Origin of the sequence: Neolewinella agarilytica, from assembly GCF_900110645.1 — a bacterium.
GTDB classification, from domain to species: Bacteria; Bacteroidota; Bacteroidia; order Chitinophagales; family Saprospiraceae; genus Neolewinella; species Neolewinella agarilytica.
The window spans coordinates 1-56,087 of sequence record NZ_FOFB01000034.1; the positions used below are offsets into that span (position 1 = coordinate 1).

The following is a 56,087-nucleotide window of genomic DNA, read 5'->3' on the forward strand; positions in this document are numbered from 1 at the left end:
GCAACGGTGGCCGAAAGTACGGGATCATCCTAGTCTCGTTGTAAATCTAAAAATAAGTCGGCAGATGCTTGCTTGTTATCAGTATAACTTCGCTGCTCATGGTAGGCGGCACCCGGATCCCGACGAAAGCATTACGTTTCAATACGGGCAGGTAGTTGCCGAGGGCGCCAAAGAAAATACCCATCAGGATGGATAGCCCGCCCAGACCATTGTAACTCCCGGCTTCCGCACCATAGATAATGTAGCAGATCATCAGGGAGCTGAACGCAAGGGTGATGAAGCCGATGCTGGCCGACTTTGGGGAAGCCGTGCCTTCAGCTATTTTTTTAGTGATGGCGGCATTAACGAGCATTACCAGTGGAATCAGGATGGTGGGCACCAGCCAGAGGATGTATTTCGGGCCCCAGCCGTCGGGCTGACCGCGCCAGTCGAAGTGAATCGGAATTTGCTCCGGCAAATCACCATAGATCGAGGCGAGGTAAATGAAGGGGAGAAACACGAAAATCAGGGAAAGGATAAGCCGATTACTTTTCATGGTCCGGAGAATTTAGGTCGATGACCCACCGCAGCAGATCTTCCACGACGGTGGTGTTGAGGTGATGGCGAAGGAATTGTCCTTCGCGTACGACGGTGATCAGGTCGGCCCGTTTCAGCAAATCCAGGTGGTGGGAAATACTCGGTTTGGAGATGTCAAACTCGTCGGCAATCTCACCGGCAGTAAGCGAGCCATCCCGCAGTAGCTGCAGGATTTTACGGCGAGTGGGATCGCGGAGGGCTTTGAAGATTTCGTCCATTTGCATATTTAGACAAATGTCTAAATGATTTTGTTTAGATGGAGCATTACTTTTTTGGACAGAACGCTCGGAGCGGGAGGTTTACCGAACGTGAAAGCTGTAGTAATTTTTCCCTTCAGAATAGACTGCTCCTGTAAGCGGATTTTTTCCAAAGAGTGACATTTCCAACACTTGTTTACCTCGACGAGTAGGCTTAAAAGAATAGGCTTCTCTCCAGCCTCGCTCCAAACGTAGTGTATCACTATTTATGACGATAAACATCTCTTCAGGATTTAGCGAATGGTCCAGCTTTCCGATGCTTATGGTTGTCGTTATTTCCTCTCCCAGCTTTGGGTCAGAGAAGCCATCCTGTATTACCGGAAAAAAGGATGGAGGGGGGAAACAGATCAGCATTTTACCACCAGCTATACTAGATATATTCTCTACTAACTGAGTCAATGTGGTCAAATACTTGAGCGTTAGCAAGTCTCGCCTGATAGTAAAGTCCGATGCTGAAAGACCTTCTGTCATTGGCCATGCATCTCCTCCCCAAAAATTATCCTGATAGTACTTCAGTTTGAACTTCAATTCATTTTCAGAGAGATCCATCTGCTCACCAAATTCGGCCATAAAAACAGTTGTTCGTTCTTCCAATACATCAAGGTGAGAAGTATATAACTCCTCTAGTTCTTGTATGCTGTATGGGGCATCTTCAATATCGGCTGAAGCAAACTCCAGATATTCCTTAAACAGTTGTCTCCTTTCATAAAAGAACGGAATCATAGGTTTGAAGCGATCTTTTTCGTCCTCTGACAAAGTTTCCTCAACCTCTTGGATCAATTTATCTAACTGTTGTTGCTGGTGTTCGATTAAATTATGGTGAGCACGCTCAACAAAAGCCGCTTTTTCTATTTGCCCCTTGCTTAGGAAACGGTACTACAAATAGAGTAACCCACTGATGAGGAGGAGGATGGAGCAGGTTAGGCTGACGGCAAAATTTCGGGTCATGGTTGATAGAGTTGGGAAGAAGCCGGGGAGATTAGGATTAATATGATTTGGGTAGGATTTTCAGGATTCTCTGGTTTTGTACCGCCTGCTTTTGTTGGCGAAACAAACAAGGACACTTCAATCAACTCTGTAAGTGTATTTACCTTCCTGGGAAATCGTGTACCCCGTCAGTGGGTTAGTGATTAAACTAGAATATGAAATTGTATTTACCCCGCGATGCCCGGCCGTAAACTTGTAATCTACTTTACCATCATCTTTAACTTGTAGCGTATCAGAACCAACTATGATCTTTGAGTATTCTGGTAGCAGGCAAGTAGAATAGCCACCAATAAACAAATTAGCATTGACGGTCTCTCCCGGACGAGGATTTTCCATATCTGTAATCATTACCGGAAAATATCCGATACAGGACCCGGTAGATTTCCCCCCAGCCATTGAGGTTATATCAAAAATCATAGTCTCAGTGATAGATAAATAGGCAAGTACTAATATATCCCGCCGCTGAAAATGGTTTCCAGATAGAAGGTCTTGCATAACCGGAGCCATGCCTTCTTTCATAATGGATCCTATAAATTTTTTCTTCGCTTCTACTTCCTCTTTATTCAAGTTAAAACTTTCTCCGTAGTCATTCAGTAAGTCGAAATAGGCTCGTTGCAATGAGGCCAACTCTAAACTTAAATCATTCGCCAACTTTCTCAGCAGATGGCTCTGCTCCCTTTCGGGAAGCGGACTCCCCCAACGGTCTAAACCCATTGCTTGGTAACTCTTGACAACACCTCTGTACCCTTCGCTTGCCGAAACGATGACCGGTATCATTGGCTGATACCTTGCTTTTGATGGATCCTCTAGTTTGTCTTCAACATCCCCTATAATTTGGTATATCCGCTCCTCCCCCAACTCAATTGCCTCCCAAACCGTCTCCCGCTCAAACTCATAAGCCTCCGCCAGCGCCTCCTCCACCAAATAAAAATGCAGCCAAACCAAACTACCGAAAATAGCAATGGCAAATACAATCAGGGCGTAGGCGTAGGAGCGTTTCATGGGCAGCGGGTTTGGAGATATTAACCCATTGGCTGCCACGATATTGAGCCAAAGGAAAAATTAACGTCTTAACCAAACCAGCGGAGGTGGGGGAAGGAGGTAAACAGGCTTGCTTAGGCCCGCTCCAAGCGTCCGGGTTACCCCCATACTATCATTCCAGCATTCCCTCTATTCACTAACGCAGCACCCGTGTATCATAAGTACCAATCCCCTGCTCCTTCAACCAGGCCTGCTGTGCCTTGAGGCGGCGCAGGAAATCTTCGTAGTTACGTTTGGGCTGCGGCGTCCAGGCGAGTTCTGCTAACGCGAGGAGGCGGGGGAAGGTGAGGTAATCGATGTCTTCGATGGAGCGGATGGTCTCGCCCCAGAGCGGCGCTTCGATGCCGAGGATGTCGGCGTCGGTGATACCGTCGACCATCGAGGCGGGGTCCCAGAGGTAGGCGGAGTCTACCTCGATGTAAGCCGCCCAGTGGAGGCCGAGGCGGCTCGTACTGTCGTATTGCATATCGAGGTAAGTCCGGGTGGCGGGGCTGAAGAGCACTTTGTTGCCCGTCTTCTGGGCGATCTGAGCGTATTCGCTATGGTTCCAGAGCTGGGTGAGGGTGCCTTCGGCGAGGCCGGCGGTGGCGACTTCATCCCAGCCCATCGGTTTTTTACCATGGGAAATGATGATCTCCTGGGCACGCTGAACGAACTTGACGTAGTCGTCGTGCGGGGTAGCGTCGCTCTCGTCGCCGCCGAGGTGGAAGTAAGGGCCGGGGGTGATGGCGGCGATTTCCCCGACGACCGCGTCGACAAATTCGTAGGTGATTTCCTTGTTCGCATCCAGGGTGCTGAAGCCGACCCGCGTACCGGTGTAGGGGTCCCGGGCCTTGCCGTCGAGATTGAGTTCGGCGTAGGCATTGAGGGCAGCATTGGTATGACCGGGCATATCGATTTCCGGCACAATCGTCATGTTACGGCTGGCGGCGTAGGCGACGATGTCTTTGTATTGCTCCTGGGTAAAGTAGCCGCCGGGGGTACCGTCAACTTCAAAGCGGCCGCCGATTTCGGCCAGACCGGGCCAGGATTTGATCTCGATGCGCCAACCCTGATCGTCGCTCAGATGCAGGTGCAAATGGTTGATCTTGTAGGGCGCCAGGCGGTCGATGACGGCCTTAACGGTATCGACGCCGAAGAAGGTCCTGGCTACGTCCAGCATATAGCCGCGGTAGGCATAGCGGGGCGTATCAGTGATGGTGCCGGCGGGCAGGAAGTGCCCGCGTTCCGTGTTGGGGCTGAAGGCGATGACTTGCTCCAGGGTGGTAGCGCCGTTGAAGATGCCGGCGGCGTCTTTGGCAGAAATTTCGATGCCCTCCGCCGTGATTTGCAGGAGGTAAGCGCCGTCAGACAGGGTCAGGCTTTCATCAACGGAGGTCTTGAGTGGCAGCGCGGGCACCCCCTTGCTCTTCAGGTAATCCACGGCACCTGCGTCTGCGCCGGATTGGTCGTATTCTCCTGCCGGATCGATGTATAGGTAACCCTCCGTGGCTGACATTTCCACGGGCAGCGGCACCAGTGGCAGATCGTTGAGTGGCGCCATGGCGGGTGGCGGTGGCGGGGCATCGGAGCCACAGGCAAACAGGAAAATGGCGAGAGCAAAAATGGTCAGATAGCGCATGATCGGGGGTTGTGTGGGGGAAAGATAGGGAATTGGGGGCGACGGAGCGCGGGTGCGGGGGAGGCTCGACCAGAGCAATGGTTCCGGGCGTGATTTTTCCCGTGCCGGAAAAAAATCGAAGATCGAAAATGGAACATCTCCGGTAAATTTCCGATACGGGAAAAATCCACCCCGTATCTTCCCCCCCATGTTTCGTTTCCTTTTCCTCCTCCTGCTTTGCATCAGTGTCGTTCGCTGCGAGCAAGCCCCCGAAACCGCTACGGTGCTAACGGCCGCCTTCCCGGTCGAAGTTCCTCCTCCCCCGCCTCCCCCACCGCCGGTTTACGACTATGATACTACGCAGTGGGCGGAAATGATCCGACTCGACTCCAGCATCCGGCTCGACCTGCGGTACGCCACCGACAATAACTTCATGAAGCAGGTCATCTACGACTGCGGCCGTTGTTTTTACCGCCCGCAGGTAGCCCGGGCATTGCTAAAAGTACACCAGGGCCTGAAGGCGCAAAACCTGGGCCTGAAGATGTACGATTGCTACCGGCCGGGGCCTTACCAACAGCGCTTGTGGGACGTGTTGCCCGACGCCCGTTACGTCGCCAACCCCAGAAAAGGCAGCCTGCACAGCCGGGGTGCAGCGGCGGACCTGACCATCGTTCACCTCGACACCGGCGAAGAACTGGACATGGGGACGACCTACGACTTCTTCGGCGAAGAAGCCTATACCACCACGACCAATCTTCCGCAGGAAGTGCTCGACAACCGGGCCCTCTTTCAGGCGGCCATGCGCGCGCAAGGGTTTCTGACCATCCGGACAGAATGGTGGCACTTCAACTTCAGCGGTCCAAGGTTACCGCTCAGCGATTGGGTGTGGGAATGTGACGAATAAGGAGCCACAGCCGCCTGGCAAGCTGAAACAGCAGGGATGTATGCCCCGTTGCACACCTAAATCCTGCCTGGCAGCGTTACCTTTACTACCGTACTATTAAGACTACCCTACTATCATACTCTATTCTTCAAGCCCCTACAAATGCTGTTACGCAAACTATCTCTCCTTCTCGTCCTGCTCTGCGGCACGGTAGCCCTTAATGCCTCCACCATCCTCATTCCGATGGATGATAAGCAAACGGACCATCTCAAGGCCTACGGCATCGCCTACTGGGTGCTCGATAACCAGATCGATGCCTGGTGGCTGCTCAACTACCGCGGAGGCAGCTTTGCCTTTACCCACAGCCGCGCCTTTGAGCGCGAGTGTCTGACGCGGGGCGTCAAGTACGAGGTCATCCCTGACGCGAAGTTCAACGCCATCCTGGAAGACATCAGCAACCCCGAAAAAAACATGGACGCCATGCGCCTGGAGAAGGCGCCGAAAGTGGCGGTCTACACCCCCGAATTTAACTTTCGGGAGGGCACTAAAGTCCAGCCCTGGGACGATGCCGTAACCCTGGTGCTCACCTACGCCGAAATCCCCTACGAAACCGTCTATGACGATGAGGTGCTGGGCGACAAGCTCGCCGAATACGACTGGCTTCACCTGCACCACGAAGACTTTACCGGGCAGTTTGGTCGCTTCTACCGCAGCTTCCACACGGCCCCCTGGTACCGCCGGCAGGTCGCCTATCAGGAAGAGATTGCTGAAAGAAATGGTTATGAAAAGGTGAGTCAGCTGAAGCTCGACGTTGTCAAGAAAGTCCGCGAATTCGTCGGCGGTGGTGGCTTCATGTTTGCCATGTGTTCGGCTACGGACAGCTATGACATTGCCCTGGCCGCCGATGGAGTCGACATCTGTGCGCAATACTACGACGGTGACCCCATCGATCCACAGGCACAGAGTAAGCTGGATTTCTCCAAGACCTTCGCCTTCGAGAACTTCAAGCTCCAGCGCAAACCGCTGGAATACGAGTTCAGCAGCATCGACCACAACCCACGCCGGGTTTCTCAGAAGCAGGATTACTTTACCCTCTTCGACTTCAGCGCCAAGTGGGATCCCGTGCCCACGATGCTGACCCAAAACCATACCCGGACGGTTAAAGGCTTCATGGGCCAAACGACGGCTTTCCGCAAGGAGCATATCAAATCAAGTGTCCTCATCCTCGGTGAGAACAAGCCGGCGCAGGAAGCCCGTTACATCCACGGCAACTACGGCGAAGGCTTTTTCTCCTTCTACGCCGGCCATGACCCTGCCGACTACCGCCACCTCGTCAATGACCCCGAAACGGACCTGAGCCTGCACCCCATGAGCCCCGGTTACCGGCTGATTCTGAATAACATTTTGTTCCCGGCGGCGAAGAAGAAAAAACGGAAGACGTAGGGAGTTAAGGAGTCAGATAGTCAAGGAGTCAAACAGTCAGACAGTAGCTACCGCAAAGGGGAGTTCGCTTCGCTCATGGGGGAAGGTCGCTCTTTGACTACTTGACTCCCCGACTGCTTGACTATCTGACTACTTGACTATCTGACTCTTTTCCTAAATTTGCCTCCATGGAAACAGAACAGATCAACTCCTATTTAGACACGGCCGGCAACATGATAATCGAATACGCCCCAAAGGTATTGGCGGCTATTGTCATTCTGTTGATTGGAATTCGAATTATCAACAAGGTCGTCAGCATGGCGATAAAGTCAATGTCGGCTAAGGGAATTGGTGGTGACCTGGCCCCTTTCCTTGGCTCGATCGTGGGTATTGGGTTGAAAATACTACTGGTCTTTACCGTGGCGGGAATACTGGGTATCGACGTAGCCGCATTTGTTGGCATTCTGGCAGCAGCCAGTTTCGCGGTGGGGATGGCCCTGCAGGGTAGTCTGGCCAACTTTGCGGCGGGCATACTGATTATAATTTTCCGCCCCTACAAGGTGGGCGATTGGATTCAGGTACCGGGCGAGTTCTTCGGGCAGGTGGAAGAAATTCAGATCTTCAACACCATCATGGTTACACCGGGGCATAAGACACTGATCGTACCGAATGGAGAAGTAATTAATGGCGTAGTGACTAACTACAGCGTAAAGGGACACATCCGCCTGGAGTTATCATTCCTGATGGCCTATGAAGAGAGTTTCCCGAAGTTGAAGGGGATTATTTCCGACGCACTTCAAGGGCTGGAATACATCCTTGACGAGCCAAAACCACAGATTGGCATCGAGTCTTATGACACCCACAACATCATCGTAGCCGTCCGCCCATACGTTGCCCCTGACAACTACTGGGAAGCCACCTTTGAAGTAAATGAACGAATCAAAAATGCGCTTTCCGCCAACGGCATCAGAATGGCCTACAGCGAAGGTGTAGAACTGGGGTCAATCGGGGAATAAACAGGTTGAGACTGACACAATACGGCATAAACATGAGTCATCCTTAATTTTTGGATGAGATGACCATAGTGCCTGGCAAAGAACAAGATTTTAGCGATCAGCGGGCAGCATTCAGGCAAAACGGCTCTGAATGCTGTCCGCTGATCGCTTTTATACCGACCGAACTGAGTACAGGGTAGAAAACATAGAGAATGTTGCCCAAACTCCGGGAGGGCTCCTGTTTTATGCCTTACAAAGCAGGCCCTTTAGCCTTCATTGCACCTGCGGTAAGCGCCCTATGTTCTGCCGCCACTCTTACCGCAGAAAGTACACTTCCCGGTTTCCCCAGGCTTAGCTTTCACCTCTTTACCGCCCAGAACACCACCGATATTGGCGATAGTGTTCTTCATGCGAACGAGCTTATCCCCCACACTCATTTTCAGGCCACAGCGAGGGCAGCTATCGGGCCAGAAGTAATCTTTCAGCGGGTATATCATAGATCAGAAGTTGAAGTTCAGCCCTGACCGGAACTGGAAGGGGCTGTCACCAATGCGGTCCGCAGCCGTAAGCCGGAAGAGGATGAGAATTTCGAAGCCCGCCTGGCCCGGGCCTCCGCCCTGGCTGATACCACCGCCGAGGAAAGGTACGGCACGGGTTGCCCGAATGGCATCATCACCGTTAAAGCCTTCCACTTCGTTGAGCAGGCTGTACTCACCATGAGCAAAAAACTGGCCGAACACTTTAGCACGCGCAAAAGCACCAGCTGACCAGGTAACAAAGCTGGCTTTAAAATCTCCGCCCGTACGGGTCTGCCGGTAGGAGTTGTAAGCAAAACTTCCTCTGGGGCCAACACTCAGCACCTGGTTAATCTTGTAGCCAACGATGGGCGAAAGGCCAATCTGAAAAAAGCTCTCAAAGTTATTAGAGTTAAAGCCCAGCTGTGCGCCAGTACCCCACCAGATTTGACTCCCCAGCCTGCCATCATCGAAGTTGGCGGGGCTTTTGTCACTATAGTAGTCCAGATCCTCTTCGGCTTCTCTCTCCGTCGTTTGAGCGAAGGTGACAACAGAACAGGTAAAAAGTAAGAGTAATGCGAAAACGAATTTCTTCAACATGGAAAAGCAGTTTAATGACAAATATAACGGCCCAATCATTTACGGGGTTGTCCGCCTTAAGGATTTGCTAACGTTGCAGCGTCGGCAAGATTGCTTAACTTGACCTCATGACCGACCGACAAAAGACCGGGCAGCTTGGTGAAGCCATCGCTAAAGCCCACCTGCTGGCGCTGGGGCTGGAAGTGGTAGCCGAAGGCTATCGTTATAAAAGAGTGGAACTGGACCTGATCGCCCGTCGGGAAGACGGCTGCCTGCTCTTCGTAGAAGTCAAAACACGACGCGGACTGGCCTGGGGCCATCCCTCCGGAGCGGTCTCCGCCACGAAGGAACGAAACATCGCAAAGGCGGCTTCGGCTTACATGCGGGAAGTAAATCACGACTGGGAAGTTCGCTTTGACATCATCGCCATCCTCCTCCACAAGGATGGCAGCCATACGTTGGAACACATTGAGGACGCCTTTTTTCCGGGTTTGTTTTGAACAAGGTAATTGGGGCGCTACACGCAGGTGCAGGGTGAGGTTAAACAGCCCTGATACTTTCTTCCTAAAGGTGAATTATCTGGCCGTCTACGTAGCTGCCATGGTAATCCAGGAGGGACGTCTTTCGTAGCGATGCCCGACTGAAGAGCTAACGGTTCGTAAGGTGCCCATCGCGAAAAATGTGGTAAACATTCTCATTGCTTCGTCAACTCAGTCCACCATCGTATCGCGAAAAACCCAAAGCGCCCCGTACCTTGCACCCAAGTTAAAAACCTCCCGCTCTCCGTGGCCCAAACGCCTCTTCACGACGATCTCCTCAGCACCCTCACCCTCGGCACCGCCCGTAAAGAGGCCGGGCAGATCATCACGAACTGGCTGGCCGAGCGCGACGCAACGGACCCGATGGCGGATGACAGCGAGCAACTGCTGGCGGCCTGGGCCCTCCTGGAGCGAACAAAGCGGTTACAGCCCTCCGCTAACCAGGTACGCGAAGCCATGCCCCTTGCTCCGGAGGAAACCCTACCCTACGCCAGCGGCCGGCTGGCTCGTGGGCTACAACTTATTCTGAAGGGGACTTACCCCGGCGTGTTGCCCGAAGCCCTGGACCTACTGAACGAGCGCCAGCAGCTCGTCCCGCCTTACCTGCTACCGGACATTCTCGACCGGGCAACGGCGCTACGGGACAGTGCTCCCGAGTTGTCTGACCGGCTCCTCCTCGCCGGCGGCCAGCGCGCCGGCTGGCTGGCTGCCCTGAATCCCGAATGGGCCATCATTCACCCTGATTACGACTTCGCCACTGCCTTTCAGCGAGACGTGACCCCCGGCAAACGGCTACCGCTACTCCGCCGCTGGCGGCGGCGGAATCCCAAAGCCGCCCGCGAAGCATTGGCGGCGGTCTGGGACAAACAATCTCCCAAAAATCAGGAGAGCCTCCTTTCCGCGCTGGAGATTGGACTCTCCGCTGAAGATATCCCCTGGCTGCGTGCCGGCCTGGCCCCAAAACGAAAGGGGGTTCGCCGGCAGCTGCTGCGGCTGCTCTTACTGGCCGGTGAAGAGCGGGCAGCAGACGACCTGCTGGCGCTGGCCGCCAGCGCCCTGACCGACGAGGGGAAACTCCCCACTGTTCATCCTACCGCCGAAGGCAAAGAGGCCATCGTCTCCTACGGCGGTCTGCGTAAAAACGAAAGCCTGTCCGAGTTCCTTCTGTCTCAGCTGTCGCCAACGGCTATCCCCGACCTCCTCGGGCTGCCGGCTGCGGAATACTGGCCATCCCTGCCGAAGGCCCAATTAAAAGCCGCGGCTACGGCTATCCTTGCTTACGCAGATACTGACATTTGCGCCGACTTCGTCCGCTTCGCCCTCATCGCTAACCCGGCACAACTTCCGATGGAGGAGATCGCCAGGATTACCGCCGCCCTGCCCCAGCCGGCCTTCGAGGCCGTATTCCACGAAGTACTTGAGCGAGAAAAAAAGGTCTTCCATTATGGCGGCGTCGCCCGGGTACTGGCGCTAAGCCGGACGGAGCCATGGTCCGCCCGCATCAGCAAAGCCTTCGTGCTTCAGCTCGTTGCTACCCTTCGCGACATCCGGGATCTGCCCTACGGCCTGCAGCGTGACCTGCAGTCGCACTGGAAACTCAGCATTCCGTTGCTGAACGCGAGTATCTTTCAGTGGTCGCGGACGCACTTGCACGCCATGACGGAACGGTCAGATGTATTTGGTAAACTGGCAACGGAGATGTTGCAAATCCTGAGCTTTCGGACGGGCATAAGAAAAATTTAATTCCCGACACCTACCTGCGCAGCTACCTGTCCCGGAAGGACATCTGTCGTAGGGATGGCTGACTAAAGGGCCAACGGCCCGTGAGGAGCCCACCGCGCATTTCGCGATGGACTTCCCCTCAGGGCTAATGCATACTCGAAGCCGGACCCTCACCGCGAAGCAGCCCCGAAGGGAAAGGAACATTTTATCCTTCGCTCCGCTACGAAAAATGCACACTTCGAGGTCCTAAATTGGCAGTCTAGGACCTCGAAGTGTGCTCAGCCATGGAGCCGGAGGCGAAATTGCTGAGTTCCTTTGAGCGTCCGGTGAGTATGCGTTAGCCCTGGAACTTCCCCTTGACTTATTAATAATTCCCCTCATCGGTTTCGCCAACTCGGTCAACCATCGCTACTGAAAAACGTCCTTCCAGGGCTGGCAGGTCTAATAAATCTATTAATTCGTACCAACAATTAAACCATTGCCCCCCGTCGACATCAATATTGCAGTATACTATTCTAAATGCCCCGACACACACACCTGCTTCTACTCCTTTGTTTGCTCGCCTTAAGTCCACTGGCCGGGCAATTACCCCCCGTCTGTCCACCCGAAACGGTGCCGGAGATGACGCCTTTCTGCGCCGAAGCCTGCATCATTTGCGACATCGATGGCTTCACCGGCCGGAACGGGCGAGATGAGAGCTATGAGTTACCAGCCACCTTCTGCACGCAGCAGGCCCACAACGGGAAGTGGATCGGCTTCGTGGCGGGGAGTGTAGACTTATCCATTCGGCTCACAGTTTCCAATTGCGAACAGGGAGACGGACTCGAGATTGCCATTTACGAAGGTATCGACTGCCAGAACTATCGTCTCATCAGCGAATGCTTCGGCTCGCGGGATGCCGCGCAGCCCAACTCGTCCAGAACCTTCAGCAATACCGAACCACTGACTATTGGCCAGTACTACTACCTGGTGATGGACGGCGCCAGGAGCGACGTTTGCGACTGGCGCTTTGACGTCATTAGTGGCTCCACGGAACTGGCACCGCTCGACCAAACCGGCGCGATCGAGGGGCCGCTTACGGTCTGCCCGGAGGTAAGGACGGAATTTTCCACCCCCAGGCTCAACGGCGCAACGGAATACACCTGGACGGTCGATGACGAGCAGGTAGGCCGGGACACGACGCTTTCCTATGCCTTCAACGAAGTGGGCGATTTTGAGCTCTGTGTCCGGGCGGTCAATGCCTGTGACGCCGCTTCCCAGACTTGTACGATGGTTACGGTACGTACTATTCCGGCACAGCGGATCGATACGGTATTCTGTGCCAACGACACCATCTTTTTCGCAGATACTACCCTGACGACAACGGGGGAATTTGACTTTTCTTTTGTCACCGCCAGCGGCTGTGACAGTATGGTTACGCTCAACACTACCGCCGTACCTGCCCAGTCTCAGGAAATAGATGCCTTCGTTTGTTCAGATGATTCTCTTTCGGTCAATGGCATCGTTTACACCCAAACGGGCACCTACACCCAGGAACTAACCAATCAGTTTGGTTGCGACAGTACACTCACGCTCAGCCTGCTGTTTATCGAGTGTGACATCCAGGCGGTGGGGCGCGAACGCGGGGTGCAATGTAAGGGGGAAAGCAGTGGGGGCTACAGCTTTGCAGTTGAGGTAGGAACGCCTCCCTTTAGTTACGGCGTCATGCGCCTCGGCGAAAATGCCTTCTCCTCCGGTACAAATGTCGGGATCCATGAAGAGGTCGATGTCTCCGGGCTTTCCGTAGGACAGTATCAACTAAGTATTGCGGATAACTTCGGCAACACGCGCCTGCTTTCCTTCCTCATCACGGAACCCGAGGAGGCCCTGAGTCTTAGCGCCGTGCGGAGCGACTATGCTGGCAACAACCTCAGCTGTCCGGGAGCGGATGATGGCACCATCACCCTACAGCCCGCCGGCGGCACCCCACCTTACTCGGCCCGTTGGGCCGATGGCACAATGGCCCTCAGCCGGGCCAACCTCTCCGCCGGCAGCTACCCGGTAACGGTATCGGACGCCAACGGTTGTAGTACGCCGGGCACTTTCACGCTGACGGCGCCCGACAGTCTCCGGGCGACCTTTCAGGGAATCAATCCCGACTGCTCCGGATCGAACTCCGGGGCCATTACCGTCCTCGACCCCAGTGGTGGCGGTGGCGGATATACCCTCTTCGATGCAGCCGGTAATGCGGCTGATAGCAGTCTGACCTTTACGGGCTTGTCCGCCGGTACTTATTCGCTCGCGCTGGTGGATGCCAACGGATGTGTACTGAACGGTACCGTCGTCCTCACCGAACTCCTCATCCCCACCCTCTTTCTCCCGGAGCAACTGCAAACCCAACTCGGGGAGACTTTCTCTTACAACGTCCAGGCCCTGGACGCAGAAACGATCAATTTCACCATCCCCTCCACTTTTAGCGTGGAGGACAGTACCCGCAGCGAGCTTCGCCTGCTGGCCCTCAACGAGGGCCAGCTATTCGCCACCGCCACTTCGTCCGATGGCTGCACGGTAATGGATTCTACCCGGGTCATCGTCCTTAAAGACCGCCCTGTTTATGCCCCGACGGCCTTCAGCCCGAACGGAGACGGTGTCAACGATCGCTTCCGCCTCGAGTCTGGCCCGGCCGTAGAGGTCGTAGAATTTCTCCGCGTCTATGATCGATGGGGTGGCCTCCGTTATTCGGGAGACAACCGACCCGGCTGGGACGGAGAGCTTGCTGCCGCAGGTATTTATGTATGGGTTGCAGAGGTACTCTTCGTGGATGGCGAGCGTCGGCAGCTGCGGGGAGACGTTATGTTGGTAAGGTAGCCCTGGCCATTGCCCGGAGATTATGATACGGACGTTTGACTTTATCCCCACCAGAAAACGGGCCGCAGGCCCGGGTAAGGAAAAACATTGCACCTGCGGCCGCGCCACCAACCAAGCCTTCCGAAAACCACCTTGCCCCCGAAGACAGAAACCCGTAACTTTGCGCCCCGAAAATCAGTCTACGCATGTCTCCGCGCAAACTCCGCAATCAACTAAGTCCTGAAGCATTACGGGCCCGCCTCGAAGCTGAGACGGACCCACGCATCACCTTTTCTTTCTACCGCTATGCGCACATTGAAGATCCGGAACTCTTCCGTAATGAGTGCTACCTGCGCTGGACAGAACTTAGTGTGTTCGGCCGGGTGTACATTGCCAAAGAGGGGATCAACGGGCAGGTTTCTGTGCCTGCGCCTAACTTTGAGGCCTTCCGGGATGCGCTCTACAGCGTTGATTTTATGGATGGGATGCGTCTTAACATCGCCATCGAGTCGGAGGCGGAATCCTTCCTGAAATTGAAGATCAAGGTCCGCGATAAGATCGTCGCCGACGGCCTCAACGATGAGACCTTCGACGTGACAAAGCGCGGTCGCCACCTCAATGCTAAAGAGGTTAATGAACTACTCGAAGACGACGATACCATTGTCGTTGACATGCGCAACCATTACGAGAGCGAAGTGGGCTACTTCGAGGGCGCGATCCGGCCGGAGATCGATAATTTCCGGGACCTGCTCCCCGCTGTGGAGGAGATGCTGGCCGATAAGAAGGATGCCAATATCGTGATGTACTGCACTGGTGGTATCCGCTGCGAGAAAGCCAGTGCTTATTACCTGCACCGGGGATTCCCTAACGTGATGATGGTGGACGGTGGCATCATTGACTACGCCCGCCAGTGCCAGGCACTGGGCATCGAGTCGAAGTACCTCGGTAAAAATTTCGTTTTTGATGAACGACTGGGGGAACGGATTACGGAGCATGTAGTAGCGCATTGCCATCAGTGTGGTAAGCCTTCCGACCGGCAACTGGACTGTGCAAACGAAGCCTGCCATATCCTCTTTGTGCAGTGCGAAGCCTGCGCGGAGGCATTTAATGATTGTTGCTCTACGCAGTGTAAGGAATTTATTGAACTACCAGAGGAGGAACAGCGGAAGCTGAAAATCACGACGCAGTTTAACGGACAGCGGTTTGGGAAGGCGCTGCGGGCCTCTTTGGTGAGGGAAGGGACGGCTCGGCTGGAGTAAAGGTCGCTGCGCGACTGGGTTTCACGCAGAAGGACGCAGAGGAAGAGGTCGCTGCGCGACGAAGACAAGTTCGGGGGCTGAGCAACATTAACCACGGAGGGACGCAGAGGGAATCACAGAGGGACGCCGAGGGGCTGCTGCGTAGCTGAGTTCTTACCACAGATTACACGGATTCGCACAGATAAAAGCACAGATTTTTTTACCGCTGCCCATCCGGCACCTCGTACCCGGTACTACGCACCCATTCACAACCATTCTCCCCTTCCACCGTTAGGCCGGTAAAGAAAATTTACTATGGCAAACTATCTTATTGTGGGCGGCAGCTCGGGCATTGGCCGGGCACTTGTTGATCAGTTACTGGAAGCGGGGCATTCGGTTTCCGTGTGGGCACGGGAGCAGCGTGACTTACCGGCCTCTGTTTCCTTTACCGCTTATGACGTTACCGGTGAAAGCGACCCGCCTAAAGATAGTATTACCGACGAGCTGGACGGGCTGGTGTACTGCCCGGGCAGTATCAATCTGAAGTCTTTTCGTAGCCTGAAAGCGTCTGCCTTCCGGGAATCTTTTGAGTTGAACGTGGTAGGTGCCGTTCGTTGCCTGCAGGCCGTGGAGCGACCGTTGAAGAAATCTCCTTTGGGGGCAGTTGTTTTCTTTTCCACCGTTGCGGTGCAGCGGGGCATGCCGTTTCACGCCAGCGTAGCGGCGTCTAAGGGAGCTCTCGAAGGCCTGACGCGGAGCCTGGCGGCGGAGTATGCACCGAACATCCGGGTCAACGCCATTGCTCCGTCCCTGACGGATACTCCGCTGGCGGAAAAACTGTTAGCAACGGAAGACAAGCGACAAGCCAGTGCTGACCGTCACCCCTTGAAACGGGTAGCGGACGCCTCGGAAATTGCCGCTATGGCAGCCTTTTTGCTGAGCGAACGGGCAGCCTTTATGACCGGACAGATTGTTGGTATGGATGGGGGGCTGGGAGCACTTTAAGTAAGAAAAAACCCCTCTCCCGAAACGCGGAAGAGAGGCCATCCCAAAAACCGATTTAAGATCTTTCTCCGATGAAAATGCCCGTAAGGACCTGAGCAAAGGAGTACCGTATCCTCAAAGAGGACTGGTTAAGAATTCGTTGGTTTTGTAGATAGCATTGCCCCTTGTAGAGGAGGGCGGGATAACTCAAAGTCTTGATCCGCAGTACAACTATATGCTGCTACTGCTCTTCAAAGGTAAGTAAACGACTTAATTCGTGCAACCCGGGCAGGAGAGTTCTCCTAAAAGGCCATATTCACCCGGTGAGAATTCCTGCTGAACCCAAGGGCAAAACCTTCAACGGCCAGTATTTCGGGTGTAATTCCCGAATACTGGCCGTCGAAGATAGCTGGCAAAAAAGCGTCGTGCCAGCCTTAGCGATAGAAGGCTTATCTCAACTTCTCTTCCTGCACCTTACGCTTACGGGAATCGAGGATGCTACCACGCCCGATGGCGTAGCCAACGGTTAGCTCGTGGCTACCGTTGTTGTACTGCTGAAAATCACCAAACCCGAGGTCAAAAGAATAGTAAAGCTGGAAGCCATTGATCTCTGTTCCCAGGAGAAGGCCGATGGCTTTCAGGTTGCGGTAGCTGAGGCCGGCGATAAATTGATCATCCAGAAAACCTGCCTGCAGGTTGAAATCAAAAATGAAGGGGTGGCCGTCTTCCTGTATGTTCCGCATCATGATGCTGGGGGTAAGATTAACATCCAGGTCTTCTATCCGGAAATGTTGGCCCAACAGGAAGGTGAAGTTGAAGTTATCGCTCGTTGTTTGCCCGGAGATATTATCAAGACGATTACTCACCAGGTTATTGATGGTCAGGCCACCAAATACGCGATCAAGATAGGTACCGTAGATTCCGATACCGGCATCGAACTGATTCCGGCCGTCGAGGTAAGCCATAATTTCCTGGTCACCGGGTTCGTATTGCGGATTGTTGATGACGTCGGCATCAAGCGAAAGCCGTTGTACAAGCGTATAAAAGCCAAAGGAAGCCTGGAAAGGCTGCTCGCCCTTAACTTCTTTCCCAAGACCGAAGCGGAAGGCCACGTCGAGCTTTCCCTTCAGGCGATTACGCTGGGCTGCACTTTCGGAAAAGACGGAGGCGCCGATGCCAAAGCTTTCGCCAATGGGTCCGTTTACCCGAATGACGCCCGTTTTCGGAGAGTCTTCAAAGCCGGACCATTGGGCGCGGGTGTTTAACTGAATGATGTATTCATCCGCGAATCCGGCTGCTGCCGGATTGATGATAATCGGGCTCTGGATGTAGTGGTTGAAGATAGCTTCATCCTGAGCATTCAGGACCGACGCCATGGCTACCAGGAGCAAAACGAGGGTGGGTAGCATTTTTTTCATAATAAGCGTTGCTTAGTCGTTTTTGGGAAAAAGATAGCCGTGGCGGGTAGCTATTGTAGCGGTATCCGCCACGGCTGGTATCAAAATCAATCGGTAGTCTAGTCACGAATAATCGTAAAGGAGCCACGCTGCTGCATACGCTCCCCAAGTGGGTTGGAGAAATTGAAGACATAGTAGTAAGGGCCTTCGGGTAGTACCGTTCCGTTGTTAGTCAGACCTTCAAAACAATTGGTTCCGGTCTCATCGGCGCTACAGTTGTAATCATTTACTTCGAAGACCAACTGGCCCCAGCGGTTATAAATTTCGAGGTTATTATCAGCGGCATCAGCGTCTTCAGAACAGAAGATTACGAGCGTTTCGTTGAGTCCGTCACCGTTAGGCGTCAGGACTTCGCGAGTGCTGAGACAGGGGAAGCGACGATCCCGAACGGTAGCGACCATACGGACGGTCTGACAACCGTTGTCATCGGTTACTTCAATCTCATAGTCACCGGGGCAGAGGCCTTCGGCGAATGGGTCATTGCCCTGGTTCGGGAGTTGTGGCCAGTTGAAGCGGTAGTTTCCGCTGCCGCCGAGCGGCAGAATGCGGACACTGCCATTACATCCGTCTGAAGCATCCGTTGCTTCAAAAGTAACCGCCAGGTCTTCAGGGGCACTGACGTTGAAACTTTCAACTAATACACATTGGTTAGCATCCGTAACGGTTACGGAATACGCTCCTTCACTCAGAGACTGAATGGATGCCCCGCTACCGTTGTTAGACCAGCTGTAGCTGTAGGGGGTGATACCACCGTCAACGTCAATAGCAATCAAGCCATCGTTTCCGCTACCACAACTTACGTTTGTAACGGTTGGTGTAATACTCAAAGCCGGAGGAGCTGTTACTTCAATAGCACCAACAATTTCACAGCCTCCGTCATCCATTACGGTTAGGGTATAAACACCAGCAGCTGCATTTTCCAGTACACTATCGATACCGACAATCTGTTCACCAATCATGTACTGGTAGGTAAATTGCCCCTGGCCACTAATGGTGGTAACAATACGGCCGTCCGTTGCGTCAGGGCAGCTAACTCCAAAGCCACTGTAGTTGGATACTACCGACGCATTGACCGTGAAGCCTGCGGAAATACCGACAGTGTAGTTTCTTACTAACATAGCACCGGTAGCGTCCGAAACGGTCAGCGTGTAATCGCCGGGGCCAACACCCATTAGGTCTTCAGTAGCTGCCAGGCTTTCTGCTTCGCCGGTTCTCGTCCAGTTATAGACATAAGGCTCAACGCCACCCGAGATGGTTACTTCTATCTGCCCTTCAGTGCCGTCCTGACAAGCGACATCATCGATATTATCAAGTGTCTCTTCAATCCGGGCAACCGTAAAGGTCTCTGTGGTAAACGTACATCCGTTCTGGTCAGTCACTGTGGCAGTGTAGTCTCCTGCACAAAGCTGACTGATAGTCGCTCCGGTTTCTTCATTACTCCAGCTCACCATATAAGGAGCCGTTCCTCCCGCAATGTTTAAACTGATCATTCCGGAACAATCGGTGTCTTCTGTATCTGATGTAAGGGTAGCAGGAGCGGCGATTGCATCAGGTGCTCCTACCGTAAGTTCAACATCGATTGCTCCTCCCTGTGCATCCGTTACGAATACCTGGTAAGTACCCGGAGCAGCAGGAACTTCAATGTCGTTTTCATTGAAGGTCATTACAGTTCCTGTTGGCTCCACCCGTACGCTGAAGGGAGCAGCGCCATTATTAATTACTAATCGAATTACACCGTCCGTCCCATCCGAACAGCTAGATGGCTGTGTAGAAGTAGAGACAAAACTAATGGCGGCAGCGCCAACAGTGTAGCACTCCTCGGTTGTACACCCACTATCGTCCGTAACGGTAACACAGTATTCACCGGAAGCCAGGTTGCTCCGGTTCTGACTTGTTGGTCCATCCGCCCAGGCAAAGCTATAGGGTGGGTTCCCGCCGCTTGGGGTAATAGTAATAGCACCGTTATCGCCATCCGTTGCCGGAGTAACGGTACCCGGAGCCACAATCTGAGTTGGTGCTTCTACGGTAATGGTAGACGAAATTTCTTCCGTCCCGCTGGTAATCATAACGGTATAATCACCTGGTGCCAGGTCATCGACATCCTGCAGATTGGAGAAGGTATTACCTTCGAAAGTCCACAAGTAATTATAGCTACCGTTTCCTCCAACCACCGTAAGGTCGATGGAGCCATTGTCTTCACCGAAACAGCCTGAGTCAACTACAATGCCACTTCCTGCCGCAAGGCTGAGGGCCTGTTGAACAGCGAAACACTGGGTCTTTTCACAGCCATTATTATCGGCAACCGTCAGGCAGTAAGTGCCAGGAATAACAACATCATCAATGTCTTCTACGGAAGCCGTATATCCTTCGGGCCCGGTCCAGGCATAAGCAAACGGCATCCGGCCTCCCTGAACTACGACGTTAACGCCACCAGGATCCTCCGTAATACTAATGGGCGTACCACCGATAAGAACCTCAGCGGGTTCTCCGACCATAATATTCATTTCTTCCCGGACACAGTTGTTTGCATCCGTAACGGTTACGGAATAGGTTCCGCCATCTAATCCTGTTTGGGTGAGAATATTATCAGGCAGGTTCCCTTCCCAGTCAATGGTGTACCCTGGTGTACCACCAATGGTAGCAATCGTAATCCGTCCGTCAGACTCTCCATTACAACTAACACCGTCAACATCCGTAACCGTCAGAGAGAAGGGATCGGGAGCAGTCAACATATAGGAGCCCGTCGTGGACTGCCCGGTAGTAGGGTTAGTGATGGTTACACTATAAGTTCCTGCACCAAGTCCGGTCGCATTGGCCGAAGTGGAAACGTTAGGAGACCAGGTATAGGTCAGGTTACCTCCTCCAGACACCGTCAGGTTGATGGAGCCGTCGCTTAGTTCTGAACAGGAAGGACTGCTCACCGCAGAGTTTTGAATAGCAGGAGCGGGAGAACCATTTACCTGGCCGTTGATCAACTCCGCATTAACGATGCTGTTAACATCTTCAAATTCAATAGCCGTCGGCGAATCCCCGAAGCTTACGATACCAAGGTCTGTTCTCAACACTCGAAAACAGAGAGAGTATAGTTTACTTCCGTCAGCGATGGAGTTCCCCTGGGCCTGAGCATCAGCCCAGACGATACGCAGCACACCCGGCAGACTGTTATTTACGGATAAAGCACCGCGGAAGGCAAAGTCATCATCGGTACCGACATATTCGAGAATAAGCGGATCGTAGTTAACTGTATACTGGAAAGCAATCAGGTCGACTGCCTCGAAGCCGATAACCGACAAGCAAACAGTTTCTCCGGCACCTGCCTGAGCAGAACCGATCTGGAAGGTCAGTCCGTCTACCGAAGGTGCATTAGGGTTAATGCTTCCACCAGAGGGAACAATGCCTACATTTTGCCCATTACCGTTCCTTGCCTGGATGAGTACAGGGCTATTCGCAAAGTTCAGGTTAGTAGCAATCAGGCGATCTACCGTGAAACACAAACTCAACAGCGTACTGCCGTTGGAAAGTGTTTGGCCTGTACTACTGGCAGCATCCCAATCGAAGGTGATCGTTCCGGGAACGGGGTTACTAACGTTAGCTGTCGTAACACTTCCCAGGCCAAAGTTATTTGCTCCGTTGAAAGTGACGATAGACTCATCATAGTTAACGGAGAAGCTAAGCTCGGTAAGAGACGTAAAGTCGGTAACGAGGAGGTCAATACAGACTTCTTCGCCTACGCTTCCGGCTCCGTTCGTCAGGTCCATTACCAGATTATTGGGGGTACCACCACCGCCACAACTTCCCGTACCACCGTTAATTGTTCCGGGAACAACATCGATTGGGCTAATGGGCTGATTATTTGAATCCGTGGCCCGGATTCGGAACTGAGGCAAATCAACAATCTCAATGGGCGTTTCACAGACTTCCAATACGGTAAAGCAAGCCGTAAGAATGCTCTGACCGTCATCTACCGAGTTAGAGCCTACATTAGGGTCAAACCAGATTACCCGGACAACACCAGGTTCTGGGTTAGCCACTTGTAGCCCCTGAAGTTCTCCCGTTCCTACTGCATTGTTGAACTGCAGGCGGGTGGCATCATAGGTCACGGCAAACTGAAGGCCGGCCAGTCCCTGAAGCTTGAAAACGGGGAAGTCAATACAGACCTCTTCACCCATGGCGGCGCTCCCGTCACCGGCCACGATGGTAAAGTTATCAAACTCGATTACGCCGCCGGAGTTAACCGTTCCACTGGAAGAGGACACCGTCAGGTTGGTCCCCATGTTATTAGTAGCGGTTGCGTTTGTAACACTTACTGTTGTTTCGTCTCCGGTTAATACCGTCCAACAGACGGTAAACAGGGTTGAATTGCTGGCCAGCGTTCTTGGCGTAGCAGAAGAGTAGTTCACGCCAATCTGACCATTCGCGGTCGTATTGAAGTTCCCCGCACCAAAACCAGGCAGTGCCGGATTAGCCGTTACGGAAGACAGCTGCAATACCGCCGGATCGAAGTTCAGGGTCATCGCCAGATCGGTGATGTTCGTAAAGTCAGCAACCGTAACGTTCACACAGACCTGCTGGCCAATCTGAGCCGTTCCATCGCCTACGTTTACGCCAAGAGGATTCGTGGGACAGGCTGCACAGTCAGGGCCTCCACAGTCGACACCCGTTTCGTTACCGTTCATAATACCATCAGAACAGGTCGGCATCACCACACAGGGCGTACAATCGGGGCCGCCACAATCGACGCCCATTTCGTTACCGTTCTGGATACCATCAGAACAGGTCGGCATCGTTGTTGTACAACCATTGACGGAGCCATCGCTGGCAACGGGGCTGGGCAGTTGTCCGCTCGTGCTGTTTACCTGGATATTATTTAGGTCCAGCGCAGTCGTTCCTGCTATGTTGTTGGTGAAGCAGACCGTACCGATCACGTCACCGTTATCAAAACTTACGCCCGTCTGGCTTCCCTGGAAATACAGGAGGCGTAACTCGCCGGCGTTTGGCATATTAGCCTGAATGGGGTCCCCGAGCGCGGGATCGAAAGTAATACTGGAGAAGGTGAGCGCACCGGAGGAGAAATTAATCCGTGCGTTAAAAGCTGTAACGTTGGTGAAGTTGCCAACCGTAATGTCTACACAGGCCGTAGCGCCACTGGCGATATCACAGGCATCACCGAGGCACATGCTCACGGCACTGGTACCCATACCACAGTTCGTGTCGGGTCCGCCGGTATTTCCACAAGGTGCACAGTCGGGTCCGCCACAATCGACGCCCGTTTCGTTGCCGTTCATGATGCCGTCCGTACAGGTCGGTGTTCCCGGGCAGTTGGAGTTGGCAGCACCGGCGGAGCCGGTGACGGTGAGGGTTTGCCCTATTTCATTGAAGGCCCGTAGCCTGCTGCCGGGATCAACAAAGGTGATCGGGGTTGCAGTGGTATTATTCGCCGTGAAACAAAGTTCAAAAGCGGGGTTGTCAGCCGGGAAGCTTACTCCTTCCCCAGTAACATCATTCCATACTACTCGGATTTCACCCGGGACGGTCATCCCCGGATCAGGAATACCGTCTTCCAGTTCGGAAGCACGAATGATTCGGCTGTACGTTAAGTTTGTCGTGTTGTACCCGAGTACCATCTGAAAGCCGCCCAGGGAGTTGAAGTTTCCGACGAAGACGGGGATACAAACCTCTGCACCTGCGTCCGCGCATTCACTGCCTACGCAAATTTGCACATCCGTCGTTCCTTCACCACAAGTGGTTACACAGGGCGCACAGCTTCCGCCGCAGTCCACACCGGTTTCATCACCGTTCATGATGCCATCATTACAAGTTGGCATGGCCGTACAGGGGGCACAATCAGGGCCGCCACAATCGACGCCGGTTTCATTACCGTTTTGTACGCCGTCGGTACAGGTAGGCATGGTGCTGTTACAGCTGCTGTCATTAATCGTTCCACCGTTACCTACGGGGTTATTGACCGGGCCACTTAGCGAGTTTACCTGCAAATTATTAAAGCTAAGGTTAGTGCTGTTTGCAGTCTGGTTGGTAAAGCATAGCGTACCAAGGATGGTGCCATTGCCTACCGACACTCCGTTCTGAGAACCCTGGAAGTAGAGTAAACGAATGGTCGAAGCATTAATAATGTTTACCTGGATATCATCCACCAAAGGTGGCGCCGTAGTGACGCTTTGGTAGAAAAGGTGGCCGGCTTCAAAGTTGATGTCCGTAGAAAAGGCCGTAACCCCCGTGAAGTTCCCTCCCGTAATATCAATACAGACCTGCCCGTTTTGAGGGATAGAACAAGCATCCCCCAGACATAGTGTCAAGTCAGAAGTACCGTTTCCACAATCGGTATTGGGGCCACCACTACTGCCACAGGGCGCACAGCTTCCGCCACAGTCTACCCCGGTTTCATCACCGTTCTGGATGCCATCATTACAAGTTGGCATAGTCGTACAGGGGGTACAGCTACCGCCACAATCGACCCCGGTTTCATCACCGTTCTGGATTCCATCCGTACAGGTAGGTGTAGTGCCTCCCGGACAATCGCCGGCATTCACGCTACCATCATTTACAATGGGGTTAGCGACCTGACCGGCCGTGGAGGATACCCGAAGTTGTTCTCCCTGGATGGTGGTTGAAGCCGTTGTTTCGTTAGTAAAACAAATCGTGGCCAGCGTCTCGTTATCGTCCAGACTTACGCCCGTCTGAGAACCCTGAAAGTAAACCAGTCGTACTTCACCATCGCTGAATTCATTTGCCTGCAGTGGATCTCCAAGATCTGAATTGAAGGTAAAGCTTTCAAAATCCAGGTTCGCACCGGGATAGAGCAGGTTCACCTGCATGGCCGTTACGTTCGTAAAGTTGGTAACCGTCAACTCAACACAAGCCTGTGCCCCAACGGCAATGTCACAAATACTTTCAATACAAAGATTGAAGGAAGCGGACCCTTCGCCACATTCCATATCGGTCGTACAAGGTGCACAGCTACCACCACAGTCTACTCCTGTTTCGTTACCGTTTTGAATCCCATCGTTACAGGTAGGGCAGGCCGGACAGTCCGGGCCACCACAATCGACACCTGTTTCATTTCCGTTCTGAATGCCGTCAGAGCAAGTCGGAGGGCAGGCGGCACAGTCCGGCCCGCCGCAATCGACACCCGTTTCGTTACCGTTTTGCACTCCATCGCTACAAGTTGAGCATGCCGCACAGTCCGGGCCGCCACAATCGACTCCCGTTTCGTTACCGTTCTGAATGCCATCATTACAAGTAGGCATTGATGTCATTCCTGAGTTGATCGTACCATTGGTAATGGTTACATTCTCAATGATCTGATTCTGATCATTTGTAAACTCTGTAGGAATCGGCGTATCCGTAATCTGAACCTGGGTTTCCGTTGCGGCCAGCACGTTAAAACAGACAGTAGCCATCGTAAAGGGGCCGGCATCCGTAAATCCTGTAGTACTAAACAGGTTCCAGGAAGTACGGATCGTACCTGGGTTACTGGCCCGATGAACCAATGACATATTCGTTCCGCCAATATTACCGCTGGCAGACACATATTCCAGAATAGCAGGATCGTAACTGATGCTGAATTGAAGTCCGGAAATAGCCGTGAAATTGGCCCCGATAATGTCAACGCAAACTTCACTCCCAACGGGTCCGTCAGCATCGGTGATGGTTACGGACAGGGGTTGAGCACTCAGGCCTACGGTCAGGCAGAGCAAAAGCCCGCTGAAGAGCAGTTGGTAAAAATTTTTCATCTAAATTTCAGTTGTTGGGATTAAATCGGATGTCCTTAAAAAAATGCTGGAGAGACGCTTATCTGCCGTTCCGTCGCACAATCACCTTACGGTGGAGCTGCTCCCGGTCGGTCGTTATTCTCACAATGTAGGTGCCATCAGCACCAAAATCAGTGGCATTGAGTTCAAACGTGTTCGCACCAGGCCGCAAAGTATAAGGCTGTTGCCGTAGCCTTCTGCCTTCGATGGTCAATAATTCCAGCGTTGCATTCCCGCCGTAATTGAGTTGAAGCCTTAGTTGACTGAGGTCATGGACGGGGTTAGGCGCAACGGTGAAACGTGGGTCCTCTGCGAAGACAGAAACACTGGAGGGGCCTTCAATGGTGACTGTACCGGGCTTTAGCTCGGGTTCCAGGCGATTATTGTCGCTATCGTTTGCACTTGTTTTGAAAGGTATGCTGTCAAAGACAACGGCTGTCTCCAGACCTACACTCATTTTAGGCTGAAAGCGCAGACTGAAAAGAATCGTACTGTCCGGCAAATCAAAACCCATCAGGCTACCGTCCACTTCGAGGTAGCCAATCCGACCAGTATCCAGCTTAGTTTGGTTGAAGTTCTCCTCCAGAGAACCGTCCATCGCAACATTGGCGACCCCAAGAAAGTCAAGGGCTTCAATGTCCCATGACAAGGAAAGCTGCACGCCGACAACACTTTCAATATCAATTCCCCGCACGTTCACCAACACCTCTGACTCTGTGTCAGTAGTGGCATCTTCTACAAAGAAGCTGGTCGTTTGAGCAGAAAGAGGGAAGGCACTAACCAGCAGCAGCGAGGCCGCGGTAACGCGCCAGAAAAAATTGGGTATGTTCATCGATTCGGGATTATAATATATTGGTGGCCGGGGCCGCCTCTCTAAGACAACGCTAAGGTAACTAATTTAGGCCAGCTGTTGGCAGCAAATTGGCAGGTCATTTTTTAGCGGGTAATTTAGGCGCCGGTGCGCAGGTGCAAGGGAAGGTTAAAAAGCATTGATGAAACGGGGAATACAGATGTTTAACGGCCCCGACAGAAAGATTCCGTCGGGGCCGTTACAAAGAGATATTTGTTGCTTCTGCTACTAGCGAACCAGTAATTTGCGCGAAGCTTTGAAGTCTCCTGACGTCAGAGTATACAGGTACATCCCGGCTGAACGGAACTGCTCCCGGTTAAGAATCAACTGATTAGCTCCGCCAACGGCATCAATTTTTTGCTCCAGAACTATGCGGCCCGTAATGTCACGAACCGTGATGCTGGCAGCTGCCGCTTCGGGCAGCTCAAACTGAATGGTCGTTGCCGAAACCAGTGGATTAGGCGAAGCGCCACTCAGGTGAGGCTCCGAAACCTGCCCCACCGCAGAAGGCAGGAACGAAATGTTCAACAGATTAGCCCGACCGTTGTTAGCGTAGGCTTCGCTGAAGACCAGATCATCACTGATACGCAGTACCTCACTCAGGCTCGTGTTCTCTGAGGCGGTAACTTCCAGAGTTAGCAGGTCAGATACCTCCGTCAGCTCGCTGCCGGCATGGTAGCTAAAGGCTAACCAGCCACGGCCCAGCAGCCCCGCATTCAGATTAGCCGCCGTAAGCGCACCACCATCAAGCAGGGTTACGTCTACGGATTCATCAAAGTGGAAAGTACCCTGCCAACCAGCTAAACCGGCCACATCACCAGCTTTGATCCTTACAACCTGGCTTTCACCAGCGATGAGCTGAACGTCCTCCGTGAGGAAGTTAACGGCTTCGCTTCTGGGGCGGCCGGACTGACCAAAGTTGTCCGTACCGTTGCCACTTACGTCACCCACCATAATACCAATAAAGTCAGCATCGAAAACATTTCCATCCAGGTTGTTTTCATTGACTACTTCAGGGAAACTGGTTGCCCAGGGATTGTCAACAACCGGGAAGATGAACTTGGCATCAATAAAGCGGTAGGCAGTGTTATTGCGGTAGCTATCGTCTAATCCAAGAATCAGTCGGCGAATCGCGATGATGTCCTGAACCGAAATCTCCTCATCCGCGTTAGCATCCGCCGCCAAACGGCGGTAAGCAGAAGGAATAGGCTGAAGCCCCAAAATGTGACGGGTAATCAACACCAGATCAAAGGTAGAGACCCCCTGGCTGTGGTTGATGTAGACGTCCAGATCGGCATCGATGGTATAATCCTCGCCTGCACGCAGATTTTCAAAAAGGAATTCTCCGTTGTCATCAGACAGTGTCCCTTGCTCAAGATCAATTCCGGAGAGCTGCATAGAGACACCGCCAATAGCGTTTCCACTCTCTGAAATCACCGTGCCGGCAATATTACCTAAGCGGCTCTGATCACAGGCATTATCCGTGCGCTGTACCAGCGTGAACACAGAACAGTAGTCACCACGACCGGCGGGGTCAAAGGCGTAGACACGAACCGGAACGGTCTCGTCACTATCACAGTTAAGGATGATACCATCCCGACCGGGGACGGGATTGAAGCCAGGCAGCGTAGCTTCCAGCTCCGTGTAGATAGAGTAAGTTACTTCACCAGAACAGTCTTCCACGTCGCTGGCGATGAAGTCAGTGGCCCACATCGCAGCGGTACCACCACCCTCGCCGTCAGGCATCAGGGTAACCGTAAGCTGACCGATACAAATTGGTGTTGGGGCTAATGCGTCCGTTACGCAGAATTCGATGATCTCATTGTCAACATTACCACATCCGTCTGTACCCTGTACGCGGACTGCATGGGCACCAACGGGAACGTTGGCAAGGCTTATGGTATAATTGCCTTCGGCATCAGAGGTAATTTCACTGTCCAGTAACAGACGTGTGCGGTTAAACCCATCCGCTACGCGGTAGTCAACATCCAGCTCGACACGAACGCCTAATTGGTCTTGAGCAGTACAGGCATCCGTGAGTTCGAAAACCAGGCTTACATTACCCGTACAGTTAACGCCCTGAGCGGGGAAACAATCTACGGGGTTGTTCTCGGTGATCTGAGGAGCAATTTCATCGTGGATCTTAATGAACTGCTGGTAGAGGAAAGCTCCACGGCTGTTATCCGTTCCGTAAGCCTCGTTATCCTCATTATCAGCGCCGTTGTTATCATCCGTACCATCGGTATCATCTCCGTCATCTACTGGCCAAACGAAACCACCATTGTTGCGGATCGCATCTCCGTCAAGGACGGCAGAGTCATCCGTACGGTCACCGGGCACATTAGGGATTACGTGCAGGTAAGTCCGTTCCCGGAAGTTGTTATCACCGTCAAAATCCCGTGGGATCAGGTAAGGCTCGCCCAGCGTATTGTACTCACACCAGTTGATCAGGCTGTGGTTAATCCGAAGTTTGTAACACTCGTCAGCATCACTCTGGAAAGTGTCGATGGTGATTTCGCGGGTAATCAGGTCACATCCTGTTTCAACGATGATTACATCATCAATGCTAGGCGTCTGCATACAGAACGCTTCGGCGTCAGCGGGGAAGCTGATAGTATAATCGTGTACACCCTCAACATTGATTCGTTGGCGGCAGGGGTTAACGTTCGTGAATCCTTCACCATCCGTAGCGGTGAACGTACGGGTGAAAGAACCAACGCCACAGTTATTTACACTTCCAACGATGCTTTGAGAAACAACCACGTTACAATTGTCCGTTCCGGTAGCTTCACCGAAGGCAGCATTCAGTTCATCATCACTCGCTTCCTGGATAGTAGCTGGCAAACCAACGGCCTCGTACTCGATGCAGGTAAGTTCCATCGGGCCCGGAGGCGTACAGGTAGGAGCAGCCTTGTCTTCGACCAGCACCGAAAGCCAGCAGTAGTTTTCGTTACCCAGCTCGTCCGTTACCCGAAGGCCAACAAGCACGCTACCCAGATCTTCACAGGTGAGGGAAATTGATGAACCATAAGAAAAACCGGCAAGAAGGGAGTAGGAACCATCAGCATTCTGGCGAACCCGAGCGATGGCAAGACTTACGTTACCGCAATCGTCATAGCTTCCGGCATCCAGCATTTCGGGCGTAAGGATAGCCAGTCCCGTGCTGGCGCTCTGGCCAGGCAGCTGTCCGGAAGTGATACTCACATTGAGGCCATCTTCACACACTGCAACGGGAGCAGTGCCATCCTTTACCAGAATGTCAACATCCGTAAAGTCAGTATTTCCGCACTCATCGTTATAAGTGTAACGTATTACGTGGTTACCCACCGGAATGACGGAGGTTATTTCCGCATTGTTATCGTTTAGATCGACCGTGAAAGTGCCGATAGGTGCAGAAGTATTCCCGTTAGGGAAGACATCCGCCCGTAACTCCAGGTCGTTGCTGCAAGCATCCGTCAGACCGATAGAAGCCATGTCAAGGCGGATGTAAGCACCACACTGGTTACCTGCATTCGTCAAAAACTCCAGAGGGCCATCATCGGCCACGCCGTCAAAGTCCAGGTCCTGAACCGGAGCGGTAAAGACAGGTGCCGTAAAGTCACCAATCTTCACAATCTGCGTGAGCGTTCTTACGTCTGTTGGCACACACCAGTCAATGACGGTGTAGGTACGGATCACTTTATAAGCCAGGTCACAGGTTACAATCGGGGGGGAATCCTCAAAGGTGATACCAATGTTACAGAAGCCACCATTTTCACCCAACGTCAGTGGAATAGTAGAGCCATTCGGCCCATCGAAGAAGGGAAGGTCCTGAGGGCGGGGATCCGGCAGATCGCCGAAAGCCAAACCCATATCTTCCAACTCATCACATTCTATGGTGATTACTTCAGGAATGTTCGTAACATCCAGATCATCAAGGCCGGGACGAGTGAAAGTGATCGTGTAACTCGCCACGGCAGGGTCGTTAGCTTCTCCGGAAACCGAATTACAGCTACCGTCTCTCACCGTGAAGGTTCTGGTGAGCTCCACGTCGTTACACTGTGGGTTAACGGCATCGCGGGTGATGATATCATTGACACAGATTTCTACCTCCTCGGAGCAATTGTCCGTAGCCACGGGCAAGCCACCACCGGCCATCAGGCGCTGGCGCAGCTGGGGGTCCAGGGTACCGGCGACCACCTGACCGGTAAAGGTGTTAACCCGGTAGCAACGGGCAACAGTGTTAGGCAGGAGGCCCAGGTCAATCCCTTCAATTTGATTACAGTATAAAGGGCCGGCCGGCTCTTCGGGGATCGCCGTAAATTCCGGGGAGGTTTTGTCCTCCGCATTAACGATACCCCAGCCTACGGTGAAGCCCGGTACGTCATCTGCCGTAATCCGGAAGGTATAGGTTCCACAACGGTCAATGATGGCACCGTTCTCGGGGTTTCCGTCTTCCACCAATATGGAGAAAGCATCAAAGGGGATGACAACGCCATCTCCGTCAGCATCAAAATCTCCCGTCAGGACTTCCTGGGGGATCAGCAGTGCTTCACAATTATCATTTAGGGTAACGTTTATCTCTCCGATAACCGCCAGGCGAACCAGGGTATCAGTTTGCGCTGACAGCGCACCCGCCATAAAGACGATAGAGACAAACGCTAAGTAGCGTAAGGCTAATTTCATAAGATCACGATTCTTGAGATTACAAAAAAACTAAAACCATTGCCCGTTTTTCTCAAAGCGGTGGGATGCTGATAAAGGCATTCCACAAATTCAATTTAGTCGGTTTTTGCCCGGGCAATATCCAAACAAAGGTAGGAAATGAGATGCTAACCTCCCAAAATTTAACGCTTCGCCTAGGTTTCTGCTTTCGCAGCAGCGATCAGGCTGCGAAAGACGGGCACAATTTCGCGCTCAATCCAGGGGTTCTTACGGAGAAAAATCCCGTTTCTGGGGCTGGGGTGCGGAAGCACAAAGTACTCCGGCAGATAGTCTTCAAAAGAACGGACCGTTTCGGTTAATGTCTTCTTTTTAGCCTTCCCCAGGTAGTGATGCTGTGCCCAGGCTCCGATCAGAATTTTCATACGGAGATCAGGCATCATAGCCAATAATGGTGCTTGCCAGCGAGGGGCACATTCCGGGCGGGGAGGCAGGTCTCCTCCTTTTCCTTTCCCCGGGTAGCAGAAGCCCATTGGCAAAATAGCAAAGGTGGAAGCATCATAAAACTCTTCGTCGCTCACCCCCATCCAAACTCTCAATCTACGGCCGCTGGGGTCGTCCCACGGGATGCCTGACTCATGCGCTAGCCGACCGGGAGCCTGACTGATGATGGCAATTTTCGCTTTGGGGTGGACGCTGAATATCGGTTTGGGACCAAGCGGTAAAGCCTCTCCGCAAACGGTACAGCCCTTGACCTCCCGCAGGAGAGGATCATCCAGAAACGGAGAAAACGGAGGGGGAAAATCTGGCATTCAGGAAGAGTAGGTTACCGCAATGAAGGGGCGAAGCCTGGCTTTACACCGCTTTTCCAACGTCCTTTGCACCCCGTAAGGAACAGGATCTTGGACCTGCGTCAGCGCCCTCCTTTTTGTAGCTCAACAGGCAAGATAAAAAGGAGGACGACCACGCCATTAGAATATTAGTGTTTCACAAAGCGGAGAACGTCCGTTCCGTCCTTGTTTTCCACCCGCAGGAGGTAAAGACCCGGCCGGAGATCATCCATGCGCACAGAAGCCATGTTCAGGCTCAGGTCGCGGAGGTTCCGCCCGTCGGATGTCATAAGACTCACCCGCTGAACGTTGTCCAGGCTACCGCGGAAACGAAGCTCCCCGCTGGTTGGGTTAGGGTAAATATCAAGTCCTGTTGCCAGGAAGTTAGCCGCCACCGGACCATAAATGGTTGCCGTACCGTCAATATCAAGCTGGCGGAGTCGGTACAGGTTAGTACCATTTAGCGGGCTGTCATCCACAAACTGGTAGCTATTACTAACGGACGCTCCTGCTTCAATTGTTCCCAGCCATTCCCAGGCAGCACCATCAGCACTCCGTTCTAGTTCAAAACGGTCATTGTCCAGTTCGTGAATACTGGACCAGTTGACGACAACCGATTTCTCCTCCGTCTCCGCAGTGAAAGAAATCAACTCAAGGGGAAGCGCTACGGTTTCGTCCTCATTGTCAAAACACGGTGAAGACAGGACAGAACCATCACCAATAGTTCCATGCAGTTGGAAGGTTCCCGCCGGGTCACGATCCGGCACCCGGGCCTGTGATTCTCCGGAGACTACCTGAGCCCCCGTATAGGTGTACTGAGCGATAACCTGCCCGGCGGGGTTTCTGAAAATCAGATCGTCTCCGGAATCGTTTAGCCCAACGCCATTGACGATCTCCACCGGGCAAGCGCTTGTGGGCGGTGTCCCGGACCCAAGGAAAAGAACAACCCCCTGGGTTGGTAGCAGGGTAATTGCCGGCAGATCCTTGGCGTTACCCGTTCTGTCCTCAAAAGTGTAGCCCGTCAGGTCGAGGGGGTCCGTAGCGATACTGACCACTTCCACAAATTCAGCAGCAGAGGGAGAGGCCAGAAACTCATTAATCAGCAGAACGCCTTCGGCGCACTGATCAGCGGAAGGTTCGAGCGGAACGGTAAGCATACAATCCCCTCCGTTAATCATCAGCGTGTAAGTCATACCTTCCGTCAGGCCACTGACGGTGATTTCACCGTCTTGTATGCTCGCCGGGTCATCCCCGCCAACGGTACCGGCAGAAGCCGTTACGACTGCCCCTAATTCTGCTCCGGAATAGGGGATCACGGCCGTTACCATATCCGCTCCTGCCGTTAGGGCAGCACAGTTATAGGCAATGCTAGCCGGGTTGATGTTTATGCCACAGACCGGCGTACAGCTCCCATTGGTGCCGGTAGCCAGCAGCCGTACGTTGTCAATACCGAAAGACTGTGGGCCGTTAAGGACGACGTAAATATCCAGTCTGGCAGTATTGGCCGTTCCGGGGATATTCACACTCTGCGTCACCCATCCGGCGGAGGTACCATCTTCTACTTCAACGTCGCCTTGAGACAGCCCGTCTAGATAAAGAGTATATCCCAGCACATCCGTCTGGTTAAAACCATCCGTATTGTAATCGAATGAGAAGCTTGCACTGGTCAGATTGCAGATTACGCCAGCATCGAAAGACAGGATACTCTTTTCTCCGGAACTTAAACCACTGGTTGGGTTTATTAAATCCGTCCCTCCCCAGAAAGAACTACCGTCGGAGGCCGTCATGATGTTACCAATACTCATCGTAACATTCCAGAAATCATCCTGCCCGCTTACCGGGCCGTAAGCTGCCGGACTGGGAGAGAAGGCAAAATCATCCGTTGCAGCTCCTTCAAAGCTTTGGAGCATTTGAGTTGTCTGGGCGCTGACGCAGGTGCAAAGGAGGAAGAACAGGAATGTAAGGGCGCCGGAGGCAGAGTAGAGTTTATTCATCTGTTAGCTGACTTGTGTTGGTAAGAGGGAGTTATTCAAAGCAAAGAGGATACAAAGCACAACTTTTCTCAAATTCTCTTTGGGGAAAGCAAGCCATACATCCTTACAAAGTTAATCGCCACAATGTAAAGCAAAGTTTACCTTTTCTACTGGCAATCAAGGGGATAGTGGAAATTATCGATTCGTGCAACGAAAGAGACTATTGATAACCTTTTTAAGGCATCGAATTATTCCACCCCCCGGACCGATACAGCTCGTCGGAAACCTTTATCTTCGCCCTCCGATATGATTTTTCAGATTCGCGACAACGAACGCAAAATTTTTGAGCTCATTAGTAGAGCGGCCTCTGAATTGGGCTACCCCACCTACGTGGTAGGCGGATACGTGCGTGATCGCCTCCTGGCCCGGCCCAGTAAAGATCTGGATATCGTCTGTGTAGGCAACGGTATTGAGTTGGCGAAAAGGGTAGGTAACAGCCTCCATCCCCGTAGCCGCGTGACCGTCTACAAACGGTTCGGGACCGCAGCGCTCAAACATCGTGACCTGGAGATCGAATTTGTCGGAGCCAGAAAAGAGAGCTACCGCTCAGATAGCCGCAAGCCAACCGTAGAGTCTGGCTCGCTCAGCGATGATCAAAACCGGAGAGACTTCACCATCAACGCCCTGGCCATCAGCCTGAACGAGCATGACTACGGCAATATCGTTGACCCTTTTAATGGCCTGGAAGATCTCGAAGCCAAAAAAATTATCACTCCGCTTGACCCCGGTAAGACCTTCAGTGACGACCCCCTTCGCATGATGCGGGGAATCCGCTTTGCCTGTCAACTTGGCTTCACCATTGACCCCAGCACGTTAAAGGGCATAAAGGACAATCGGGATCGCATCAAAATCATCAGCTGGGAACGGATTGCTACGGAGCTCCACAAGATCATGCTTTCCCCTAAGCCGAGCGTTGGTCTTCGGCTGCTTAATGACACCGGACTACTGGAATACGTACTGCCCGAACTCGCCGCGCTACGCGGCGTGGAAAGCCGAAACGGGCGCAAGCACAAAGACAACTTCTTTCACACCATTAAGGTCGTTGACAATCTCTCGGAGCGCAGCAGCGATCTCTGGCTGCGCTGGGCAGCGCTGCTGCACGATATTGGCAAAGCCCGCACGAAACGCTGGGAATCCACCGCTGGCTGGACCTTCCATGCCCATGACGCCGTAGGCGCAAATATGGTACCCCGTATTTTCCGCCGGCTTCGCCTGCCAAATGACAAGTTAAAGTACGTGCAAAAGCTGGTGGCTTTGCACCAACGGCCTATTTCGCTTACGCAGGAAGAGATCAGCGACTCTGCCGTCCGCCGTATTCTCTACGAAGCCGGCGAAGACATCGATGATCTGATGACCCTCTGCGAAAGTGACATCACCAGCAAAAACCCCCAGAAAGTAAAACGCTATCTGGAAAACTACGAGTTTTTACGGGCCAGGATGGCAGCCATTGAAGAAAGCGATCACCTGCGCAACTGGCAACCCCCGATTAGCGGAGAATTGATCATGGAGACCTTTGGCATCAAACCCAGCCGGCAGGTCGGCATCATCAAAGACGCTGTTCGGGAAGCGATTCTGGACGGAGACATCCCCAACGACCTCGAAGCCGCCAGGGGGAAAATGCTGGAAGTAGCCGCAGAGCTCTCTCTATTCCCCGTTTAGCCGGAAAACGAGCAAAAACTACCGGTCTTAACTAATTTTAACACACTTACCCCCATCCACCCCATTGGCATGGGGTGCCCTCCCCCCTCCCCCGCTGCTACCTTTGTAACATCGGAAGGAATGGTGCAACATTCTTTCCCTGGTTTTTCCAAAAAACGTGTTCAATTATTTTAGGCGGTAGATTGTTGGTTTTCTCCCGTCATCTGAAAGGTTTTTGTTTTGGCGCATAGCGCCCTAGATTCCAGTTATTACCAGGTAGTTTGAAAGCTACAATATAAGGTCCTCGACGGTGCAACGTCTGAGGATCTTTTTTTTGCCCAATGAGCAGCGATCCTTCAGACAGAAGCCTCAACCACCTCTCCTTCCACCAGCACAAAGACCTGATCCCCCAGGCGGGCTTTCACTTCCGCACAACCCGTGAATTCTCCGAATGCAGGCAGAATGCCCCCTTTCTCCCCAAAAAAGAAGGCCGGCAGCCGCAGGCTGTTTCCCGTCGCATCCAGCAAGCGGACGCAGGGGTGAATATGACCATATATATTGTAAGTTCCAGTGGGGCGCTCCTGATCCGATAGCGGATGGTGGCTAAGTGACAAATTGCCAATAGTGAGAATTTCCGGCTGCCGGATCATTCTGGCTTCCTGATAAGCTGCTGCGGGTAAAATATCGTGGTTGCCCGGAATAAGTTCGAAACTCACCTCAGCGTGTTCATGGGTAAAAGCGCAGAACAAGGGCCAAACCTGATTATAGTCGCTATGAAAAAGATCTCCCAAAAAGAGAACACGCGCGGGCTTAAACAATTTAATTAAGGAGAGAAGCCTGCTAAAATTGGCGCCTGAAACGGCGCTCGGCACGGCAATGCCAGCCCGTCGAAAGTGGGCCCCTTTACCTAAATGAAGGTCTGACAACAGCAGCGCCTTTTCAGCTGGCCAATAAGCCGCCTTCTCCGGATGCAGAATCAATTGATTACCCTTGATGTTTGTGCTGACCATACTTAGAGACCGAAAATCCCAAAGGTAAACGTCATTATGAACATGAACAGGAAGCGGGTGGATGAGACTTCTCTCCATTCACCTCATAAACTGGGTTGTATCTTCTCCAATGGCACCATTCTATTTGGAAGCCTTTCGTAATAAAGCAATTTTACCGTCGTTCATTACTTAAATTTAGTGCATGATTAAGTTTCTTTTTTCCCTTTTCCTTCTCTCCTCCACGCTCTCAACTGCTCAACAGGCAACGATGGTCTATGACCTCTCCTCTCCCGATCTATTAGGAGAGATGCCCAAGGAATTAGCCGAAATTTCAGGACTTTCCCTGGCTGGCCAAAAGGTAAATGAGCTGCTTGCTATTCAGGATGAATCAGGAAAAGTTTTCCGTCTCAGCGCGCGAACAGGAAAAATGATCTCTTCTATCACCTTCTGGAAAGATGGTGATTACGAAGGCGTTGAAGCAGTCGGTGATGACATTTGGGTGCTGAAAAGTACCGGAACGCTTTATCAGGTTATGAATATAGGCCTGCCCAGTCAGCAGGTAGAAAAATACAATACGGCATTAACCGGAGACAATGACGTAGAAGGACTTACCTATGATCCTACTCAAAACCGGCTGCTGCTCGCTTGTAAGAAGGATGCCTCCAACGATGGTAACAGCAAGAACGGACGCTACATTTTCTCCTTTGACCTGGCTACCAAAACTTTAGCAGAGAAGCCGGTCTACGCCATTGAACGGGAGGCCGTACAAAATTACCTGCTATCCTGCGAGAAATCCACCTCTCATAAAAAGCTCTGTGATTTCTTCCTGGCCCGTGACGAATTCGATCTGGCCCCTTCCGCCATTGCCATTCACCCGATAACCGGACAGCTTTATATCACTTCCTCAGTGGGTAAAGTACTAATGGTGCTCAATACCAACGGAACGATAGACGGCTTGTACAAACTGGAAAAGGATTTCTTCCCCCAGCCCGAAGGACTGGCCTTTGACCCCGATGGCACCTTATACATTAGTACGGAAGCCAAAAAGAAAGCCCCTGCGCGGATATACCGCCTGGCATATCGGTCAAAGTAAAGCAGCCTCATTCCGACTTTACTCTCCTGGCGACTTGGGCGGCAGTGTATCCTCCACCTCAGGCTTGGGAAAAACCTCTTGTTTGATTTTCACTTTCTACTGAAAGTTCTCGTCCAGCCCCTTACCTTTACCCAAACCCCAATATCCCCATGGGTCGCAAACTGGATGAGATAAAGCGCCCGATCGCTACTGAACTTAACGCTTTTGAAAAGCGGTTTAGGGAAACCATGCGTTCTCCGGTAGCTCTGATGGACCGGATCACCTACTACATCGTCCGGCGAAAGGGGAAGCAGATGCGACCGATGTTTGTTTTCCTGTCCGCCAAAGCTTGCGGAGAAATCAATGACAACAGCTACGTTGCCGCCTCCCTCATTGAAATCCTTCACACCGCCAGTCTGGTACACGACGACGTCGTCGATGAATCTTATGAGCGTAGAGGCTTTTTTTCTATCAATGCTCTTTGGAAGAATAAGATTGCCGTCTTAGTAGGTGATTATTTTCTTTCGAAAGGCCTCCTGGTTGCCCTGAAACATAAGCAATACCGCATTCTGGAAATCACCTCTACTGCCGTGCAGGCCCTGGCCGAAGGGGAATTACTACAGATTGAAAAAGCGAGACGCCTGGACATCGACGAAGCTATCTACTTTGAAGTCATTCGTCAGAAAACGGCCAGCTTAATTGCTGCTTCTACCGAAGCAGGCGCAGCCTCCACAACAACCAATGAAGCTACCCTCCAGCTGATGCATAAGTTTGGCGAAAAGATCGGTATCGCCTTCCAGATCCGGGATGACCTCTTTGATTTTGGGACGGATGACGTTGGTAAACCGAGAGGCATTGACATCAAGGAGAAGAAAATGACTCTGCCATTGATTCATGCGCTGAATCAGGCTGATCCTTCTGATCGTCGCCGAATTATCCGGCTGATCAAAAAGTACAGTGACAAGCCGGAAAAAGTCGCGGAGGTTATCCGCTTTGTTCACGAAAGTGAAGGACTTGCCTACGCTGAAAAAGCAATGTACCGCTACCGGGACGAAGCCTTTGAACTCTTGCACCAATTACCCGAGAGCCCCGCACGGCTAGCCCTGGAAGAACTGGTCAACTATGTGGTGGAGCGAAAGTATTAGTTCATTGGCATTTTAGTTCGTTGATTCGTTGGTATTTTGTGCTCCCGCTATTGCAAGGATTGGAGCCAAAGGTTCTTCTCATTTGCTCTCTTAATTTGCGGCAGATCAAAAGACTAACAGCCCAAAAGACTAACTATGCGCTACCCCATCGGCCCTTTTTCTCTCCCAAATCACGAAACAGCCGCTGCCAACCGGCTGGATTACGTTAAATCCATCGGCGGATTACCCGAAGAATTTGCCGCCGCCGCTAAGGAGCTCAAAGAACGCGGACTATTGGATGAAAGCTACCGGGAAGACGGCTGGACGGCCCGGCAGGTTATCCATCATGTGGCGGACAGCCACACCAATGCCTACGTGCGCCATAAGCGTACGCTGACGGAAGATCACCCCACCATTACGCCCTACGATGAAACACGCTGGGCCGAATTGCCTGACGTTACGGCTGTGCCGGTTGAAGTTAGCCTTGACATTTTGCGAGGCCTCCACCTTCGTTGGGCCACGATGCTGGCCACCTGCTCGGATAAGCAATGGGAGCGTACCGCCTTTCACGCAGGCTCTGGCTGGACTTACCGTCTGGACACCCTGGCGGCACACTATAGCTGGCATGGGCAACATCACTTAGGCCATTTAAAAGTTATCTTGTCCAGATAATGACTATTCCAGGCGACAAAAACAGTTTTATAAGCACGTAATAGATCCTATACCCTGACGGCCAGCCTACTTTTAAGTCAAACTACTCTTCTCTTGAAAAATTTATACTTTCTCTTTGTCTCCTTTTTCCTGCTGTTTTCTGATGTCTCAGGCCAACAAGTCCTCAACATGAGCCTGCTGGGAACCTGGGATGACCCGGGCCTGATCAGCGCTGGCAACCGGCGCTACAGCGACGTCTGGGGCTACGCGGCCAACGGGCGGGAATACGCCTTACTGGGCTCCAGAGAGTTTGTCATTATCCTCGACGTAACCGACCCGGCTAACATCACGGAAATAGCCCGGCTCAACTCAATTGCCAATTCCGCCACTACCTGGCGGGACATTAAGGTCTACGGAGACCACGCCTACTTTATGGTAGACAACAACTCAATGATGGAGGGGCTTCAGGTCATAGATCTGAGCGATCTGCCCAACTCCGCCAGCATCGTCTATCAAAGTGCAGATGACTTCCGCACTTGTCACAACCTCATCGTGGACACGACTTCCAACCCCGTTCGTCTGTATGCTTTCGGCACCAACTCCGGCGCACAACGTGACGGCTACATGGTTTTTAGCCTGGCCAACCCTGCCATTCCAAGCCTGATGGCTTCCGTCAATCTCAGAGATGGGAATTTTACCGGGGGGTACATCCATGATGGTTATGCCATTAATGACACACTTTATGCCAATAGTGAAGGCCGGGGAATGTTCGTATACGATGTATCTGACGCGGCAGCTCCCATTGAACTGGGGGTCTTATCTAACTACGTCAATATCGGGTACAACCATAGCAACTGGCGAACGGCAGATGGTAAGCACGTCATCATGTGCGACGAATCAAATAACCGCCCCGTAAGAATCGTCGATGTGGAAAACCCCGCGGACATGTCTATAGTCAGCACCTTCCAGTCGCAACTCCGCCTCCCCGACATTTCGACTCACCTGGCCCACAATCCTTACGTATTAGGTGACAGCCTGGTGGTAATGAGTTACTATGACGATGGCGTGCAGGTATGGGACATTAAAGACCGCACCAACCCTCAACGTCTCGCTTACTATGATACAACGCCAGGTACTAATAACCCTTCAGAAGGGGTCTGGGGAGCTTACCCTTACCTCCCTTCCGGGAATATTCTGGCCAGTGACATGAGGAACGGGCTTTTCGTGGTCAAAGTCGACAATTTTGCCGCCCTCCCGGTTTCTTACAGCAGCTGGGACGCCATCCCGAATGGCAAAGATGCCCTCCTGAACTGGAGTACGGCCAGCGAATCCGATAACGCCGGGTGGGAAGTGGAGCACGCTACGGTAGCGGGGCAATTCACTTCCGTAAGCTTTGTAGCCGCCAACACTGGCGGCACCTATACCTTCACTCACGATGCGCCGGGCAGTGGTACGCACTATTACCGTCTGCGGCAGCGGGATTTTGACGGAACAGAGCAGCTCTCTGACGTCAAAACGGTAGTCTTTAACGAAGCAAATACGACTCTACGGGCCTACCCTAACCCGGTTGCCGAAGGAGCGGTTGTGTCTCTAGCGGGCATTGCCACGGATGAAAGCTGGACACTGTATGACCTTCAGGGTCGTCAGGTTACGAATGGCCGGGGACAACAGCTCCACAAGGCCCTTCCCGCAGGTGTGTACCTCCTGAAAACAGCAGATCAGGTCATTAAACTGGTAGTAGAATAGGCGGCGCGGGACCGCAGGTGCAAGAGGGAGGTAAATGAGCATTGATTCTTGACCTAACAGGAAACGTGTAGCCTAATCACTTTCCACAGGCTTACAATTCATCCGATATAGGGTGAAATAGTATTGATAGTATGATTGCAGGCGGCCATATGATGTGCGGCAGCTACTATCATACTATCACTACTACCCAACTGTCATTTACTACTCCTTCTCCGTTAAGTACTTCCAATACCGCTTTGGCACGTGCTGCAGGTGTAGTTTCATATTCCGGCGCTCGGGGATGTCAACGGCCTTGAAGTAGAGTTTCCACAAATCCTGATAATCCGTCTCCGCCTGGGTCAACAGCTCTTCGGAAAGATGGCGCAGCTTGCCGTCATTTGTGTCCGTCAGGGTAATAAAGTCTGCCTTTTTCACCGTCGGGTCCCAGTGCAGACCGAAATGCCGCTTTGTGTCATAAATGAGCCAATGCATAGCCGGGTAGCGAGCCGAAAAATGTGGTCCCAACAGCGGCAAACAATTGAAGTCGGGGTTAACCAAAGAGACAAACATCCCGTCCGGTGTTTCCTGAAAGCGAACGAAGGCATGCATCCGGTGTACCTCTCGTCCCATTTGCTGGTCCAGGCGCTGGAGGCGGCGGACTTTCTCGTCAGAAGCATCCTCACGGACATCCTTATCGCTCTCCATCTGACGCCGTACGAAGTGGTAAATAAGCCGCTCCGTTCCTGATTGTTCCGTGAGAAAGGCACGACGTAGCCATCTGACAACTCCTTTCCCGCTGCGGGCCCGCAGCCCTTTCATTACTCTTTGGGCATGTTCCTCATTAGTCTCTACGTGAAGGGCATCCGCGAACAGTTGCTGCTGATAAACGTCTTCTGCAACGATGTCCTCTACCTCCGCTTTGAGGCGGTAGGCTTCGAAAATGGCGGAGAAGAGGCCGGGGAAGGTGCCGTCGTAGGTGAAAGTCACGGGGTGGTTCTTTGGTCTTTTGGTTCGTTGGTTTGTAATTGACCTTACAAACAGGGCCTGCGCCTTCATGTTACACATCCGATGAACTTTTGCGGCTACGCCAGCAAAAGATACAGCGGATGGGAACATGAAATCAAGCGAGTAAATCACTAAGCGCGCCATCAATTTCCGGGTGTTGGAAGGTGAAGCCAGCGTTAAGGAATTTTTCAGCGGAGCAGCGGGCTCCATCCAGGACGGTGTGGCTCATCTCCCCCATCGCCAGTTTCATGGCGAAGGCGGGAGCCGGCAGCACAAGGGCGGGTTTCCCTTTAGCGGGCCCGAGGGCCGCAGCCAGTTTTTTGTTGGTGACCGGAACCGGCGCAACACCATTGTAGATCCCTTCCAGCTGCTGCCCGATGGCAAAGACATAAGTTTCCACCATATCATCGATATGGATCCAGGAGTAGTATTGGCGGCCATCTCCGAAATAGGTCGAGACGAAGAAATGCAGGGGAATGAGCATTTTTTGCAGCGCGCCCTCTTTGGGATGCAAGACGATGCCCGTTCGGTTAATGAATACCGGAATGCCCAGGCGAGCGACCTCTTCGGCACTTTCCTCCCAGAGGACACAGCTTTTGGTAAGAAAACCTTCGCCAGGCGCCGCATCTTCCCCTAGCCATTCACTGCCGCGATCGCCATAATAACCAATTGCACTGGCGGAGAGGTAGAGCTTAGGCTTGACTCCTAATCTGGCAAAAGTTGCCGCCAGCAGGCCGCTGCTGTTGACCCGGCTGTTAATGATGACCTGCTTGCGGGCCTCCGTCCAGCGTTTATCAACGATGCCGGCGCCAGCAAGATTGACCACGTAGTCAACGTCGGTGAAAGCAGCATCGTCAATGGTCTGTTTCTCTACGTCCCAGACGAAGGTCTTGAACGCGCTATCCGGTCGTGCCGACCGGCTGAGGTGACGCACCTCGTGGCCGAGAGCCTGTAATCGTTTGCTGAGGTGCTTGCCGATGAATCCCGTGCCACCACCGATGAGTATTGTTGCCATACAGGATAAAGGTTAGTCAGGGTGAAAGTGTTCTGAAGAATACAGAGAATATTCTCCGGGCGTATAAGCACTCCCCACATTGTTGCTCCCACCTTTCTTTGCACCCCGTAAGGAACGGGATCCAGGACCTGCGGCATCGCCCAAAAAATCCGTCGGCTCATCCTTTAAGCTTTCCTTAACCTGAATGAGGGAAAAGCAGGGGTAAGGTTTCTCTCATTACCGCAATCAGAGAGAAACAAAACCCAATACCATGCAACGCATTTTGCTTCCTTTCTTTCTTATCTTGTTCTCTGTTTCCATGGCTACCGGCCAGAACATCCGAACAGCAGAACCGATTGGCTCAGCCCCTTCTGACAAACAAGTCGTCCAGGGATTATTCACCCCCAAAAAAAATTGCACCTCTTGCAGCATTAAGGTCATCCGTCAGAATAACCGGCCGGCCATTGAAGTGAGTCTGGGTTGCTCAAAACAACCCCGGAACATTAAAATTAACGGCACCGTTGTTCCGGCCAACCACTATTCCGGTAGTACTTATATCGCCGTACTTCAGAATGCTCCCCGCGGCAGTTACCACGTTAGCGTAAAGTCTCAGTGGGTCGCTTTAGGAGCTTATTATGCTGAAGGAGGAACGAACGTTTGTGTTCCGAATGACGTATCCGGCTCAGCCGCCTTCGTGGAGAACCTGCCCCAATATTGCAGTTCTACGCCAATAAATATCCGATCCGGCTTCAGGAATGGCACCACAACCAATTACCGATTCCAGGAAGTATTACCGGGAGGTCGTCATCCACAAATTGGCAACCAGATCCTCAGGAATGGCAACCCACCCAGCCAATTCAACCTGATGGAAATATTCCGGGCGGAAAATGGTCGTCATCTTCCACCTGGAAACTACCGGGCTATTATTTCCGTCAGCAATAGCGTTAGTGACAAGCAAACCACCCTGAACTTTACTATCAGGGAAAGTTCACGTGATAATCCCTGTGATATTATGACCAACGATAGGATGGAGGCCCGCCGACTGGGAGGATTATAACTTTTTGCTACGCGAGTACGGTTTCCGAAAATTGCCCTAACTCCGCTTTCAGCTGGTTAGGGCAATTTTCAGCCTGTAACTAATCTCCTTTTGCCTGGAGGTCGGCCCTAGCGGAAGCGGGTCAATCTACAGGCGAACTGATCTGAACCCCCTCGACTTTTCCAACCTTTCGGAAGACTTACCACCAGTCTAATAAGCCCGCTCGTTACTACCAATCATATAGTTACAAAAAGCCTTATTCACCACCCGGAAGCCACCCGGCGTCGGGTAATTGCCACTGAAGTACCAGTCTCCGTTATTATCCGGGCAGGCTATGCGCAAGTCCTCGATGGTCTGATAGATGACGTCAATCTGTGGTTCAGTACCCTTCGGGGTAATGATTTTGGCGATCATGTCACTCACCTGCTCATAGGAGAATTGGTCGTATAGCTCCTGAACCACATTCCGTTGCTTCGCGTCTGGCTTTTTCAGCTCTTCCAGGGCTTTTTTGTGTACCTGCTTCATCAGTCGCTTCTTACCCTTTTTCTCCAGCAGGGCTTCCATTGCCTTGAAGGCAACAAACTCCCCCATCCGGCTCATATCGATGCCGTAGCAATCCGGGTAGCGAATCTGAGGCGCGGACGAAACGATGAGAATACGCTTAGGCTTAAGCCGGCTGACAATCTTAATGATCGAATCCCGCATGGTTGTACCCCGCACAATGCTATCATCCAGCAAAACGAGTGTATCAACGTTGTTGCGAACGATACCGTAGGTGACGTCGTAGACATGGCTCACCATATCTCCCCGGCTACTCGTATCGGCGATGAAGGTTCGGGTCTTACCGTCTTTCACCACAATTTTTTCATTGCGGACTTTGGTGTTCAGGATTTTGCTCATCCCGTTTTTACCCTGCTTTTGCTTTTTCTTCAACGCCTTCTTTTTCCAGGCGGTCAGCTCTTGCTCCAGGCCCTCAATCATCCCCTGGTAGGCCGTCTCGGCCGTATTCGGAATATAGCTGAAAACCGTGTTATTGAAGTCATAATCAATGGCCTTCACAACGGCGGGAGCCAGCAGGCGCCCAAGTTCCTTGCGTTCGAGGTAGATGTCCCGGTCTGTTCCACGGCTGAAGTAAATCCGCTCAAAGGAACAGGCAGCGCGTGGCAATAACTTCGTGAAGGGTTTCATCAGCATATCCCCGTTCTTCTTCATGATCAGGGCATGACCGGGCTTCACCTCTTTGATCGTGCCAAAGGGTACGTTGAAGACGGTCTGCAGCGCCGGCCTTTCACTGGCGACGGCGATGAACTCTTCGTTTTCAAAGTAAAAGGCAGGGCGAATGCCTGCGGGGTCCCGCATGACGAACCCGTCACCGTGTCCAATCATTCCCCCCATCACGTAGCCCCCGTCAAACTTTTTACTGGCTCGTTTGAGCAGGCGTTGCACGTCCAGTTCGTCCGCGATAATGTCATTAATCTCGATGTTGGAGTGCCCATCAGGTTTATGCCATTGGTGAATACGCTGGACTTCATCATCGAGGAAGTGGCCAATCTTTTCCAACACCGTTACCGTGTCAGATTTTTCCTTAGGGTACTGCCCGAGTTCTACCAGTTCCTGAAAGAGTTCATCTACGTTGGTCAGGTTAAAGTTACCGGCTACGATGAGACAACGGGTTTTCCAGTTACTCTGCCGCAGGAAAGGGTGGCAGGTTTCTATGTCGTTACTCCCGTGTGTGCCGTAACGAAGGTGCCCCATCATGAGTTCTCCGGTATAGGGCAGGTTCATTTTGAGGTAATCCGGGTCGGCGAGTTGCTCGGGGGATAATTCGTCAAAGCGTTTGTAAACACCTTTCCAGAGATCGTCGAGGTAATTGGTTTTATTGGATCGCTTTCGGCTGATGAACTTCTTCCCGGGCGGATGATCGAGCTTGATGGTGGCCATGCCGGCGCCGTCTTGTCCACGGTTACGCATTTTACGCATCAACAACTGCAGGCATTTCAGGCCGTGAAGCGGGGTGCCGTATTTCTCCTGATAATAGCTCAGGGGTTTGCGGAGGCGGATCATCGCCAGGCCGCATTCGTGGTGGATAGCGTCACTCATGTAGGGAACCCGTTTAGGAGTAAGTTGCAAAGATAACAACAGGTGCTAAGGGTAATGGTGGCAAGAGAGACTTTTTTTGAAGAAGGTTTGGGTAGCGGCCCCAAACGCCCGCTGGCAACCACTTCTCCCCCCAGACGTTACCCCTCCATGAACCTTCGCAACCTTCGTCAGCGCTTCACAGGCACGCCGGACTCGGGCACGGCCAACGATTTGGGCCTGGGCAACAAGATCGCCCGCCAACCGGGCACCCGCCTGATCAATGATGATGGCAGCTTCAATGTCGTTCGTCGGGGTCGGTCCATCTTCACCCCCTACCAAAGCCTGGTGGAAATGAGCTGGCCGATGTTCTTGTTGTTCTCGCTGCTCACCTATGTGGTGGTCAATCTCTTTTTCGCGGCGGGCTTCCTCATCATTGGCACCGACTCTTTATCCGGCATCCCCCAGGAAACCTCCTTTTGGCACCGGGCTGTTTCCAGCTTCTTCTTCAGTATTCAAACCTTTACGACCGTAGGGTATGGTGACATGGCCCCCGTGGGCATGGCCGCTCATGCGCTGGCATCCTTCGTGGCCCTTTTCGGATGGATCGCCCTGGCCATCGTTACGGGTTTGTTCTACGCTCGCTTTGCCCGCCCGCAACGCCTCATCCTCTTCTCGGAGCACGCCATCATCGCGCCCTACGCCGAAGACGGCCAAAGCCTGCAATTCCGGATTGCAAATAAACGCGACAGCCACCTGATCAACGTCTCCGCCCGCGTCGTTCTCACCTGGCTCGAAAACGGGCAGCGACTTTTTGCTCCGTTGGAACTGGAAAGAGATAATGTAGCCCTGTTCCCCCTCAACTGGACGGTCGTTCACCCCATCACTGACGAAAGCCCGATGGCCGATTGGAGTGAGTCCGATTATTGTAGCCGACATTCAGAGTTACTGATCACCATTGACGGGTATGATGAGACCTTCGCCAAGAACGTTCACATCAATAATTCCTACCTCCACAATGAAATCATCTGGGATGCCCGATTTGAGCCCATGTACTTCGAACGGGAAAAAACCACCGAATTACACCTTGACCGGATCGGGCGCTACACCAAACAGTAAGCATCGTCAAGCGTCATTATCGAAGCTCGGTGGCTTTCAACTCTTTGGGGGTAAACATTTTGCCCGACACACTGGACCGTAGCCCGCTGACGATAGACTTCCAGTACAGATTAAAGAAAGACTTCCCCGCTTCGTGTTCGTTGTATACCGTTCCGTGAACCAGGTCTCCGCCCGAACGGGGATTGCTGTCCCGGATGGCGATATCTTCCATGATATTTTTCAGCCAGGCTTTTTTCCCGTCAAGTTTGAGTTCCAGGCCGTCGTAGAGAAGCAGGAGTTTCCCGTCAGCGACCTCGTTGGTAACGGAAAAATTATAGTTTAATTTGTTGAGGTGCCCGCCCTCCACAAAAGCTTCTGCCGCAACGGACATAAAGGGGTTGATATCCGTCATATCATAATCCCTGAGCTCTCCCGTGGCACTGAAATGACGGCCACCACCCGATTGGTCCAGGGCAAAACGGGCCTGTAGCGGAGACCTTTCCCCGAAAGTAAAGTCGGCCGTTATCACAGCAGAATCCCCCTGTGGATAGGTACTGAAATTTTTCAGGCTCAAACTCCCTTCCCGAAAGTTAATTTCCTCTGCACTACTCTCTTCCAGCAATACGCCATAGGTTATTTCGGCCCGGGTAACCCGCAGTTCCTGCAACAGAACGGGCACTGGAAGCTTGCGAAACTTTTCTACAAAGAAGTCCTTCTGCTCACTTTCTTTTTCGGATGGCAGAGCGGGATTTTCAAAAACCAGAAGATTAAAATCCTCCACGCTCACCTTCGGCAAGACCGCGAGCCCACCGGCCATCAGGCTATCGAATGGTACGTCCTCAAACAATACATCATCCAGGCGCAGAGCTAACCAGTCATCTTTCATTTTCAATGCCGTTAGAAAGGGCCGGACTGCCTGTCTGGGCGATAGCTTTACGGTCCCCAGCTGCAACTGCCCCCGGTCCGTATCCAGCTTCACCTCACTAAAGGACCAATCTGCCTTTTCTTTCTGCGGAATAATGAGACTATCGGAGCTGAAAAGCAAAGCAGGCGCGGCCGCAGGTCCTGGGTCCCGTTCCTTACGGGGTGCAAGGGGAAGTTGAAGAGCAGTGGATCTTAGCTGAAGTCCGAGTGCCCGCAGGGCAAGCCGCTGCTGCGCAGTGTACCAGTCAAAAGAACCATCTTTGATGATGGTCTCTCCGATCTTAATGTCCGGCCCGTCGTCGTCTTCCTCCTGATTCATTGTGTCCTTTGCCATTGCCCGCAGGATTATTTCCGGTTGCTCAATCAGCACCTCGCTAATCCTGATCCGATCATTCAGGAGCAATGGGAAAAGCTTGAGTCCATTCACCTCTAAGTGTGCAATGGTTCCTTCAAGTTGCTGCCCGCCCGGGCGTTGATTCAGATGAACACTGTCTGCGCTAAGGTTGAAATGAGTTAGCCGAAAAGCCAGCGTCCGGCTTCCAATGCTAAGTTGGCCACCATCCTGATTGGCCTTTTCTATTAATCGATCCAGCTTTTTGCTGGCCACCACCGGTACGATCAGAAGAATGGCCAGGAAGAACAATAGCAGGCCTGCACCAATCCGAAGTAGCTTTTTTTGCACGGGGAATATTTTTGGTAGAACGGCCACAAGAGGGGTGGATGTTCGGGCCGACGGCTACACGGCTCTTTTATTAAAACCCTGCACCCGTAAGGATCGGAATCCAGGACCTGCGTCCGCGCCTTATCCGTCAATCCGTTTGGCTACGTGACTGCCCCGACGATCTGACTCCTTAACTATCTCCCTCTCTGACTACCTTTACAGTCTTTCATAAAACAATACCCCGCCTCAGTTCGTCTATACACCGGTATACCTTTTCTTTCCCCCCCTGGACTATGCAATTTCTCTACCCCTCCTTTTTATGGGCCCTGGCGGCACTCGCCATCCCGATCATCATTCACCTGTTTTACTTTCGGCGCTTTAAGAAAGTGGCCTTTAGTAATGTGAAGTTCCTGAAGGAGGTCAAGGAAGAGACGAGCATGCGCAGCCGGCTGCGCAATCTGCTGGTGCTGGCCGCCCGCTGTCTCGCACTCGCCGCACTGGTGTTTGCTTTCGCGCAGCCCTTTATTCCCTCAGCTAAAGAAGTATTAACCGGACGCAAGGCCGTTAGCCTTTTCGTGGACAACAGCTTCAGCATGGGCGCTGAAAGCGACCGGGCACCGCTGCTGCAGATTGCAAAAGACCGGGCTCGTGACATCGTGGCTGCCTACGGGGTAGAAGACCGCTTTCAGGTGCTGGACAACAACTTCAGCGGGCGCAACCAACGGCTGGTAGGCCAGGAAGAAGCCCTCGAGCTCATTGAGCAGATCAAGGTCGTCCCCGACTCCCGCCGCCTCAGTGTTGTGGCTTCCCGCCAGCGCTCCGCGCTGGCCACCGAGAACATCGACAACCGGATCAGCTACCTGGTCTCCGACTTTCAACGCAACATCACCGACCTTTCCGCCGATCAACTCGACACTTCGGTACAACTCAATCTGGTCCCGCTCGCCGCTGTACGGGAACGCAACGTAGGCATCGATTCCGTCTGGTTCGAAGCTCCCGTACCGCAGATGAATCAGAATAACCTGTTGCTCGTCCGCGTCCGTAATTACGGAACCGAAGACCTGGACAACGTCCGCCTTTCCCTCAACTACCGCGGGCAGAATAAACCCGAAGGCACCCTGGCGATCCCCGCACGGGATTACGTAGTGGACAGCGTTTACCTCAACATCTCCGAAGCCGGTGTGGGTAGCGCAGAACTCCGTATTACCGACTTCCCCGTTCAGTTCGACGACGTCTACTACGTTACCTTCCGAACGGCAGACAAAGTAAAAGTGCTCAACATTGACGATGATGGCTCCCCAAACCGCAACCTGCGGGCTGCTCTTGGCGGGCTGAGTGTGTTCGATGCTACCTACGTTGGCAACCGCAACATTGATTATGGCGGGCTGGCGGACCATGACCTGATCGTGATGACGGGGCAAAACAGCATCGGATCCGGCCTGGCGGAACAACTGCGGCAGTACGTAGAGAATGGCGGCAACCTGCTGGTATTCCCGCCCAAAACGGCGGACGTGAATGGCTATAATGCCTTCCTGCGTCGCCTGGGAGCGGACGATCTGACCGCCTACGACGAAACCGCCCGGGAAGTAAGCCGGCTCAACAACCGGGAGTTCATCTTCCGCGATGTTTTCCGTAACCGCAACGCGAGTCTGCGCCTGCCCACGACCCAAGCCAACTTCCCGATCGGCCGCGTCGGCAGCCGCCGGCAGGAGGCTCTGCTGACCTATCGGGACGGCAGTACCGCCCTGGCGAAATACGCCAGCGGTGAGGGCAATGTCTACCTGAGCGCTGCCCCCCTCGATGCTGACATCAATAATCTACCGCTCAACGCAGAAGTCTTCATCCCGATGCTCTACAAAATGGGCATCAGCAGCGGGCGCCGCCGACCGGCAGCTTATACCATTGGCACCGACGAGGTGATCCAGACCAGCAAACGCGGCGCTACCGCCGAACTGGTGTACAAACTACGCGGCCCCGGCGGAGAGTTCATTCCCGAACAACGCACGGTGGATAGCCGGGTAGTCCTCGGCCTGGGTGGAAAGGTACCCGAAGCAGGTGTATACGACCTGCTGCTGGGCGACGAAAAAGTCGACGCCTTCGCCTTCAACTACAACCGCAGTGAATCTGACCTGACTTACCTCGACAGTGATGAGCTGGCGGACCTCGGCAGCATCGCCAATGTTTCCGTGCTGGATGCTGATAACCAGGCCAGTCTCATCGGCGAAATCCGCGAACGAAACGAAGGCACCCCGCTCTGGCGCTACTTCATCTGGGCGGCGCTGGCGTTTTTGTTGGTGGAAGTACTCTTGTTAAGGTTCTGGAAGGCATAATTGTAGCGACGGCTTCAGCCGTCGTTCGGGCAAGGGAGCGAAGCGACTTTGCCCGTGGGACGCCTGTCAAACCATAAAGCGACCGCACTTACCCGCTCCGGGAGCCTTCGGCCCCTTTCGCGATCGACGCAGGAGCATCTCAACCAAGAGGATGCGGGGTACGCCATAGAAAACAATTCCTCGATCAAAGCGCAACCCAAGCTCGCCCCAGCGGGTTACTTCTCCGATGTCTTTACCCGATCCTACCCAAAAGCTCTTGGAGCGCTATGCGGAAAGCCCTCGCGTAGCCGAAATCGCCCGTATCTGTCAGGAAGGAACGGCTCCGCGGTTACAGTTAAAAGGTCTTGCTGGCGCACTGGAAAGCTTTCTGCTCTCGGCCACTTACCGACACGCCGGTGGGCATTACCTCGTGGTGGCAACCGATAAAGAAGAGGCTGCCTACATCCAGAACTCCATTGCGGCCCTGCTACCGAAAAAACAGGTTCGGTTACTGCCCGATAGCTTCCGACGGCCACTCTACTTTGAGGTCTTGGACCCCACGAACGTGCTGCTCCGCACGGAAACCATCAACTACCTGACCCACTCCAAATCTAAAGGAGAGATCGTGGTCACCTACCCCGAGGCCCTGTTCGAGCAGGTCGTTGCCCCGGCGGAGCTAACCAATGCCCGCATCGAACTCAGCAAAGGGGAAACCCTTGACGTAGACACCATCATCGACGTGCTGGTCGAGTATGGCTTCAAACGACAGGAATTCGTCTACGAACCCGGACAGTTCAGTATTCGCGGCGGCATCGTGGACATCTTCAGCTACGGCAATGAATACCCCTACCGCATTGAGCTCTTTGACGATGAAATTGAGAGTATCCGGACCTTCGACCCGCTACAGCAACTGTCAGTAGACAAGGTCGAGTACGTCAGCATCGTCCCGAATATCAACACCAAGTTCAGCCGGGAGCAAAAGACGAGCATCTTCGAAGTTCTGCCGAAAAACACCACCATCTGGATGAAGGACTTCCAGCTGCTGATGGACCGGTTGAACGAATGTTTCCGCCGTGCGGAAGAGTTTGGGAAGAACCTGACCGTGATCGACGATCAGGAGCTGGCGCAAATCTTTCGTGACCGGGCCTTTATCCGCCCCGGGGAAGTGCTGGAAGATGTGAAGGACAAGCCCATCGTCTTCTTCACCAACTACAAGCAATCCCTGCCCATCGATCATACGATCGACTGCCGGGCTAAGCCCCAGCCGAGCTTCAATAAGAATTTCGACCTGCTGATTCGCAACCTGCTGGAGAACACCAGTGGCGGGATTACCAACTACATCTTCGCCAGCAACCCTAAGCAGATAGAGCGCTTCTACTCCATTTTCAAAGACCTGGACGCGGGCGTTCGCTGGGAGCCCATCCCGATTGCCATTCACGCCGGTTTTATTGACCCGGACATGCAGTCGGCTTGCTACACCGATCACCAAATCTTTGAGCGCTACCACCGCTACCGCCTGAGAAAAGGGTTCACGAAGGACAAGGCGATGAACCTGCGCATGCTGCGCGACCTCGTACCGGGCGATCTGGTCGTTCACCTAGACCACGGCGTAGGCCGTTTCTCCGGTCTGGAGAAATTAGACATTGCCGGCCGCAGTCAGGAGAGTGTTCGCCTGATCTATAAAAACAACGACGTGCTCTACGTCGGCATCAACAGCCTGCATAAGCTGTCGAAATACAGTGGTAAAGACGGCGCGCTGCCGCGCCTCGACAAGATCGGCGGCGAGGCCTGGAAGAACCTTAAGAGCCGGACGAAAAAGAAGATGAAGGATATGGCCGGCGAGCTCATCAAGCTCTACGCCCAGCGCAAGGCCACCCCCGGCCACGCCTTCCCGCCCGACGGTCACCTGCAGAACGAGCTGGAAGCCAGCTTCATCTACGAAGACACCCCGGATCAACTCAAAGCCACCAACGCCGTTAAAGAAGATATGATGAAGGCCAGCCCGATGGACCGCCTCATCTGTGGTGACGTAGGCTTTGGCAAGACGGAGATTGCCCTGCGGGCGGCCTTCAAGGCCGCCATCGATGGTAAGCAGGTCGCCGTACTCGTACCTACGACCATCCTTGCCCTCCAGCATTTCCGCACCTTCAAGGAAAGGCTCGAGCCCTTTGGCGTAACGGTGGATTACGTCAACCGTTTCCGCACGGCAAAAGAGAAGACCCAGATTTACAAAGACCTCAAGAGTGGAAAGATCGATCTGCTCATCGGCACCCATGCCATTCTCTCCAAAAAAGTGGAGTTCAAGGATCTCGGACTGCTGGTTATTGACGAAGAACAGAAATTCGGCGTCAAAGCCAAGGAAAAGCTCCGGGCAATGCAGGTCAACGTTGATACGATGACGTTGACGGCAACGCCCATTCCCAGAACCATGCAGTTCAGTCTGATGAACGCCCGGGATATGAGCGTGCTGCGCACCGCTCCGCCCAACCGGCAACCCATCCATACCGAGGTGCGACAGTTCAGCGACGAGGTGATCAAGGAGGCGCTGGAGAATGAAGTCTTCCGGGGCGGGCAGGCCTTCTTTGTCCACAACCGCGTAAAAAACCTGGAGGATATCGTCGTTATGCTCCGCAAGCTATGCCCGGACGTACAATTCGCCACCGCTCACGGGCAAATGGATCCGAAAAAGCTGGAGCAAACCCTGATGGAATTCATTGACCGCCGCTACGATGTCCTTGTTTGTACGAACATCATCGAAACCGGCCTGGACATTGCCAATGCCAATACCATCCTGATTAATAATGCTCACCAGTTCGGCCTGTCCGATCTGCACCAACTGCGCGGCCGCGTCGGCCGCTCCAACAAGAAGGCCTTCTGCTACCTCATCGCCCCGCCTCTGAGCGTGCTCACGCCCGAAGCCCGCAAGCGACTTCGAACGCTGGAGGAATTCAGCGACCTGGGCAGCGGGTTCAACATTGCAATGAAAGACCTCGACATTCGTGGAGCGGGGAATTTGCTGGGCGGAGAGCAATCCGGCTTCATCGCTGATATTGGCTACGAGACTTACCAGCGGATTCTGGAGGAAGCCGTTCGGGAGCTCAAGCAGGGGGAATTCAAAGACGTCTTCGCGGAGCAGCTGACGGAGGCCAGCGACTTCGTCCGGGAAGTAAACATCGAAACGGACACAGAGATGCTCATCCCAACGAGCTACGTGGAAAGTACGCAGGAGCGCCTGCGGCTCTACCAGGAGCTGGATGCCATTCCCGACGAAGAAGGACTTCAGCAATTCGCCGCCGGCCTGGCTGACCGTTTCGGAGCCGTGCCCAAGCAAGTAGAAGAACTCTTTGATGGGCTACGCCTGCGCTGGCAGTGCCGCCGGCTCGGTTTTGAACGGTTGGTGTTAAAAAATAACCGTCTGATCTGCTTCTTCGTAGAGGACGCCCAGAGCATGTACTATGACTCGGCGGCTTTCCGGGCGTTGAGTGGTATCATCGCCAAAGAGGGCGCACTGCGGGGGCTAAAACTCAAGCAAACGCCCCGGCGCCTGTCCGTCTCCAAAGAGCGGGTGGCCAGCCTGTCCACTGCGCAGGATGTACTGGAAGGTCTGGTAAAGAAGATGGAGGAAGTGATGGAAGCGGAACGGGCGGAGGCGGCGTTGTAGTTTTTGGGCGCGTACGCAGGTGCAAGGGGAGGTTTTTAGAAGCAAAAAAGGTGGCCCCTCTTATTAACAGACATAGATTAAGCGACGGTCCCCGGTTGAGAGGCTCCGCCTCGAAAATTGTTTGCGCAGCAAACGGGGGTAAGCCTACATAATCGCAAAAGCACTGGCCTCCGCCCCAAAGGGAATAACGTCGTGGTCTGCGCCCCGCAGTGACCGGTAATATCCATCCGTCCCCATTCCTTGCTCGCTTATTTTCCCCAGACCAACCATCGTACGGCGAAGGAAGAAGCGGAGGTAAGCGTCTCCCCGAACCAGCTCTTTCAGCGCATCAGATTGCAGCAAAAAATTCTCTACAACCTCTGAGAGTACGAGGTCGGGCTGTGCGTAGCCCAGGTAAACATGATCCGTCAGCTTACGCTGCCCGGCATCCCTGGAGGGTCGGGCGTAAGGCGCAGACACCCAACCGGAGAAGTCAAAATCGTAGCCAACGGGTACCAACTGCCCGCTGGCCTTACGAAACAGCTTTGCGTTGCGGCCCAGGGTCAGGTTCCAATCTCCGTTAGAGATCAGATACTGGAAGAGTGCATGGGTTACTTCTGCAGCGGGATCGAAATCCTTCTGCATGTTTCCATAAATTTCCGTTACTTCTTCCAGGCCCATGCGGTCAGCGAACTGGCGTTTACTCTCAATCAGAAAAGCGGGGAAATGGCGTTCTTCGTCTCCTTCCCGGAAAGACAACTCCAGCAGTTGCGTCCGGAAGCTGTAGGGCGTAAGCAACCCGTAGGCCTGGTAGGCGAGGTATTCCCGCATCAGGATGCGCTCACCTTCCTTGCCGGGGTGGCAAGGGACGACGAGCTTATACTTATCGTATTCCGCCAGCCCCGCTGCGCGTAACTCTCCCTTTTTGAAGTTCAACTTCAGCGGTTTCAGTGTACAATGATGACGGCGAAACTTGCCACGGGGCGACACCTCCACGGATAGGGAATGTGTCTCCTCCCCAAGCCTAAAAGTAAAAACGCCCGGACGCTCTCCGTCCGCAGGAATCATACCCTCAATATCTAAGGTAGCACTGGTGCCCCTGGATTCTTCCAACCCCAGTTCATCAAACAGGGAAGAAGGAGTAGTAGCCCCCAGGGTAAAGGCGAAGAATAGAAGAGCAAGCGGAAGGAAGCGAAGCATGTTAATTTATTTGCTTCAAAGATGCGGGGGATGCATCCTCAGCGGCCTACCAATTTTTCCCGCGAGCGGATGAATTATTCCTTTCTTTCCTTTTTTAGGGTCTTTAAGAGCATGTCTAAAAATTTGAGTCTCGGTTTCTACTGATCGACGAAAGAACCATCTGAATATTGGCCGCTAGAATGAATCCTGCCGAATTTTCTA

36 protein-coding genes are annotated in these 56,087 nt (G+C 53.0%); 17 read left to right on the top strand and 19 right to left on the bottom strand.

The features are described 5' to 3' along the window. Window positions 1–46 precede the first annotated feature (46 nt). The 5 genes from BM123_RS21415 to BM123_RS21435 all read right to left on the bottom strand — a co-directional run bounded on the left by BM123_RS21415 (window position 47) and on the right by BM123_RS21435 (window position 4,482). Window positions 47–535 carry a DUF1648 domain-containing protein gene (locus BM123_RS21415; RefSeq protein WP_090172768.1) on the bottom strand — a complete coding sequence of 163 codons (489 nt, stop codon included), beginning with the start codon at window positions 533–535 and terminating at the stop codon, window positions 47–49. Beyond that, on the bottom strand, window positions 525–794 hold the full coding sequence (locus BM123_RS21420; protein WP_090172770.1) for an autorepressor SdpR family transcription factor: 270 nt from the start codon (window positions 792–794) through the stop codon (window positions 525–527). Before BM123_RS21420 ends, BM123_RS21415 begins: the two co-directional genes overlap by 11 nt. An 81-nt stretch (window positions 795–875) precedes the next feature. After that, window positions 876–1,613 carry a hypothetical protein gene (locus BM123_RS21425; RefSeq protein ID WP_090172772.1) on the bottom strand — a complete coding sequence of 246 codons (738 nt, stop codon included), beginning with the start codon at window positions 1,611–1,613 and terminating at the stop codon, window positions 876–878. A 285-nt stretch (window positions 1,614–1,898) separates the two neighbouring features. Then, a complete protein-coding gene (locus BM123_RS21430) occupies window positions 1,899–2,822 on the bottom strand; it encodes a hypothetical protein (protein ID WP_090172774.1) in 924 nt (307 codons plus the stop codon). Between the two features lie 175 nt (window positions 2,823–2,997). Continuing rightward, window positions 2,998–4,482 (bottom strand): family 20 glycosylhydrolase, encoded by a 1,485-nt coding sequence (locus BM123_RS21435; protein WP_090172776.1) that lies wholly within the window; start codon window positions 4,480–4,482, stop codon window positions 2,998–3,000. A gap of 187 nt (window positions 4,483–4,669) precedes the next feature. On the opposite strand from BM123_RS21435, the gene BM123_RS21440 reads away from it, so the two are divergent. The 3 genes from BM123_RS21440 to BM123_RS21450 all read left to right on the top strand — a co-directional run bounded on the left by BM123_RS21440 (window position 4,670) and on the right by BM123_RS21450 (window position 7,782). Then, window positions 4,670–5,365: a M15 family metallopeptidase gene (locus BM123_RS21440; RefSeq protein WP_245748648.1), complete on the top strand. Its 696-nt coding sequence runs from the start codon at window positions 4,670–4,672 to the stop codon at window positions 5,363–5,365. Between the two features lie 141 nt (window positions 5,366–5,506). After that, entirely contained in the window at window positions 5,507–6,787 is a 1,281-nt protein-coding gene (locus BM123_RS21445; protein ID WP_090172778.1) for an asparagine synthetase B, read from the top strand. Between the two features lie 167 nt (window positions 6,788–6,954). Further along, window positions 6,955–7,782, top strand: coding sequence for a mechanosensitive ion channel family protein (locus BM123_RS21450; protein ID WP_090172780.1), 828 nt, complete (start codon window positions 6,955–6,957; stop codon window positions 7,780–7,782). Window positions 7,783–8,057: 275 nt separating this feature from the next. Here BM123_RS21450 and BM123_RS21455 read toward each other — a convergent pair whose 3' ends face one another. Further along, entirely contained in the window at window positions 8,058–8,258 is a 201-nt protein-coding gene (locus BM123_RS21455) for a hypothetical protein (RefSeq protein ID WP_090172782.1), read from the bottom strand. Window positions 8,259–8,261: 3 nt separating this feature from the next. After that, entirely contained in the window at window positions 8,262–8,876 is a 615-nt protein-coding gene (locus BM123_RS21460) for a hypothetical protein (protein ID WP_090172784.1), read from the bottom strand. Window positions 8,877–8,983: 107 nt separating this feature from the next. Between BM123_RS21460 and BM123_RS21465 the strand changes: the two genes are divergently transcribed. The 5 genes from BM123_RS21465 to BM123_RS21485 all read left to right on the top strand — a co-directional run bounded on the left by BM123_RS21465 (window position 8,984) and on the right by BM123_RS21485 (window position 16,185). Further along, window positions 8,984–9,355 carry a YraN family protein gene (locus tag BM123_RS21465; protein WP_090172786.1) on the top strand — a complete coding sequence of 124 codons (372 nt, stop codon included), beginning with the start codon at window positions 8,984–8,986 and terminating at the stop codon, window positions 9,353–9,355. 285 nt (window positions 9,356–9,640) lie between these two features. Beyond that, window positions 9,641–11,137 carry a DUF5691 domain-containing protein gene (locus tag BM123_RS21470; protein WP_090172788.1) on the top strand — a complete coding sequence of 499 codons (1,497 nt, stop codon included), beginning with the start codon at window positions 9,641–9,643 and terminating at the stop codon, window positions 11,135–11,137. Window positions 11,138–11,635: 498 nt separating this feature from the next. After that, window positions 11,636–13,963 carry a T9SS type B sorting domain-containing protein gene (locus BM123_RS21475; protein ID WP_090172790.1) on the top strand — a complete coding sequence of 776 codons (2,328 nt, stop codon included), beginning with the start codon at window positions 11,636–11,638 and terminating at the stop codon, window positions 13,961–13,963. 185 nt (window positions 13,964–14,148) lie between these two features. Beyond that, a complete protein-coding gene (gene trhO, locus BM123_RS21480) occupies window positions 14,149–15,201 on the top strand; it encodes an oxygen-dependent tRNA uridine(34) hydroxylase TrhO (protein ID WP_090172791.1) in 1,053 nt (350 codons plus the stop codon). Window positions 15,202–15,495: 294 nt separating this feature from the next. Then, entirely contained in the window at window positions 15,496–16,185 is a 690-nt protein-coding gene (locus BM123_RS21485) for an SDR family NAD(P)-dependent oxidoreductase (RefSeq protein ID WP_090172793.1), read from the top strand. 428 nt (window positions 16,186–16,613) lie between these two features. Here BM123_RS21485 and BM123_RS21490 read toward each other — a convergent pair whose 3' ends face one another. The 6 genes from BM123_RS21490 to BM123_RS21515 all read right to left on the bottom strand — a co-directional run bounded on the left by BM123_RS21490 (window position 16,614) and on the right by BM123_RS21515 (window position 33,705). Beyond that, window positions 16,614–17,582: a PorP/SprF family type IX secretion system membrane protein gene (locus BM123_RS21490; RefSeq protein ID WP_090172794.1), complete on the bottom strand. Its 969-nt coding sequence runs from the start codon at window positions 17,580–17,582 to the stop codon at window positions 16,614–16,616. 98 nt (window positions 17,583–17,680) lie between these two features. Further along, on the bottom strand, window positions 17,681–25,372 hold the full coding sequence (locus tag BM123_RS21495; protein WP_090172796.1) for a cohesin domain-containing protein: 7,692 nt from the start codon (window positions 25,370–25,372) through the stop codon (window positions 17,681–17,683). 58 nt (window positions 25,373–25,430) lie between these two features. Further along, entirely contained in the window at window positions 25,431–26,222 is a 792-nt protein-coding gene (locus tag BM123_RS21500; RefSeq protein ID WP_090172798.1) for a T9SS type A sorting domain-containing protein, read from the bottom strand. 246 nt (window positions 26,223–26,468) lie between these two features. Then, on the bottom strand, window positions 26,469–30,905 hold the full coding sequence (locus BM123_RS21505; protein WP_090172800.1) for a T9SS type A sorting domain-containing protein: 4,437 nt from the start codon (window positions 30,903–30,905) through the stop codon (window positions 26,469–26,471). A 173-nt stretch (window positions 30,906–31,078) separates the two neighbouring features. After that, window positions 31,079–31,693, bottom strand: a complete 615-nt coding sequence (locus BM123_RS21510; RefSeq protein ID WP_090172802.1) for a uracil-DNA glycosylase family protein — start codon at window positions 31,691–31,693, stop codon at window positions 31,079–31,081. A 167-nt stretch (window positions 31,694–31,860) separates the two neighbouring features. After that, a complete protein-coding gene (locus tag BM123_RS21515) occupies window positions 31,861–33,705 on the bottom strand; it encodes a lamin tail domain-containing protein (protein ID WP_090172804.1) in 1,845 nt (614 codons plus the stop codon). 285 nt (window positions 33,706–33,990) lie between these two features. Between BM123_RS21515 and BM123_RS21520 the strand changes: the two genes are divergently transcribed. Continuing rightward, entirely contained in the window at window positions 33,991–35,403 is a 1,413-nt protein-coding gene (locus BM123_RS21520) for a CCA tRNA nucleotidyltransferase (RefSeq protein ID WP_090172806.1), read from the top strand. A gap of 335 nt (window positions 35,404–35,738) precedes the next feature. Here the strand turns inward: BM123_RS21520 and pdeM are convergent, their stop codons facing one another. Beyond that, a complete protein-coding gene (pdeM, locus tag BM123_RS21525) occupies window positions 35,739–36,470 on the bottom strand; it encodes a ligase-associated DNA damage response endonuclease PdeM (RefSeq protein WP_090172807.1) in 732 nt (243 codons plus the stop codon). 103 nt (window positions 36,471–36,573) lie between these two features. Here pdeM and BM123_RS21530 point away from each other — a divergent pair, with 103 nt between their 5' ends. From BM123_RS21530 to BM123_RS21545, 4 genes are all read left to right on the top strand, one after another. Further along, the gene (locus BM123_RS21530; RefSeq protein WP_090172809.1) at window positions 36,574–37,464 is read left to right on the top strand and encodes an SdiA-regulated domain-containing protein; all 891 of its coding nucleotides are present in this window, start codon (window positions 36,574–36,576) and stop codon (window positions 37,462–37,464) included. A gap of 149 nt (window positions 37,465–37,613) precedes the next feature. Continuing rightward, window positions 37,614–38,588, top strand: a complete 975-nt coding sequence (locus BM123_RS21535; RefSeq protein WP_090172811.1) for a polyprenyl synthetase family protein — start codon at window positions 37,614–37,616, stop codon at window positions 38,586–38,588. Window positions 38,589–38,723: 135 nt separating this feature from the next. After that, window positions 38,724–39,239, top strand: a complete 516-nt coding sequence (locus tag BM123_RS21540) for a YfiT family bacillithiol transferase (RefSeq protein WP_090172813.1) — start codon at window positions 38,724–38,726, stop codon at window positions 39,237–39,239. A 93-nt stretch (window positions 39,240–39,332) separates the two neighbouring features. Next, window positions 39,333–40,964: a choice-of-anchor B family protein gene (locus tag BM123_RS21545; RefSeq protein ID WP_090172814.1), complete on the top strand. Its 1,632-nt coding sequence runs from the start codon at window positions 39,333–39,335 to the stop codon at window positions 40,962–40,964. 201 nt (window positions 40,965–41,165) lie between these two features. Here BM123_RS21545 and BM123_RS21550 read toward each other — a convergent pair whose 3' ends face one another. Beyond that, window positions 41,166–41,930: a TIGR03915 family putative DNA repair protein gene (locus BM123_RS21550; RefSeq protein ID WP_090172816.1), complete on the bottom strand. Its 765-nt coding sequence runs from the start codon at window positions 41,928–41,930 to the stop codon at window positions 41,166–41,168. 133 nt (window positions 41,931–42,063) lie between these two features. Next, the gene (locus tag BM123_RS21555) at window positions 42,064–42,963 is read right to left on the bottom strand and encodes a TIGR01777 family oxidoreductase (RefSeq protein WP_090172818.1); all 900 of its coding nucleotides are present in this window, start codon (window positions 42,961–42,963) and stop codon (window positions 42,064–42,066) included. 250 nt (window positions 42,964–43,213) lie between these two features. Between BM123_RS21555 and BM123_RS21560 the strand changes: the two genes are divergently transcribed. Then, window positions 43,214–43,999: a hypothetical protein gene (locus BM123_RS21560; protein ID WP_090172820.1), complete on the top strand. Its 786-nt coding sequence runs from the start codon at window positions 43,214–43,216 to the stop codon at window positions 43,997–43,999. A 189-nt stretch (window positions 44,000–44,188) separates the two neighbouring features. Here the strand turns inward: BM123_RS21560 and BM123_RS21565 are convergent, their stop codons facing one another. Further along, window positions 44,189–46,078 (bottom strand): amidophosphoribosyltransferase, encoded by a 1,890-nt coding sequence (locus BM123_RS21565; protein WP_090172822.1) that lies wholly within the window; start codon window positions 46,076–46,078, stop codon window positions 44,189–44,191. A gap of 147 nt (window positions 46,079–46,225) precedes the next feature. Between BM123_RS21565 and BM123_RS21570 the strand changes: the two genes are divergently transcribed. Continuing rightward, entirely contained in the window at window positions 46,226–47,173 is a 948-nt protein-coding gene (locus tag BM123_RS21570; protein ID WP_175489505.1) for an ion channel, read from the top strand. 16 nt (window positions 47,174–47,189) lie between these two features. Here the strand turns inward: BM123_RS21570 and BM123_RS21575 are convergent, their stop codons facing one another. Continuing rightward, entirely contained in the window at window positions 47,190–48,758 is a 1,569-nt protein-coding gene (locus tag BM123_RS21575) for a hypothetical protein (RefSeq protein WP_090172826.1), read from the bottom strand. A gap of 272 nt (window positions 48,759–49,030) precedes the next feature. Here BM123_RS21575 and BM123_RS21580 point away from each other — a divergent pair, with 272 nt between their 5' ends. Continuing rightward, window positions 49,031–51,067, top strand: a complete 2,037-nt coding sequence (locus BM123_RS21580; RefSeq protein ID WP_090172828.1) for a BatA domain-containing protein — start codon at window positions 49,031–49,033, stop codon at window positions 51,065–51,067. 226 nt (window positions 51,068–51,293) lie between these two features. Further along, window positions 51,294–54,707 (top strand): transcription-repair coupling factor, encoded by a 3,414-nt coding sequence (gene mfd, locus BM123_RS21585; RefSeq protein ID WP_090172830.1) that lies wholly within the window; start codon window positions 51,294–51,296, stop codon window positions 54,705–54,707. A gap of 144 nt (window positions 54,708–54,851) precedes the next feature. On the opposite strand, the gene BM123_RS21590 is transcribed toward mfd, so the two are convergent. Next, the gene (locus tag BM123_RS21590; RefSeq protein WP_090172832.1) at window positions 54,852–55,886 is read right to left on the bottom strand and encodes a hypothetical protein; all 1,035 of its coding nucleotides are present in this window, start codon (window positions 55,884–55,886) and stop codon (window positions 54,852–54,854) included. Window positions 55,887–56,087 lie beyond the last annotated feature (201 nt).

Excerpts from the sequence above, each read along its gene's own strand:
- BM123_RS21415 (WP_090172768.1), bottom strand. The coding sequence starts at position 535 with ATGAAAAGTAATCGGCTTATCCTTTCCCTGATTTTCGTGTTTCTCCCC.
- BM123_RS21420 (WP_090172770.1), bottom strand. The coding sequence starts at position 794 with ATGGACGAAATCTTCAAAGCCCTCCGCGATCCCACTCGCCGTAAAATC.
- BM123_RS21430 (WP_090172774.1), bottom strand. The coding sequence starts at position 2,822 with ATGAAACGCTCCTACGCCTACGCCCTGATTGTATTTGCCATTGCTATT.
- BM123_RS21435 (WP_090172776.1), bottom strand. The coding sequence starts at position 4,482 with ATGCGCTATCTGACCATTTTTGCTCTCGCCATTTTCCTGTTTGCCTGT.
- BM123_RS21440 (WP_245748648.1), top strand. The coding sequence starts at position 4,670 with ATGTTTCGTTTCCTTTTCCTCCTCCTGCTTTGCATCAGTGTCGTTCGC.
- BM123_RS21445 (WP_090172778.1), top strand. The coding sequence starts at position 5,507 with ATGCTGTTACGCAAACTATCTCTCCTTCTCGTCCTGCTCTGCGGCACG.
- BM123_RS21450 (WP_090172780.1), top strand. The coding sequence starts at position 6,955 with ATGGAAACAGAACAGATCAACTCCTATTTAGACACGGCCGGCAACATG.
- BM123_RS21455 (WP_090172782.1), bottom strand. The coding sequence starts at position 8,258 with ATGATATACCCGCTGAAAGATTACTTCTGGCCCGATAGCTGCCCTCGC.
- BM123_RS21460 (WP_090172784.1), bottom strand. The coding sequence starts at position 8,876 with ATGTTGAAGAAATTCGTTTTCGCATTACTCTTACTTTTTACCTGTTCT.
- BM123_RS21465 (WP_090172786.1), top strand. The coding sequence starts at position 8,984 with ATGACCGACCGACAAAAGACCGGGCAGCTTGGTGAAGCCATCGCTAAA.
- BM123_RS21475 (WP_090172790.1), top strand. The coding sequence starts at position 11,636 with ATGCCCCGACACACACACCTGCTTCTACTCCTTTGTTTGCTCGCCTTA.
- trhO (WP_090172791.1), top strand. The coding sequence starts at position 14,149 with ATGTCTCCGCGCAAACTCCGCAATCAACTAAGTCCTGAAGCATTACGG.
- BM123_RS21485 (WP_090172793.1), top strand. The coding sequence starts at position 15,496 with ATGGCAAACTATCTTATTGTGGGCGGCAGCTCGGGCATTGGCCGGGCA.
- BM123_RS21490 (WP_090172794.1), bottom strand. The coding sequence starts at position 17,582 with ATGAAAAAAATGCTACCCACCCTCGTTTTGCTCCTGGTAGCCATGGCG.
- BM123_RS21495 (WP_090172796.1), bottom strand. The coding sequence starts at position 25,372 with ATGAAAAATTTTTACCAACTGCTCTTCAGCGGGCTTTTGCTCTGCCTG.
- BM123_RS21500 (WP_090172798.1), bottom strand. The coding sequence starts at position 26,222 with ATGAACATACCCAATTTTTTCTGGCGCGTTACCGCGGCCTCGCTGCTG.
- BM123_RS21505 (WP_090172800.1), bottom strand. The coding sequence starts at position 30,905 with ATGAAATTAGCCTTACGCTACTTAGCGTTTGTCTCTATCGTCTTTATG.
- BM123_RS21510 (WP_090172802.1), bottom strand. The coding sequence starts at position 31,693 with ATGCCAGATTTTCCCCCTCCGTTTTCTCCGTTTCTGGATGATCCTCTC.
- BM123_RS21515 (WP_090172804.1), bottom strand. The coding sequence starts at position 33,705 with ATGAATAAACTCTACTCTGCCTCCGGCGCCCTTACATTCCTGTTCTTC.
- BM123_RS21520 (WP_090172806.1), top strand. The coding sequence starts at position 33,991 with ATGATTTTTCAGATTCGCGACAACGAACGCAAAATTTTTGAGCTCATT.
- pdeM (WP_090172807.1), bottom strand. The coding sequence starts at position 36,470 with ATGGAGAGAAGTCTCATCCACCCGCTTCCTGTTCATGTTCATAATGAC.
- BM123_RS21530 (WP_090172809.1), top strand. The coding sequence starts at position 36,574 with ATGATTAAGTTTCTTTTTTCCCTTTTCCTTCTCTCCTCCACGCTCTCA.
- BM123_RS21535 (WP_090172811.1), top strand. The coding sequence starts at position 37,614 with ATGGGTCGCAAACTGGATGAGATAAAGCGCCCGATCGCTACTGAACTT.
- BM123_RS21540 (WP_090172813.1), top strand. The coding sequence starts at position 38,724 with ATGCGCTACCCCATCGGCCCTTTTTCTCTCCCAAATCACGAAACAGCC.
- BM123_RS21555 (WP_090172818.1), bottom strand. The coding sequence starts at position 42,963 with ATGGCAACAATACTCATCGGTGGTGGCACGGGATTCATCGGCAAGCAC.
- BM123_RS21560 (WP_090172820.1), top strand. The coding sequence starts at position 43,214 with ATGCAACGCATTTTGCTTCCTTTCTTTCTTATCTTGTTCTCTGTTTCC.
- BM123_RS21565 (WP_090172822.1), bottom strand. The coding sequence starts at position 46,078 with ATGAGTGACGCTATCCACCACGAATGCGGCCTGGCGATGATCCGCCTC.
- BM123_RS21570 (WP_175489505.1), top strand. The coding sequence starts at position 46,226 with ATGAACCTTCGCAACCTTCGTCAGCGCTTCACAGGCACGCCGGACTCG.
- BM123_RS21580 (WP_090172828.1), top strand. The coding sequence starts at position 49,031 with ATGCAATTTCTCTACCCCTCCTTTTTATGGGCCCTGGCGGCACTCGCC.
- mfd (WP_090172830.1), top strand. The coding sequence starts at position 51,294 with ATGTCTTTACCCGATCCTACCCAAAAGCTCTTGGAGCGCTATGCGGAA.
- BM123_RS21590 (WP_090172832.1), bottom strand. The coding sequence starts at position 55,886 with ATGCTTCGCTTCCTTCCGCTTGCTCTTCTATTCTTCGCCTTTACCCTG.